The following is a 57,671-nucleotide window of genomic DNA, read 5'->3' on the forward strand; positions in this document are numbered from 1 at the left end:
GCTTTCTGTTTCAGTTAACAGGTCCCGATCCGGTTCGACAGAACTGAGTCTTGGGCGAGTGCAGGTGAGTTTAGTCAGATAGTTCATGCTGATCATAGTCGGCAGGATCTGTTTGAAGGTGAGGTTTGACCTGGCTCTCTATAGGCTAAAAGCCAGCAGGTTAAGGACATAGGGTTTTAGCCAAAGGAATGAAAGGGAATATTATAGATGCTTTTCAAGCAACAGCCGTTCAAGATTGGACTAGCAGCCTGTCGGACTTAAGACTGTCCTACGCGGCAACTGCTCCTGCGTTGCTCTAGCTCCTGCATCCATGCAGTCGTGCGGCGGCAGCAAATTGGTCTAAAAATCCCTGTTTCTTCGTCAAATAGCTCTCTATTCTCCTCAGAAACAGAGATTTTTATCCTCAATTTCTTGCAATCCTCGCTACGGACGCTTAAGTCCGACAGGCTGCTAGGAGCCTGACCGAGAATAGCGCAACCAGACCAACAGAAGTTTTCCCAAATCTTAAAATGAGCAAAAAATATCCAATTATTAGTGGGATTTTGCTCATTTTTGCATATTTATGCCTTCTCACAGCCTCTATGCTGCCTTTTTAGCCTCTTTCAAATCTTCAAGACGGATTGACCTCGTGGAAGCCGCTTTTACAAATTTTTTGATATTATGCGCAGTGCATACCAGTGAAAATTCCGCTGAAACTTTTTCTTTGCCGCGGAGACTGAACCCTCGGAAACCAGATTCTTTTATCTGTCCAAATGGTGGCTCCGCAATAACTTTACGACGCTCATATATGGCTTTCGCACCGGCTGTCTCCATTTTCTTATTCATAGCCTGACGTGCTTTTTCAAACTTATCGGTACGGATAACCCTGCCAGCCTCTTTCTTTGAATCACTGCAATTCCGACGATAAGGGCATTCCCTGCATACCGTCTTGTTTGCCCGGTAGCTTTTTCTTTTGCTTTTGCTGGCCGGGTTCGTTACCAGCTTTTCCCCTGCCGGACAGATAAATACATCAGCTTCGGAATCATACGCAAAATCCGCTTTGACAAACTTCCTGTCAGAGCTTTCAAGGTCGTCAGCGGCAGGCTTCTCCGCCTTGTCGGTTGCGATATAGGCATCAATCTCATGTCGCTCGACTGTATGTAAGTTTGACCCTGAGAAGTAACCATTATCCATACTCCACTTATCTACAGCCGCGCCATCAGTGGCTCCTGATAATGCCCTCAGCGCCGGCTCCACTTCCTGTACATCGTTGGCGTGTTGGCTGACATGCTGGCCAACAATGATCTGGTTATCGGAATCAACTGTAATTTGAGCATTGTAGCTGTACTCACAATACCCCTTCTTGCTCATCACGCGGGCATCGTGATCTGCAAAACTGATCTGCTTTTTGTCGTCTATTGGTTTGTCTGGATTTAAAGCTTTTTCACGTTCTTCAAGTGCTTTCTTGGCCTCTTTGATTTTTTTCAGGCGCTCTTCTTTAAACTGGAGGTCTTCAGGAATGCTGTAACCATTGGTTGCTTTGTAGGCGTCATCTTCTTCCTGATCACACTGACTGGCTTTTTTGATCAGCTCATCCACTTCGGCACTGAGTTCTGCCTCTTTCGCTTTGAGCCTCCCGTAGCTCATGGCCTTGTGTTTTGAGCTGTTGGCTTTGAACTTGGAGCCGTCCAGGCTGATATGACCCAGTGATGCCATTTTGAGTTCAATGGCCAGTTTGACTGACTGTTTGAAGCAGTCATGGAAAAACGACAGATTATCCTTACGAAAGTCACCAAGAACCCTGAAATTCGGGCAGTTCATTTGTGAGATATACATGAACGCCAAGTCTTGTCGACACCGTCGCTCAATCTCACGGGAACTGAAAACACCATGGCTGTATGCGTAGATCAGAATAGCGACAATGAGCTTTGGAGGGTATGCGTGCTGACCAAGGTGGTGATATTTTTTTTCGACTTCAGACGTATTAATGTTCTGAAAAATGCTTTCATAAATAAAACAATCATGATCTTTGGGAAGCAAATCGAAAACGTTGGTTGGGAACAGCAGATGCTGATCAAACTCAACAGGACTGTCCTTAAACTTTGGTGGTGGTGACATTTGGCATAATCAGAGTTGGTTTAAGGCTTATCATAACAGATAAGCCTATTCTCGGTCAGGCTCCTAGAATTCTGCCGGACATCGCCCTTCAAATATCAACTGAACATATTCCCGCTCCAGATAGCCTGGCTTGCCGGTAAAATAATGCAGCAGCAGATCGTCAGCAAGCCTGCGATCTATCTCCGGGCACTTCACTTCATAGTTGAGCATAGACAGCATTTTGCAGTTAAAGTTGAATATCCAGTTCTGTACCGTACTTGATGGATGAACGGAATCAACATAAAAATGATCACTGCGGTTTTTGCAGGGGCTCGCCTTGTGACTCTCGCAGATATCTACCTGGGCATTATCAGAACAGCCTCTGAAGGTGACATCGAGACAGGGGGTTTCAGTGTCAACATCTTGCTGGCGGGCATGTTCTAACAAAATGTCAAACATTCTGTTGTAATCGAAAAACAGGAGTAACAGGTCAGGATACTGTCTTTTCAGCCGAAAAAACGCTTTCGTAGCCAATCGGTTATGATTGACGATCACCTCACGTACTTCCTGACGATCTTCTGAATTGCGCAAACAGGGGGTTTTAGTGACATCGGGAACCGTTCCCCAGAAAATGGTTCTGGCTCCATGGGCATAGAGGTTTTCAATAGCCGCTGACAGCTTGGCAACCACCAGACGATAATTCCAGTAACGGTTGAGATAATCATTAGCGCCACCGGCTAACATAAAAATCTGATCCTCAGAAAAGGGTGCATGATGTTGCACAAGGTGATTTATCTGTTCCTCGACCGAACTCAGAATAGGCTTTCCACCTCTGATGCTATTGGTGAGAAAACTGATATTGGCCAATTGACTTTCACCAAACAGAAACGACCAGAAAAAATCCGTTAACACCTCTGAAAAACCGACCACCGTACTGCCACCATGTGACTGATCGACAAACTCGGTTTTATTGGAGGTATTCAGATAAAGGGCTCTGGCAATAAGCTCTGGTGCCATCAGATCATCACAAAAACGCCCTCCATGATAATTGGCACCCGGTATGGCACCACAGAAACTGCCAAAAATAAAGCCCGGTAACATACGACCGCTCCAGGGATAAAGTGACATTTGACGTTCATTCAGTGTACCGCTACCTGTAAGGAATCGACTGTAGTTATAGAAATTACCCGAATCAACGCTACTGTCACCCACCACAAAGACATTGCTGACAGGTTGTGCCTCCTGCGAGCAAAAACGTTCGGTGAATTTGGGATAAAAAAGTTTTTCATACGCCAAACCGGGTAACGACAACAGCAGTAATACCAGACCCAGCCAACTACGAATCATATTGAAACCCTAATAGAGCAGTTACTAAAAAGCTGAGGATTATAGTGGATTACTCTCCCCGTGCGGTTGTATTAATCTTTATTTTGGCCCTGTTGCCATGCAAAAGCCGATAAAGCTACTTTAAAATCCCGGTTACCAGCTTTTTGGTAAGTTTTTCGATACTCGCTGTAGGATGTAGGAGGTTGTTAACTTACTGAGTATTGGTGGGTGTGACTGAAGTGGTAGAGAATGCCCCTGTGATCCTTTGAATCATCAACGATAAGGGGTTGTAATCCTGTGAAGTCTTAGGGTCAGTCTCGTTGGTTGAAACAGAAGAAGCAGAATCAAACTTTATTCTTTTATCATTTCCATCGATAGAAATTTCTTCAAAAGTCTCATCGAGCTGAGCGATTTGTGGCGAATCAAGTTCTATATTCCGGTCGGGAGCAATCCTGACTGCCGCATCAAAGTGTTCCAGGAGAGCCTCTGAATTGGGGGTGTGGATAAGATAAGCTGAAGACTGATGGGAGTCTGTCAGAGTTTGGGAGACGAAGAGATTAGCTTGATCGAAATTTTGCTTTAACAACAAGTGTAAAAGCATTGCTCTTTGACTTTCAGAGAGATCGGGAAATGTGTAATTGCTGTTTTGCAAAAGCATAACCAAAAGGTTAGGAGCAAAAACTACCCAGCGATTCAGGTCATAAATCTCGTGATGAGACCCATGGTGACCTTGTGTAATCACCGGGAACCAGACGCCATGTGTCGGCACGAGCAGTGCAATAAGCTGTGAATCGCCAAATTGTTGCAATCTGGCTAAATCCGATTGAGCGAAAGAGGCCGAATCAGTAATGACATTGTTATCGAGAACGGCTGGAATAACGTCAGTATCAATCCCCAATAATAACTCAAGCTCTTGCATTAGTTTTTCCTTCTCAGGATGAGCCTGAATCGTGGAAAAAATCTGTCGAAGGTTATAATCGATAGTTTGCCTTATTATTTGCTGGTTCCAGTCGCCTGCTTGTCCTGATCGCCCACTCCGGTTGAATATTTCTGCAATGGACGAGTACATACAGTTACCATCGCCATTAATTTTTATCAGTTCAAAACTGGTTTGAATCATTAACAATAAAGGGTCGTTATTTTCTAAAGTCTCACTGTCAGTCTCATTGGCTGAAACCGAAGAGACAGAACCGGACCTCATTTGTCTATTATTTTCATCGTTGGAAAGAGCTTCAAAAGCCTCATCAATCTCCATATTCTGAGGCGTGACAATGTTTACTGCTGCATCAAAGTGTTCCATGGTAGTCACTGAACCGGGGTAGTGGATAAGATACGCTGAAGCCTGATGGGAGGCTGCCAGAGTTTGAGAGATGAAGCGCTTGGCTCGATCGAATTTTTGGTTTAACAATAACTGTAAAAGTGTTGTCCTTTGACTTTCAGAGAGATCTGGAAAGGTATAATTTTCGTTTTGTAACAGCATAGTCAAAAGGTTGGGAGCAGAATCAATCCAGTATGTCAGGTCATAAAACTCTTGATAAGGTCCATCGTGACCTTGTGTAATTATCGGGAACCAGACACCCTGTGTAGGTACTAGCAAGGCAATCAACTGGGCACTGGCAAATGGTTGCAATGTGCTTGACCCAGACTGTGCGAAAGAGGCTGATTCAGTAATGACATTATCATCGAGAACCGCTGGAATAATGTCGGCATCGATCCCCAATAACAGCTCAAGCTCCTCTATCAGTATATCCTTGTCGGGGTGATTTTGAATCATGGAAAAAATCTGATGAAGGTTAAAGTCTATAATCTGTCTTATTGTTTTCTGGTTCCATTGTCCTGACGGTTCATATTTGTTGAAAATCGCTGCAATTGACGAATACATACAGTTATCATCGCCATTAATTCTTATCAGTTCAAAGCCCTCGGGGACGGGGTTATGATGAGAATAGTAGGGTTCATAAACCTGTGTTTTGGGGTATCCCTTTTCCATCTTTCTATATAATTGCCCTGCTTGTTCTCTGATGCGTTTGTCTTCAATCATACAGACTTTATGAAAAGGCCTTATCAGCGGTTCTTTTGTTTTTTTAGTGCTTCGGTTTGTATGACGTCCTTTCCCTCGTATGGGATTTTCAGTTTCATAAACTTCACCGCAATGGCAGCAGGTTTGTCTGAAACCACCTTGTCCATTTGGAACATTAATCAGAATCCTGGGAGTATTTTTTCTGAATAAAGAGATTAATTCATTAGTTTTTTCTTTACTGAAAATATCCGATTTTTGTTCTGTTTTTTTTAGAAAAGCTTGCAATGAAGCTTTTATATCTTTATTTGTTGTTCGACTTACGGTTTTTTTCAAAACACTTAAGGTGAACTTATTTAAAAAAACGTTGTTTTCGAAATTAAAACTATCCGGGTAATGTCTTGCGGAAGGGAGCAAGTGACTGAAAAAAAGTGGGATAGGGTTTTTTTTACCATCAATAATTGTACGCATGCCCTTGATAATAATCTGAAGATTTTCTAACTCGTTCTGATGAAAAACGAAATCGAAAGCCTCTTTATAAAAAGGAGTAAAGAGGGTTTTTGTAAAAAGGAAATCAACAATTTGTAACACATTAAAAGCTAAAGCAATACCTTGTTTGTTGGAAGTGTAAATGTCCTCCAGGCCAAATTGCTCTGGTTTTTTTGTAATTTTTTTGACTATACCAGAACTTCTGTCAAATTCGTTACAGGTAATTGACCTTACACAGACTTCAATAAGATAGTTTATAACAATACGATACATAACCTCTACTTTATCTGGACCATTGATTTTTGAGACGTATCTCAGACTCGGAACCAGGTGCCCAACAAAAAATCCCAAATCTTTGATGACTTTCTCATCAATATTGCCACTGATAACACACTCAAAAAAAATGTAGTTTTCCTTGGCAATTGAATAATCTTCATGACTTATAAGGAGAGACATCTGAACTCTTTGCAGCAATAATTCCAAATGGGCCTGAGAGGGCAACCAATCATCGTTCTGTGGCGTTAATAATGCTTTGGTAATAATGTTATTACCCAGGTTTGAAACGGAGGCTTTTTTGAGATTGTTTGGTATTTTAAATTTATTTCTTGATAAGTCATACATTGACAACAAAACAAATTTTTTTTCAACGTCTGACATATCATCTTTAATAGTGGGTATCCAGATATTGGCAAAACTTCCATACTGAGTTCCTCCTCTATAACGTTCTGTTGTCTTTTGTGTTTCTAAAGGAAAAATAAGCTTGTATTGATAAAACATAGTATTAGCTTTTGCCAATTTCTTTTTTACAGCTAAGTGTATTTCCCATTTTATGGGTTTAACTACCTTGCTTTTTATGGGTTTACCTATATCGTTATTTATGTGTTTGCCTTTATTAGCTGTGGTTTTGAATTGGTAGCTTTGGTTATGTTTCTCATTATACGTCAGTTGACGAGGATTTTCCGGAACATAATAGGTAACAGAACTGGCTATGGCATTTTCAAATGCTGGCCTTTCATAACCAGGAACTCTAACAATTATCGTGATGATGTTATTTTTTATTTTTCCTTCCTTTTGTTCTTTTTTATTCTTTTTTATATTTCTCTTCCTTAAATTATGTAAAACCTTTGGAAAATTATACTCATCCAGTTTTTCATTCTTATAATAAACAATAGGTTTAACATTTTCTGGTATTTTAAATCCCGACTTCTTCCTGGCCTCATTTATTAGATTGTCAAAATTTCTTATCGAAGTATAAGTGGATTCTACAATCTCAGCCTCATTGTGCATTTCAACAGGAATAAAAATATCTGTCCCTAGTGATAATGGTTTCTCTGAGTTATCTAGCTCATCATCAATAACTAAATAATCAAAATCTGGGTCTTCTCCATCTTTTATTCTTTCATTCACACTTCTTTTTATCTTGTTGTAATCCGTTTCTACATAAACAGAATTGTTGTTTTTTTTTGCCAGAGTATTAACTTCGAATATTTCATATGTGATAAGAAATTGGGTGCTTGTTAGAGACCTGATCTCTGAAAGAATACCTTCAAATTGAGGAGGTGTTAGATACCTGGTCTTTGAAAGAATACCTTCTGATCGTATATCGAAATCGGCTGTCAGAAAATTGATGGTATTTAAAATCTGCTCCTCTACAGAAAAGTTTTCAGATCCATAGCGAACACGTCCGGAAGAATGAAACCACCACCATTGATCAAAGCCTTCATAGATTTTGGGAGGCCCTTCACTGACTCTTTGAGAATTTTTATAAGTCTGCATCAGGCAAAGATTATGGCTATAAAGATAGGATACCTTTGGTGCATATTTAACATAAATGACTGGTCCTTCGTTGCCAATATTGTCGAAATAATACTCTATCCTGAAAAATGCATCTTTCCACCAACCATAAGGTGCTACAAAATCCAGTGTTACCATAAACATATTTTCTTCATTGATACTGAATTTAAATTTCTTTGGGTACCTCTTATTAAGAAAATTTTGAAGTCTATCAATAGCGATATAAATCTCTCTGGCTCTGGATGCGGAATTTCTTTTGGGTGATATTGGGTTAGGTTTGAATTTTTTTAAGGGAACTGTGTGAATTATTTTATCTCCATTCTGTAAGTTTCCTTTCCGAATAATATTGACATGGGTCAAGATGAATTCTCCATTGCGTAGCAGATGCAATGACCGGCAGTTTGGACTGCGTTGCATGTCTATTTCATATTCAGGATGGTTGACTGAATATAGCGATTGAAGATTAAAGTCTTTATTTTTTTTGGCTTTGATAATGCGCGTTATTTTTTTTGCACAATTTCGGTCTTCAAAGAACAGAGTTATCAATTCCATGTCCGCTGTGGGCGTTTGCTCAGCTCTTTCTGATAATAATCTGTCTATATAGTCTTCAACAACACGGACTGCCCTATTAATTTTATCAAGTGTTAATCGGTCTGAATTTATTATTGTTGTTTGTTTGATAGATTCTACTTTACCATAATGGATCATTGCCTGAACAAGATTAAACGTCCTTAACAGGGTGTAAGGTATGCCAAACTTGGTCGTATTATGATTAGCCTTAACCCCCATTTTCTTAGCCAATTCTCTATTTTTGCTTTTAAAAAAATTATTTCTTTTTCTTCGATTAACGCCTGACATCACTTTATCAATGTAAAATTTAGCTTGCACATACAAATTTTTTTCTTTAAGTACTCGATCAATTTCTTCGTACTCGTGAAAAGTAAGTTGTTTTAGTATACTTTTTTGATCTTCGTTTATTGCAAGAGCACTCCCTGATATAAGGTTTATTGATAAAAAGATAAGATGAATACTCTTTTTACTCAATTTGGCTAACGCAGTAAAAACCATACCTGGCGATCCTTATAATTCTCTGAAATTTGGTCTATTGAGCGACACTGGCTGAGTACTCCTCATTAAAAACTGTATCGAGTGAATAGTAGCTTGTTTTAAAATCATCTGCTTTCCTATTAATGGAACTGATGTTTAGGTGAATAGGGCCAAATGGATTACAAGACGATAACCAGCCGCTTCAATGCGGTATCTTTGTCCATTCTCTGAAGCAAACAGTGGGATTTTTCGTTCAGGTCAGGCTCATATCATAAGTACCTAACCAGTTGGTTAGTGTGTCTGATACACCATGTAGCGAGACACTGGGAAGCCGGTAAAGTTACCTCATAGTCCCGATAACCAGCTTTTATTGACACACTGTTCAGTGTACGGGGAGGTTGATAACTTACATGAAATTGGCCGGTGTGCCTGGCAAGGTAAGAAGTGCTTCAGCTCTGGTTTGAATCATTAACGATAAAGGGCTGTGGTCTTGTAGTGTCTCACTGTCTGTTTCATTGGTTGAAACTGAAGAAGCGGGATCAGGTCTCATTCTTTTGTTAATTCCATCTTGGGAAAGATCTTCAAAAGACTCAGCATTCAGATTGTTTTTTGAAGAATTAACCTCCATGTTCAGAGGCGTTTCAATCCTTACTGCTGCATCAAAGTGTTCCTGAAGAGCTTCTGAACTGGGGGAGTGGATAAGATAAGCTGAAGACTGATGGGAGTCTGTCAGAATTTGGGAGACAAAGAGCTTGGCTTCATCAAAATTTTGGCTTAATAACAATTGTAAAAGCATTGCCCTTTGACTTTCAGAGAGATCAGGAAATTCATAATATTCGTCTTGTAACAGAATAGCCACAAGATTAGGGGCAAAACTTACCCAGCGCCTCAGGTCATAAATATCGTGATGAGACCCATGCTGACCTTGTGTAATCACCGGGAACCAGACACCCTGCGTAGGCACCAGCAATGCAATTAACTGGGTATCGCCAAATTGTTGCAATCTGGCTAAGGCCGATTGCGCGAAAGAGGCTGATTCAGTAATGACATTATTATCGAGAACGGCTGGAATAACGTCGGCGTCGATCCCCAATAGTAGCTCAAGCTCTTGCATCAGTTTTTCCTTGTCAGGATGGTCCTGAATCGTGGAAAAAATCTGACGCAGGCTGTAATCCATAATCTGCCTTATTGTTTGCTGGTCCCATGCACTTGCATACCCTGGCCGGTCATTCCGGTTGAATATCTCTGCAATGGACGAGTACATACAGTTACCATCACCATTAATTTTTATCAGCTCAAAACTGGTTTGAATCATTAATAATAGGGGGTCGTAATTTTCTAAAGTCTCACTGTCAGTCTCAGTGGATGATCCCGAAGAAACAGAATCTGACCTCATTCTTTTATTATTTTCATCGATGGAAAGAGCCGCAAAAGCCTCATCAACCTCTATATTCTGGAGAGTATCAATGCTTAATGCTGCATCAAAGTGTTCCATGAGACCCACTGAACCTGGGTAATGAATAAGATAAGCTGAAGCCTTATGGAAGGCTATCAGAATTTGGGAGACGAAGAACATGGCTTGATCGAAATTCTGCTTTAACAAGAACTGTAAAAGTGTTGCCCTTTGACTTTCAGAGAGATCAGGAAAGGTATAATTTTTGTTTTGTAACAGCATAGCCAAAAGGTTAGGAGCAAAATTGACCCAGCGCTTCAAATCATAAATCTCGTGATAAGGCCCATCGTGACCTTGTGTAATCACCGGAAACCAGATACTCTGTGTCGGCACTAGCAAGGGAATAAGCTGGACATTGTCAAATGGTTGCAATCTGCCTGAATCCGAATGAGCAAATGAAGCTGAATCAGTAATAACATTGTTATCGAGTAGCGTTAGAATAACATCTGCATCGATCCCCAATAGTAGCTCAAGCTCCTGCAGCAGTTTGTTTTTGTCGGGATGACCTTGAATAATTTCAAAAATCTGACGAAGGTTATAATCCATAATCTGCCTTACCCTATGCTGATTCCATTTGCCTGCTTGTTCTGACGGTCCATTCCTGTCGAATATCTCTGCAATGGACGAGTACATACAGTTACCATCATCATTAATCCTTATCAGCTTAAAACCTTCGGGGACGGGATTATGATGAGAATAGTAGGGTTCATAAATCTGTGTTTTGGGGTATCCTTTTTCCATCTTTTTATATAATTGCCCTGCTTGTTCCCTGATGCGTTTGTCTTCAATCATGCAGGCTTTATGAAAAGGTCTTACCAGCGTCTCTTTTGCTTTTTTGGCCTTTCGGTTTGTACTGTGACCTTTACCTCTAATGGCGTTTTCAGTTTCATAAACTTCACCGCAATGGTAACAGGTTTGCCTGAAACCGCCTTGTCCATTCGGAACATTAATCAGAAGCTCTGGAGTATTTCTCCTGAATAAAGAGATTAGTTCCTCGGTTTTTTCTTTACTGAAAATCTCTGGCTTTTGTTCTTTTTTGTTTAGAAAAGCTTGCAGTGAAGCTTTTATATCTTCATTTGTTGTTCGACTTAAGAACTTTTCCAAAATACTTAAGGTAAATTTATTTAAAAAATCATTGCTTTCAAAATCAAGATCACCGGAGGAATACTTTGCTGCTGGCAATATATGACTGAAAAATAGTTGAATGCGATTTTTCTCAGCATCAATAATTTTACGCATACCCCTGATACTAAACTGTAGGCTCTCTAATTCATTCTCATAAAAAGTAATGTCAGAAGCTTCTTTATAAAAAGGATCAAAGATAGTTTTTGCAAAAAGGAAATCAACGATTTGTAATGCATTAAAAGCTACAGAAAAACCTTTTTTGTTGGAAGCGTGGATGTCTTCGATGCTAAATTGATCCGGATTTTCTATAAGTTTTCTAACTATTTCAGAACTTGCGTCAAATTCGTTAGCGGTCAGAGTCCTGACACATAGTTCAATGAGATAGTTTAAAACAATACGATAAACGACTTCTCTCTTATCTGGATAATTGATTCTGGATAGGTATCTCAAGCTTGGCACCAGTTCTCCAATAAAAAAGTCTAAATCCTTGATAACCTTCTCATCAATATTTCCACTGATGAGACTTTCAAAAAAAATATTTTTTTCCTTAGTCATTGAATAATTTTCGTGACTTATAAGGAGAGCCATCTGAACTCTTTGCAGTAATAATTCTAGACGGGGCTGATTTGGCAACCACACATCGTTATGTGGTGTTAGTAGTGCTTTGGTAATAATGTTATTCCCTAGATTTGAAACGTAGTCTTTTTTAAGATTATTTGGAATTTTAAATTTATTTCTCGATAAGTCGTACATTGACATCAAAGCAAATTTTCTTTCAACATCTGACATGTCATCACTAATAGTAGGTATCCAGACATTGGCTAAACTTCCATACTGAGCTCCCCCCCTGTAGCGTTCTGTTGTCTTTTGCTTTTCTAAAGGTAAAATAAGTTTGTAGTGGTTAAGCATAGTATTAGCTTTTGCCAATTTCTTTTTTTCAGCTAAATGTATTTCCCATTTTATGGGTTTTCCTTTCTTGGCTATGTCTTCGACTTCCTCGCTTTCGTTATGTCTGTCGTTGTACGTCAGTCGACGAAGATTATCTGGAACATAATAGTTAACCGAACTGGCTATAGCATTTTCAAACGCTAGCCTTTCATAACCAGGGACTTTAACAATCAGTGTCAGGATATTATTTCTTATCTTTCCTTCTTTTTTCTTCTTTTTTGTATTCTTGCTCCTAATGTCATATAAAACGTTTTGAAAATTATGCTCGTTCAATTCTTTATTCTTATAATAAACAGTGGGTTCAACATTTTTTGGTATTTTAAATCCCGAACACTTTCTGGTCTTATATATCAGATCATTAAAATTTTTAATCGAGGTAGAGTGAAGTTCTACAAGCTGAGCTTCACCATGCATTTCGACAGGAATAAATATATCAGTCCTTATTGATTCTGTTTTCTCTGCATTATCGAACTCATCATCCATAATTAAATAATCAAAGCTTGGATCTTTGTCTGGCTTTATTCTTTTACGTACATTTTTTTTTATCTTATTACGATCTGTTTCAACATAAACAGAGGTTTCAATATCTTTTGCCCGAGTATTAACTTTGATTATTTCTTTTGTAATCACATCCTGAGTTTTCTCTCCATCAGTATTATGTGAAAGAATACCTTCTGATCTTATATCGAAGTCAGCTGTCAGAAAGTTGATAACATTTAAAATCTGCTCTTGTACAGAAAAATTTTCCGATCCATAGCGCACATGTCCGGAACAATGATGCCACCACCACTGGTCCATGCCACCATACATTTTGGGAGGGCCGTCACTGGTTCTTTGAGAATTTTTATAAGTTTGCATCAGACAGAGAACATGTCCATAAAGATTGGATACTCTTGGTGCATATTGAACATAAATGTCTGGTCCTTCGTTGCCAATATTGTCAAAATAAAACTCTATTCTAAAAAATGCATCTTTCCACCAACCATAGGGTGCTACAAAATCCAGAGATACCTTAAACATATTTTCTTCACTGATACTGAATCTAAACTTCTTTGGATACCTCTTTTCAAGAAAGTTTTGAAGCCTATCAATAGCGATATAAATTTCTCTGGCTCTGGATGCCGAATTTCTTTTGGGTGATATTGCGCTAGGTTTGAATCTTTTAAAGCGGTATGGGTAGATTATCTTATCTCCATCTTGTAAATTTCCCTGCCGAATTATATTGACATGGGTCAAAATAAATTCTCCTTTGCGAACTAGGTGTAGTCTCTTGTCTGTAAATTCGTCTCGCAAGTGTAGCAGGTGTTTTTTATAATCTGGATGGTCTTTTGGACATATTGAATCATAATCAAAGTCTTTGTTTTTTGACCCCTTAATATTACGCGTTATTTTATGATTAAGATTTCGGTCTTCAAAAAACAGATTTACTGAATTCATATCTGTTATGGGCGTTTGCTCAGTTCTTTTTGATATTAATCTGTCTACATATTTTTCAACAGCATTAACTGCCTTATTACTTTTATCAAGTTTTGCTTTATCTATATTTGTTATTGGTGTTTGGTTGATAGAGTCTACTTTACCATAATGAATCATTGCCTGAACAAGATTAAACGTTCTTAGCAGGGTGTAAGGTATACCAAACTTGGCGGTATTATCACTAGCCTTCACCCCCACTGCCTTAGCGATTTTCCTGTTTTTTCTTTTAAAAAAAAGATTTATTTTACTTCTGTCAATAGAAGTCATCACTTGATTTATGTAATATTCAGATTGCACATACAATTTTTTTTCTCTAAGTTCTCGATCAAGTTCTTCATACTCTTGAAGGGTAAGTTGTTTTAGTATGCTTTTTTGATCTTCGTTTATTGCAAGCGCACTCGCTGAAATCAGGTTTATCGATAAAACGATAAGAGGAACACTTTTTTTATTCAATTTGGTCAACACTGTAAAAACCATACTTAGTAAGCCTTACAATATCTTGAAATTTTATCTATTGAACGTCACAGGCTGAGTATTCTTTACTGAAACCTTTAGCGAGTAAATAGTAGCTTGTTTTAAAAACATCTGCTTTGCCATTACTGGAACTCATGTTTAAGTGAATAAGAGCCTATGGATTACACGACGCTTACCTGAACCTGCGTAAAGCATCGCCCAATCGGGCGGTGATATAAGCAACAAGCCCGTGTAGGCCTTGCAGAACCGGAAGCCTTAATTATTTACAGGCGCTTATCGTTTCTGTAATATTCCTGCCATGAAAACTAAACGTGCCTACAAAGAACGATTCTACCCAACGCCGGAACAGGAAATACTTCTTGCCCAGTCGTTTGGTTGCGCCCGTTTTGTCTATAACAACACCCTCCGTTTTCGCACTGATGCCTACTACAAAGACGGGCAATCTATCTCCCATTCCGAGGCAGAAAAGCGGCTTGTGTCGCTCAAGACAGAGTTCCCATTTCTGGCAGATGTATCCAGTGTCATCCTGCAACAAACACTCAGGGATCAGCAGGAAGCCTTCAAGAACTTTTGGGCTGGCAGGGCGAAATACCCTAAGTTCAAAAAAAGACATTCAAGACAAAGTATGCGGCTGACAAAGGCTGCTTTCAGCGTTAAAAACGGCCACCTGTTTATAGCGAAAAGCAAAGAGCCTCTGAATATCTGCTGGAGCAGAGAACTGTCTTCTGAGCCTTCCAGTGTAACTATCAGCAAAGATCGGGCAGGCCGGTACTTTGTTTCTATGTTGTGCGAATTTGAAGCTAAAGCAATGCCTATTAGAAATAAGACAGTGGGCATTGATTTAGGTTTGAATGATCTGTTCATCACTTCAGACGGCGAAAAATCCGGTAATCCAAGACACACCAAACGCTACGAGCGAAAGCTCGCCTACCTTCAGCGTCAGTTGTCGAAAAAGCAGAAAGGTAGCAGCAACAGAGCTAAAGCAAAGCTCAAGGTTGCTCGCATTCATGCAAAAATTGCCGATTGCCGGATGGATGCTACTCACAAGGCATCCCGCGAATTTATAGACGAGAACCAAGGGGGCGGCCATCCGCTTGTTTGCGTAGAGTCTCTGAACGTGAAGGGTATGATTCAAAATCCAAAGCTGGCCAAGCACATAGCCGATGCAAACTGGGGAGAATTTGTCCGACAGTTGCAATACAAGGCGGAGTGGGCAGGAAGAAAGGTTGTTCAGATTGACCGGTTCTTTCCAAGCTCCAAGCGTTGCTCCGGCTGCGGGTTTGTCCATGAAAGCTTGCCGTTGTCTATTCGTGAATGGGAGTGTCCAGAGTGCCGCACTCATCACGACCGGGACATTAACGCAGCAAAGAATATCAAAACCGCCGGGCTGGCGGGGTTAGCCTGTGGAGCGACTGGAACGGGGATGGCTGCGAAAGCAACCATCTAGGGAAGGCGTGACGAAGCAGGAAGGTTCTTGGAGCGATCTAAGAACCCTCGCCCGATAGGGCGGGGAGTGTCAGCAGCCGCCTCATTGCAGCTATCTTTGTCAATTCTATGAAAGAAACAGTCGAATTTGTCGTGTAGTTTAGGCTCGTCTGGAAGGGGTGCTGAAGCGGTATGCAGCCACATAGGAAAGCCGTTAAGTTATTCGTAATCCCGATTACCGGCTTTTGGTGACAACCTCTTGAGCGGGCAGGGAGGTTGTTAACCTATAGAGTATTGGTTGGTGTGGTGTGGACTGCAAGCCTGGCTTGAATCATTAACGATAGGAGGTTATGGTCCTCTACAGTTGGTGACGAATTAAACTCCACATTTGGGGGCGTTTCAATGCTTACTGCCGCATCAAAGTGTTCCAGGAGAGCTTCTGAACTGGGAGTGTGGATAAGATAAGCTGAAGACTGATGGGAGTCTGTGAGAATTTGGGAGACGAAGAGTATGGCTTGATCAAAATTTTGGCTTAACAACAACCGTAAAAGTATCGTCTTTTCACTGTCAGAGAGATCAGGAAAATCATAATTTTTGTCTTGTAACAGAATAGCCAAAAGATTAGGAGTAAAGCTTACCCAGCGCTTCAGGTCATAAATCTCGTGATGAGAGCTTTGGTGACCTAGTGTAATCACGGGGAACCAGACACCATGAGTTGGCACTAGCAATGCAATCAGCTGGGCATCGCCAAATTGTTGTAATCTGGCTAAGTCCGATTGAGCGTAAGAAGCTGATTCAGTAATGATCTTATTATCGAGAATGGCTGGAATAACATCAGCGTCGATCCCCAACAGAAGCTCAAGCTCTTGCATCAGTTTTTCCCTGTCAGGATGGTCCTGAATCGTGGAAAAAATCTGACGAAGGTTATAATCCACAATCTGCCTTATTGTTTGCTGGTCCCATATGCCTGCTTGTCCTGACCGCCCATTCCGGTTGAATATCTCTGCGATAGACGAGTACATACAGTTACCATCACCATTAACTCTTATCAGTTCAAAACTGGTTTGAATCATTAACAATAAGGGGTCGGGATTTTCTGATGTCTCACTGTCAGTCTTATTGGCTGAAACCGAAGAAACAGTATCAGACCTCATTCTTCTATTATTTTCATCGATGGAAAGAGCTTCAAAAGTCTCTCCAACCTCGATATTCCGGGAATTTTCAATGCTTACTGCTGCATCAAAGTGTTCTATGAGAGCTACTGAACCAGGGTAGTGGATAAGATAAGCTGAAGACTGATAGGAAGCTTTCAGAATGTGGGAGACGAAGAGCTTGGCTTGATCGAAATTCTGGTTTAACAACAACTGTAAAAGTGTTGCCCTTTGACTTTCAGAGAGATCAGGAAAGGTATAATTTTCGTTTTGTAATAGCATAGCCAAAAGGTCAGGAGCAAAATTGACCCAGCGCCTCAGGTCATAAATCTCATGATAAGGCCCAGCCTGACCTTGTGTAATCACCGGGAACCAGACACCCTGTGTCGGTACTAGCAGGGTAATCAGCCGGGCAGCGCCAAATTGTTGCAATCTGTCTGATTCGGGGTGGGCGAAAGAGGCTGAATCAGTAATAACATTGTTATCGAGGATCGCTGGAATAATGCCAGCATCGATCCCCAAGAGTAGCTCAAGCTCCTGCATCAGTTTGTGTTTGTCGGGATGAGCCTGTATCGTGAAAAAAATCTCACGAAGATTATAATCCATGATCTCTCTTACTGTTTGTTGGTTCCATTGGACCGCTTGTTCTGACCATGCATGCCTGTTGAATATCTCTGCAATGGACGAGTACATAGAGTTACCATCGCCATTGATTCTTATCAGCTCAAAACCGTCGGGAACAGGGTTATAGTGATAATCAGGACCATATAGCTGTTTTTTGGGATAGCTCTTTTCCATCTCTTTAAATAATTGCCCTGCTTGCTGCCTGATGCGTCTGTCTTCTTCCATGCAGGCTCTGTGAAAAGGTCTGACGAGAGTTTCTTTTGATTTACCCGTGTTTTTGTTTTTACGACTCCCTTTCCCTCTTATAGGTTCTTCAGTTTGATACAGTTCACCACAATGGTAACAGGTTTGTACGAAACTACCTTGTTCATTCTGTGCATTAATAAAAAAATTCGGAGAATTTTTCCTGAATAAAGTGATTAATTCCTCCGTTTTTTCTTTACTGAAAATATCCGACTTTTGTCCTGTTTTTTTCAGGAAAAGTTGCAGTGAAGCTTTTATATCGTTATTTGTTGTTCGACTTAAAAATTTTTCCAAAATACTTAAGGTGAACTTATTTAAAAAAACGTTGCTTTCGAAATCAAGACCACCCGAGCAATACCTAGCGGCTGGCAACAAGTGACTGAAAAATAGTGGAATAAGATTTTTCCCACCATCAATAATTTTATGCATACTCTTGATGTTAAGCTGAAGACTTTCTAGCTCATTCTCATAAAAATAAAAATCGGAAGCCTCTTTATAAAAAGGATTAAAGAGGTTCTTTCCGAAAAGGAAATCAGCTATTTGTAATACCTTAAAAGCTACAGAAATATCTTTTTTGCTGGAATTGTGGATGTCCTCCAGGCTAAATTGCTCCGGTTTTTCTATAAGTTTTTTGACTATTTCAGAGCTTGCGTCAAATTCGTTAGAGGTCAGAGTCCTGACACAAAATTCAATGAGATAGTTTAAAACAATACGATAAATAACTTCTACTTTATCAGGATTATTCATTCTTGATACATGTCTCAGGCTTGGAGCCAGGTACCCAATAAAAAAGCCCAAATCCTTGATAACATTCTCATCAATATTTCCACTGATGAGACTTTCAAAAAAAACATTGTTTTCCTCTGCAATTGAGTAGTCCTCATTACTGAGAAGGAGAGACATTTGAACTCTTTGCAACAAAAATTCCAAATTGGCCTGAGTTGGCAACCAGACATCGTTCTGTGGCGTCAATAATGATTTGGTAATAATATTGTTGCCAAAGTTTGAAACGGAGTTTTTTTTGAGATTATTTGGAATTTTAAATTTATTTCTTGATAAATCATACATTGACATCAAAGCGAATTTCTTTTCAACGTCTGACATATCATTTCTAATAGTGGGTATCCAGACATTGGCGAAACTTCCATACTGAGCTCCTCCTCTGTAGCGTTCTGTTGTCTTTTGTGTTTCTAAAGGTAAAATAAGTTTGTATTGATAAAGCATATTATTAGCTTTTGCCAATTTCTTATTTTCAACTAGGTGTATTTCCCATTTTATGGGTTTGCCTACCTCAAATATGTAAGCTGGCTTGTGACAATCGAGCGGCTGCTGACACGGGTTTTCTGGAATATAATGCGTCAGTGAACTAGCTTTAGCATTTTCAAAAGCTCGACTTTCATAATCAGGGACTTTAACAATCATCGTCAGGGCGTTATGCTTTTTTTTGTGTTTTTTTATCATTTTTTCTTTTTTTATATATTTTTTATTCTGATTCCTTATGCCATCCCAAACCCTTTTGTAATTATTCTCATCCAGCTTTTCATTGTTATAATAAATAACGGGTTTAATATTTTTTGGTATTTTAAATTCCGACTTCCTTCTGGCTTCATATATCAGATCATCAAAATCTCTAATTGAGGTGTAATCAAATTCTACAATTTCAGCTTCAGCATGCATTTCAACTGGAATAAAAATATCTGTCCTTATTGATTCTGTATTCTTTGTGTTATCGAATTCTGCATCAAACTCGTCATCAAAAAACAAGTGATAAAAAGCCGGGTCTTCTCCATCTTTTAATCTTGTATTTACACTTTCTTTTATCTTATTATGATCTGTTTCTACATAAACAGACTTGCTGGCCATTTTTGCCTGATTATTGACTTTGATTATTTCTTCTGTAATTAAATCCTTGGTGGGCTCTCTATAGTTATTGCTAGAAAGAATACCTTCTGATCTAATATTGAAGTCAGCGATCATATAATTTATAACGTTTAAAATAAGCTCTTCTACAGTAAAAATGTCCGATCCATAGCGCACACGTCTGAAACAATTTAACCACCACCATTTGCTATAGCCGGGATTGAATCTTTCAGAATTTTTATAAATCTGCATCAGGCAAAGACTTTCACCATAAAGATTGGCTACCCTTGGTGCATATTTAACATAAACTTCTGGTCCTTCGTTGCCAATATTGTCAAAATTAAACTCTATTCTAAAAAATGCATCTTTCCACCAACCATAGGGTGCTACAAAATCCAATAAAACCTGAAAAAAATTTTGTTCATTGATACTGAGTCTAAATTTGTTTGGATACCTCTTATCAAGGAAGGTTTGAAGTCTATCTACAGCAATATAAATCTCTCTGGCTCTGGATGCGGAGTTTCTCGTGGGTGATGTTGATTTAGGTTTAAATAATCTGGATTTATCCAGGTAGATTATTTTATCGCCATCTTCTAAATTTCCCTGCCGAATTATATTGACATGGGTCAAAACAAATTCACCATTACGTAGCAGGTGCAGTTGATGATCCGGATGGTAGTCTGGATTATCTGTTAAGCGAATTAGATGATATAGATTGTTGTTTGGGTATACTGATTGAAAATTAAAGTCTTTATTTTTTTCTGTCTTAATAATACTTGTTCCTTCTTTTTGATGACTTCGGTCCTCATAGAACAGATTTACCAATCCCATATCGGTTGTGGGCGTTTGCTCAGCTCTTTCCAATAATTTGTCTACATAGTCTTCAACGACACTGGCTGCTCTATTACTTTTATGAAGCATTACTTGATCTGTATCGGCTATTCGTATTTGCTTAATAGGTTCTACTTTACCATAGTGAATCATTGCCTGAACAAGATTAAACGTCCTTAGTAGGGTATAAGGCATACCAAACTTGGTAGTATTATAACTAGCCTTAACCCCCATTTTCTTAGCTATTTCCCTGTTTTTTCTTCTAAAAAAAACATTTCTTTTTCTTCTATTAACACCTGCCATCATTTTATTAATGTAAAATTTAGCCTGCACATACAATTTTTTTTCTTTAATTTCTCGATCAAGCTCTACATACTCTTGAAGGGTCAGTTGTTTTAGTATGCTTTTTTGATCTTCGGTTATTGCCAGAGCACTCCCTGTTATCAGGTTTATTGACAACAGGATAGTCTTAATACTTTTCTTATTAAATCTGGTAAATGCGGTAAAAACCATACTAAGTAATCCTTGTAATTTCTCGAAATTTTGTCTATTGAACGTCACTGGCTGGGTACTCTTCACTAAAATCTTTAGCGAGTGAAGGGTAGCTTGTTTTAAAAGTACCTGCCTTACTATGATTGGAACTAAAGTTTATTCTTATTTGATCCTCTTTTATATCGGAGGAAACTACTCCGTCCAGGCTGATTTTTTCGAATTGGGTTCTATGATGAATCATAATTTTTACGTATAACGTTGAGTGTTCTTCATTCAGTCCATACAGTTTCAGGGTTTTTTCGGGAAATATATGACATGGTTTCAGATCAGGCTATTGTTATTCAACAAAAACATGTCCTGTCATACTGATGTGTCTCAGTGAAAATGAACTACTATATCTGTTTTATTTCAAGCCAACAGTTATATCCCATTAAAAAATTGTTGATATGAGTTGCGCTTATCGCTTGTATCACAGGAGGTCTAATACATTATGAAGCTAAAAAGCTTCCACAAAAATTCTACAGCAACAATGTGTTTAATAGCAGTAATGCTTAGTTTTATGGCATCATTTATCTGCGCTACAGAAGTCGAAATGGGTGACAGGGAGATCAACCCCGGATCTTCTTTAATCAAATGGTTTCTTGCGTTGAACAAAAGGCCATACAGCTTTATTCCCTATGACCCAAGGTTGATTTTGGCAACAATAGCCGAAGAAGGTACAGATGACTTTGCCTATGTACTGGAAGTAACCAGAGAGCTTGGTAATGATAAAGCTTTTAGCAACATTCCTGTTGAACTGATAGTGCAAAGCACTGAATCTCAAAAAAAGGAGATCTATCGTGCTTTTTCTGAAGCTTCTGATTTGAAAATTAATTGGATTTATAAAGATGAACGGCAGGAATACTTGACTGGATTAATGCAGATGGAGTATGCAAGCTTTTCCCTGTTTCTGTCTACCTGGTCAGGAATGAGAGTCCCCAAAACATCCAATTGGTTGGGAATTGGTCACTTTTCTAATATTGAGGCTATGGATAAAGGCTTGGACATTAGTATTACTGACGATTTATTGTTAACAGAAAATTATTATCAGAGTTCTGGTGTTAATAATTTTGCTAATCTGACATTGAGTCGTCGAAATAGAAGGTTCCTCTCAGACCCAGAACATTATAATCATAATGTTAATCATCCCTACTTGAAATATTCCCTTGATTCAGCTCAGGATAAATCCTGTATTGCATCGCCAAAATTTGGCTTGGGTGAACTGCACCTTGGGTTGCCTTTTAACTCTGAGTTGATCGAAAAAATTGATGATTACGAAATGTCAGTCGACAAAGCATCAACTTCGCTGCATCAAGATTTAAAGCAATTACTGCAAGATAAGCCATGGCTGGGATATGCTCTTACGGGGCATCGTGATTTGAATACTCAGGCAGAAACTATCCAGAACGTGTCGTATTATACTGCTTATTATCAAGATGAAGCCTTCTTGAAAGAGTATCTGGACATTATCAGAAGAATAGAGCCGGGTGAAATAAAAATTGTTACCCCCACTAAATCGACAATATTAAGCACGCCAGCCTTTAGGGAAATGTTGTATGAAATGGGCTTTAGCACTATACATTACAAATCAAGAGGTGGGTCTGGCATCTATTTTCAACGCATTGGCTCTGAATATAGAAAAATAACTTTTATCAATCCTGGTTTTATCGATAACGAGCGTGCTTATAATGCTCTCGCCTACTTCTCTCAGCCACTCACTCTGGTTACAGGAGATATGAGCCTGATCAAGGCCATCACAATGAATAAGATTCCTTTTTACGAATGGCATTACTTTCAAACTGATGTAAATAAGCATCTCCAATCACTCTGGAAAGGCACAGGCCTTGAGTCATTTTTTGTGAATGATTATCAGCCGGAAATAAAAGCAGCAGCACTGAACGAATTTAACCTTGATTCACCGCTTCGTCGTGAGATAAACAGGCGAATTATTAGTGCGCACAACGCCATGCCCGGTCTACTTGATGTTATATGGTTGGTCCATCGTCCCAGTCATGCACTCTGGAATCTTGATACACAGGTCAGAGAGAGATTGGAGAATGGGCAGAACGATGAATTGTTCCATGAGATCAAACAGACGGAGAGTATGGATATACGGGATATTTTGGCTACCAAAGTGCTGATTCAGCACAGTCGTGATCAGAGTACGGGCTTTAATCAATACCAGCTTGACGAATTATTCATGTTAATTCAGGATCCAAGGCTCAGAGAATACCTGATACCATTGCTAAACAAACATTAGCACTAGCAGCCTGTCGGACTTAAGCGTCCGTAGCGAGGATTGCAAGAAATTGAGGATAAAAATCTCTGTTTCTGAGGAGAATAGCGAGCTATTTGACGAAGAAACAGAGATTTTTAGACCAATTTATTGCAACCGCAGTAGGACATTCTTAAGTCCGACAGGCTGCTAGGAGCCTGACCGAGAATAGCGCAACCAGACCAACAGAAGTTTTCCCAAATCTTAAAATGAGCAAAAAATATCCAATTATTAGTGGGATTTTGCTCATTTTTGCATATTTATGCCTTCTCACAGCCTCTATGCTGCCTTTTTAGCCTCTTTCAAATCTTCAAGACGGATTGACCTCGTGGAAGCCGCTTTTACAAATTTTTTGATATTATGCGCAGTGCATACCAGTGAAAATTCCGCTGAAACTTTTTCTTTGCCGCGGAGACTGAACCCTCGGAAACCAGATTCTTTTATCTGTCCAAATGGTGGCTCCGCAATAACTTTACGACGCTCATATATGGCTTTCGCACCGGCTGTCTCCATTTTCTTATTCATAGCCTGACGTGCTTTTTCAAACTTATCGGTACGGATAACCCTGCCAGCCTCTTTCTTTGAATCACTGCAATTCCGACGATAAGGGCATTCCCTGCATACCGTCTTGTTTGCCCGGTAGCTTTTTCTTTTGCTTTTGCTGGCCGGGTTCGTTACCAGCTTTTCCCCTGCCGGACAGATAAATACATCAGCTTCGGAATCATACGCAAAATCCGCTTTGACAAACTTCCTGTCAGAGCTTTCAAGGTCGTCAGCGGCAGGCTTCTCCGCCTTGTCGGTTGCGATATAGGCATCAATCTCATGTCGCTCGACTGTATGTAAGTTTGACCCTGAAAAGTAACCATTATCCATACTCCACTTATCTACAGCCGCGCCATCAGTGGCTCCTGATAATGCCCTCAGCGCCGGCTCCACTTCCTGTACATCGTTGGCGTGTTGGCTGACATGCTGGCCAACAATGATCTGGTTATCGGAATCAACTGTAATTTGAGCATTGTAGCTGTACTCACAATACCCCTTCTTGCTCATCATGCGGGCATCGTGATCTGCAAAACTGATCTGCTTTTTGTCGTCTATTGGTTTGTCTGGATTTAAAGCTTTTTCACGTTCTTCAAGTGCTTTCTTGGCCTCTTTGATTTTTTTCAGGCGCTCTTCTTTAAACTGGAGGTCTTCAGGAATGCTGTAACCATTGGTTGCTTTGTAGGCGTCATCTTCTTCCTGATCACACTGACTGGCTTTTTTGATCAGCTCATCCACTTCGGCACTGAGTTCTGCCTCTTTCGCTTTGAGCCTCCCGTAGCTCATGGCCTTGTGTTTTGAGCTGTTGGCTTTGAACTTGGAGCCGTCCAGGCTGATATGACCCAGTGATGCCATTTTGAGTTCAATGGCCAGTTTGACTGACTGTTTGAAGCAGTCATGGAAAAACGACAGATTATCCTTACGAAAGTCACCAAGAACCCTGAAATTCGGGCAGTTCATTTGTGAGATATACATGAACGCCAAGTCTTGTCGACACCGTCGCTCAATCTCACGGGAACTGAAAACACCATGGCTGTATGCGTAGATCAGAATAGCGACAATGAGCTTTGGAGGGTATGCGTGCTGACCAAGGTGGTGATATTTTTTTTCGACTTCAGACGTATTAATGTTCTGAAAAATGCTTTCATAAATAAAACAATCATGATCTTTGGGAAGCAAATCGAAAACGTTGGTTGGGAACAGCAGATGCTGATCAAACTCAACAGGACTGTCCTTAAACTTTGGTGGTGGTGACATTTGGCATAATCAGAGTTGGTTTAAGGCTTATCATAACAGATAAGCCTATTCTCGGTCAGGCTCCTAGGAGACTCTGCCTGTCTGGTTATTCGGGGCTAACACTGGACCAGAAAGAAACTTACCCAACTGGCCAGATACTTAGGAAAAGGTCAAAGCCTTGGCCTGTCTGGTTATTCAGGGCTATGACACGGCCAGAAAGAAACTTATTATAGGCAGCTGTACCATTGATCTGATGTAACTTTTGTTGACCTGATGCGTTTAATCATTGCTGAAAAACCCAGTCTGGGCAGAGCCATAGCCGATGTTTTGCCCCGCCCCCATAAACGACAGGATGGCTACATAGAGACCGCATCCGGTGATGTCGTCACCTGGTGTATAGGCCACCTGCTGGAGTAGGTCCCTCTGCAGAAAGGCTCTATGGTATCAATTTAACCCGTGCCTATACCGTTCTTGGCAAAAAGGCAGGTTATGGTGGTTTGCTTTCTGTCGGTCGGGTACAGACTCCGGTTTTGGGCCTGGTGGTTCGAAGAGACGAAGCTATTGCCGATTTCCAACCCAAACCTTATTTCGAAGTCTTTGCCCTGCTGGTGACTGATCAGGGTGAGTGTTTTTCCGCTCTTCAGATTGATGCTGCCAAACAGTTAAGGATGAGTGCCAAGGAAGTGTTGGATGTCTGTCAAAAGCTTTCTAAGTAATCCTTTAGTACTCAACCATACGAAATCATATCTTCTGACTCATTGTTCAGACACTCGCGGCAACTGCTCCTGCGTTGCTCTAGCTCCTGCATCCATGCAGTCGTGATGCGTTGCAACTCTGGTCACATAGCTTGCTATGTTCCCGTCGTTGCGCCTTGCAGAGCACCTGCCCAATAAGCCAGAAATATTCGATTCCGTATGGCTGAGTACTTTTAATTTCTTGAAATTTTGTCTATTGAACGTCACTGGCTGGGTACTCTTTACTAAAATCTTTAGCGAGTGAAGAGTAGCTTGTTTCAAAAACATTTGCTTACCTATGATTGGAACTAAAGTTTTTTGTCATTTGTTCATCTTTTATATCTGAGGAAATTCAGGAAATACATCACATGGCTTTCAATCGGATTGATGTCATTTAAAAAATCTTCCTGTGATATTGATGTACTTCATAAAAAATGAACTACTATTTCTATCCTGTTAACGGAACTATCATACACTCTGATTGTGATTGCTACATCGAATCGATCAGGAAAGATGTCAGGTTTTAGCTTTCAGCAGAGAGGTTCTATGGTTAGGTACTTATAACAGCCTGCCTCAATACAGGCGTTGATTTCTCAATTATCTGATGCAAATAATCGTAACCCGCAAAAATTGTCGGTATCAGGTACGCTTGTTTCATAGGAGGTCTGATACATTATGCAGCTAAAAAACGTCTACAAAACTTTTACATTAATGATGATTTTGTTACTGGCTCTTTTCCTTAATTTTTTGCCATCATCGGTCTGCGCTACACAAGTCGATATGGATGACAGGGAGATCAACCTCAAATCGTCCTTAGTCAAATGGTTGCTGGCACTGAATGCAAGGCCCTATGTTTATTATCCCAATGAGCCAAAACTGATTTTGGCAACAATAGCCGAAGATGGTCTGGATGACTTTGCCTGTTTACTGGAAGTCAACAAAGAGCTTCGTCGTGATAAAGCTTTTAACAATATTCCTGTTGAATTGACTGTACAGAGCACTCAATCTCAGAAAAAAAAGCTCTACCGTGCTTTTTCTGAAGCTTCTGATCTGAAAATTAATTGGATTTTTAAGGATGAAAGGCAGGAATACGACACCAGTTCGATGCAGATGGAGTTCGGAAGTTTTACCCTCTCCCTGTCAACCTGGGCAGGAATGAGAATCCCCAGTACATCCAACTGGTTGGGAATTGGTCAGTATTCTAATATTGGTGCCGGAGGCAAGAGTTTGGCTGAGAGCTTTATTGTCAGTTTATGGCTGGTAGAAAATTTTCACCAAAGATCTGGAGTCAGTAGCCTTGAATCTATGCCTTTGAATCGTCAAACCATGAACTACATCTCGGACTTTCGGTTTGAAGGTTATGATTTGTGTCAAAATCTTACAGAGTGCTCCATTAAAACAGAACAACATAAGTTCTCTATTGCTACGCCAAGGTTTGGTCTGGGTGAACTGCACCTTGGGTTACCCTTTAACTCAGAACTGATCGAGAAAGTTGATAATTACGAAATTTCAGACGACAAAACGTCAACTTCACTGTACAAAGATTTAAAGCAATTACTGCAAGATAGGCCATGGCTGGGACTTGCTCTTACGGGTCATAGTGATTTGGATACTCAGGCAGAAGCTATTCAGAACGTGTCGTATTATACCGCTTATTACGACGATGAAGCCTTCTTGAAAGAGTATTTGGAGATTATCAGAAGGATAGATCCGGGTGACATAAAAATTGTTACCGACCTTAAATGGTCAATGTTATCAACAGAGTCCTTTAAAGAAATGCTCAGTGAACTGGGTTTTGGCAATGTTCATTACAAATCAAACAGTGCATCAAATAGCTATTGTCAGCGCACAACCTCTGAATATAAAAAAATAACGTATAGCGATTGTGACCCTACTGTCTCTGAATATAGAAAAATAACGTTTATCGATTCTGGTTTTATTGATAACGACAATGCTTACAATGCTCTGGCTTACTTCTCTCAACCATTAACCCTGGTTACAGGAGATATCAACCTGGCCAAAGCCATCACAATGAATAAGATTCCTTTTTACCAATGGCGTCATTTTCAAACTCAGGTGAACGAACATCTTCAATCACTCTGGCAAGGCACAGGCCTTGAGTCATTTTTCGTGAATGACTATCAGCCAGAAATAAAGGCAGCAGCACTGAATCAATTTAACCAGGACTCACCGCTTCGTCGTCAGACAAACAAGCAAATCATTAAGGCAAAAAACGCCATGCCTGATCTGCTGGATGTTGTATGGCTGGTCCACTGCCCCAATGCTGAAGTTTGGCGTCTCGATACACAAGTTAAGAGAAAGTTGGTACAGGGTGAGAACAATGAATTATTTGATGAAATCAAAAACACAGAAAGCAAGGATATTCGTGATATTTTGGCAACCAAGGTACTGATTCAGCACATATTCGATCAGAATACCGGTTATGATAAAGAACAGCTTGACGAATTCTTCAAGTTAATTAATGACTCAAGGCTCAGGGAGTACCTGCTATCATTGCTGAACGTATATTGAACCAACTGGCCAGATACTTGAAAAAGGCTGAAGCCTTGGGCTGTCTGCTTATTCAGGGCTATGATACGGCCAGAAAGAAACTTATTATAGGCAGCTGTACCATTGATCTGATGTAACTTTTGTTGACCTGATGCGTTTAATCATTGCTGAAAAACCCAGTCTGGGCAGAGCCATAGCCGATGTTTTGCCCCGCCCCCATAAACGACAGGATGGCTACATAGAGACCGCATCCGGTGATGTCGTCACCTGGTGTATAGGCCACCTGCTGGAGCAGGTTGAGCCTGAACAGTATGACCCTGCCTTCAAGCAATGGCGTTTTGAACATTTGCCTATTGTTCCCCAGCAGTGGCAACTGCAACCACGAAAAAACACTCGCTCCCAGTTATCGGTGATTCGTAAGCTGTTGAAAACGGCTGATGTCATTGTTCATGCCGGAGACCCGGACAGGGAAGGGCAGTTGCTGGTCGATGAAGTGTTGGATTATCTCAAACTTTCACCAACCCGCAGAAAAAGTGTCCGTCGTCTTTTAGTGAATGACTTGAACGGTCCGGCAGTTAAGAAAGCCTTCGATCGAATGCAGAGCAATTCTGATTTTGTACCTCTTTCTGTTTCCGCTCTGACACGCTCCCGTGCCGACTGGCTCTATGGTATCAATTTAACCCGTGCCTATACCGTTCTTGGCAAAAAGGCAGGTTATGGCGGTTTGCTTTCTGTCGGTCGGGTACAGACTCCGGTTTTGGGTCTGGTGGTGCGAAGGGACGAAGACATTGCCGATTTCCAACCCAAACCTTATTTTGAAGTCTTTGCCCTGCTGGTGACTGACCAGGGCGAGTGTTTCAAGGCCAAATGGCAACCCAGTGAAGCCTGCCAGCCCTGGATGGATGACGAGGGCCGTGTACTTGATCGTCGACTGGCGGAAAATGTTGTCAGCAGGATTCAGGGCAAGGAGGGGACAGTCACTAAGCTGGAGAAGAAACCTGGGAAGGAATCGCCACCGTTACCCTATTCACTTTCCGCTCTTCAGATTGATGCTGCCAAACAGTTAAGGATGAGTGCCAAGGAAGTGCTGGATGTCTGTCAAAAGCTTTATGAGCAGAAACTGGTGACTTATCCCCGATCGGATTGTCGTTATCTGCCTGTGGAGCATTTCAGGGAAGCACCGGAAGTGCTGGGCGCGATACGAAGCAATGATGAAAAACTGGCCAGTGCTGTGGACGGTGCATTACCCGACCGCAAAAGCAAAGCCTGGAATGACAGCAAAGTAAGCGCACACCACGGTATTATCCCGACCACCCGAAGAACTGATCTCTACAAAATGGGTGACCGGGAGCGCAACTTATATGGCCTCATCGCCAGACAGTATGTGGCACAGTTTTATCCGGATCACCGGTTTTTAGCTCGTAAAGTCAGTGTCACCCTGGAAGGCGGGCAATTCACGGCCAGCAGCAGGGAGGTGCAGGAAGAAGGCTGGAAAGCCATTTTTCCCCGCAAGCCGTCCGTCTCTGAGGATAAAGAGGACGGTCAGAGGTTGCCGGAATTGCACAGGGGGCAGGCACTGCTCTGCAAGGATGCGGATTTGGCAGAAAAGCAAACTCAGCCACCCAGACCTTTCACCGACGCCACTCTGCTGTCGGCCATGACCGGTATTGCCCGCTATGTTAAAGATACCGGGATCAGGAAGGTGCTCAAGGAGACCGACGGTCTGGGTACCGAAGCCACCCGGGCAGGCATTATAGAATTATTGTTCAATAGGAAATATCTTACCCGTCAGGGTAAAAACATTCATGCTACAGAGACCGGGAAAGCATTGATAAAAGCTCTGCCCGAGCCTGTCAGTCGTCCTGACATGACCGCCCGCTGGGAAGCCTCACTGAATCAGATTGTAGAGAAAAAAGGCTCTTATCAGACTTTTATGAGTGAGCTGGAACAGCATCTGGTTCAGTTGTTGCGGGAGGCCGGGCACTCTGGAACCATTAATGTACAGGGGTTGCCTCCGGTATCGCCAAACCGCTTCAAGAAGAAAACCCGGCGTAGAAAAAACTCTCCTCGAGCCTCCTGACAAAGATCCCTGAGTGTGAACGAATTCAGCGTTCCGTTTCTGCCTGGTAAGATGTTTGTCCAAGAATTTTCAGTTTCTGGCAAAGGCTGTGTTAGAGTGCCCCAGTGGTTCTTTTGATCCTACACGGGCAGATTCGTTGGGCTGACTCAGCCAACGTTTCTGGGATGGTTGACTATGAATTCGAACAGGATGATCCCCCATGTACAGAGCTTTTCTGGCCATTCTGGTTGGGTTGGGTATGACCGGACTGGCATCCGCATCGGATAATTACTCATACACCTGTGACCGCAGCAATCAGGAACGAAAGATAAGCGTCATCTATCTTCAGCGTGAATCCAGCCTGCCCTGTGAGGTCCGCTACACCAAAGGCAGTGATGAAAAGACACTCTGGAACGCCACTTACACTGAAGGCTATTGCGAAGGTCAAGCCTCAGAATTTGTGAAAAAACAGGAAGGTTGGGGTTGGAATTGCACCCTCGACCAGCCAAAAACCGGTGGCAGTCTGCCAGAAGATGCCGAAACGAGAGCGCCAGAGTCCGGCTGAATACCTGCTGATCCGGCCTTAAAGCTAACCACATTCAGGCTGGCAGCATGAATCTGAATCATGTTCGATCGCGGTAGTTAAACTTTCTGGGGTAATCAGGGTCTAAGAATTACCAGTAACTGATTCAGGAACACCTCATGCTGCCAACCCGCTTTACCCATGGGCAGGTTCTTTCTGCTCTGCTAATCCTTCTTCTGTCTGTGCAGTCGTCTCTGTCGTTTTCTTCAGAAAGTTGTCAGACAAGCGAATGCAGTGGCTTTCGAGGCTATAGGTTTCCTTTAGCAGCCCTGTTTGTCTCTGCAGTGACCTATTATGCATGGTCTGAGACGCCGGACGTTCCTTTATCCGGTGAGCATGAATCCTGCAGTATTCACCCCTTCGAACTCTGGAAGCCCAGGCTGGACAGAGAATTCTGTCAGTCCCTGGTTTCCCTGAAAGACCGCACAGAAGCGTTGGAACTATTAAGGCAAACGGGAGCTATGCAGCCTGCGACAGTGGCTTGCCATAACTGGCAAGCTGAGCTGGCAGACTATTTCAACTGGCGTTGGCCAGGAAACAACGCCAGCCAATGGCAGCAAATACCTGTAGGGGCTTTTAAGCAAGTGCTTGACATCATCGAAGAAGCTGACTTTATAGGTATTCTGGCTCGCTCTGCCTCGATCTATTCGTTGAATACGATACAGATCAACAGTCAGCAGTTTATCCTGAAAGGCTATATCAACAGTGGCTTTATTATTGTCCCTATGTTGAAAGTGGCTGAATGTTATTTTGTTCCCGAAGAAGAGCCGGTGGCTTTTGGTTTCGATGAGTGGAGTGGGCTAATCGGGGGGCGTATTCATTCCCTGTTCAAAGCCGTGAAGGGGCGTTCTCTTGGGGTCTGGGTTGCTGAGTCTCGCAAACCCTCAAGCCAGGTTGATCTTGATGCCTTGTTCTCGGAGTTTGGGCAAGTTCTGGCGAAGTTTCACCTGCGTCACAGAACTTCAAATTTCAATGGGATTTATACTCTATCCAGAGCGGTTCACCATGACCTGGATTTCAAGAATGTTTTTTATGATGAAAAGACGGGTTTCTCGCTGATTGATACCATTGGGCTTTCTATTTCAGTGCTGGAACCCTCCGAAATGATCCATGATCTGAGTCAGCTCTTTGAAGATATGAACAGAAGCAGGATATCAAAGAGAGGCTTTATCAGGGCTTACGCAAGTCAGTGGCCAGAAGAGACTCAGGCAGTTATCAAGGAGGACTTGGCAGTACTTCAATTGGCGCTGAAGTTGAGATATAGCCCGTAACGTTGGCCCTGAGCTTGTTATCGAAGCCAAAGCGGCAGTCGGGGTCTTTTGAATACACGCTGAATTACTTGGTAGATCATGAAATCGACACTTCGATCTTTCACACTCTCAAAAGCTTTCAAAAGCTTTCAAAAGTAAAAATTACTAATTTGTATCTGAATTGGGTCGGTGATTTTTATATTTAGAGTATGCCACCATGCAACCAAGAGCTGTCCAGCACATGTTTGAATAAAGGTCAGTATAATCAGGTTTTATTTGTCCTTTGTTCATATATTGCATTAAATATGCGGGGGGCTTATGAAATAGGCAATCGGCTAAAAAAAATGTTGCGATTGTGGCAATCGGGCGTCCTACTCTTGAAGGCAAGCATTTATATACAGGTCTAATAATATATTTAAAATGAATCATATCTTTACATTCACTGAATGCCAGTTCAATAGACCCGCAGACTCTGGAAACGGATCTATCAAAAATAGATATGCAATTGCCAGCTATTTTTTTTACCAGCGAACATTTTCTTTTCAGAAGTGGTATTTTATTATTTCTGGCTAAAAGTTTTCCTTCTTCATTGAACTCTTTGCATAAATAAACAGTTTTTTTTGCACCAGTATTTTCTGACATGTGATCAGTAGAGTTAGAAAAGCTCAAAGTTTTTTCTTTGCAAGCACCTATCATTCGTATACCCCACATGATTTTTTATAAATAATTACTACTTTTGACGCGTATTAAAAAAAATAGTTCCTTAAGTACCTGGCCAGTTGGTTTCGCATATTCTGGCAAGTGGATTTTTTCATCCTTCAAGGCGCAACGACGGACGCGTAGCCATAGCTACGCAACCAGAGTTGGAACGCAGAAGGATGGAAAAAGCCGCCGTCCAGAATATGCGAAACCAACTGGTTAGGTACTTACTAGTTAGACCTGATAACAGCAGTGTTATTAAGAAACCAAAGCGTCAACGTGGATTAGTGAGCCTCTTCTTTGCCGATCAGGATTCACCAAATAATCTTACTCAGGCTGGCAGCATGAATCTGAATCGTTGAATGATGTTCGATGGCCGTTGAACTCTCTGGAGTTATCACGGTCATAGAATGATCAGGATCTGATTCAGGAGTACTTTATGCCGTCAAACCGCTTTGCCTGTGGGCAGTTACTTTCTATTCTGCTGACCTCACTGTTCTTAATGCAGACGGCACCTTCATTTTCTTCAGAAAGTTATCATACAGAGCCATGCCGTCGCTCTGGAGGGCATCGGTTCTCTTTGGCCGTCCTGTTTGCGTCTGCAGCTAACTATTTTGCATCGCCCGAGACACCACACTCGCCAGAATCCGGGGAAGATGAATCCTGTACTATCCAGCCCTTTGAACTCTGGAAGCCAAAACTGGACCGTGAATTTTGTCAGTCTCTGATTGCCAGTAAAAACTGCACAGAAGCTTTGAAACTATTAAGAAAAACGCAAGCCATGCAACCTGCAACAATGTCCTGCGATGATTGGCAAGCTGATCTGGAAGACTATTTCAACTGGCGCTGGCCGGGGAACAACGCCAGCCAATGGCAACAAAATCCTGTGCATCACAGAGGGTTACAGTGGGTGACTGACACCATGGATGAAGCTGAGTTCATAGCTCTTCTGGCTCGTTCTCCTTCGGTGTTTTCGTTGGACAGGATCGAGATCAACGGTCAGCCGTTTATTTTGAAGGGCTATGCGGACACTGGCTTTATGATTACCCCCATGTTGAAAGTGGCAGAATGCTACTTTGTGTCAGAAGAAGAGCCCGTGGCTTTTGGTTTTGATGAGTGGAGCGGATGGGTCGCGGGGCGTATGCACTCCCTGTTCAAAGCCGTGAAAGGGCGCTCACTCCATGATTGGCTGGATGAGTCCCGTAAACCTTCAAGTAAGGTTGACCTTGGTGCCTTGTTCTCGGAGTTTGGGCAAATTCTGGCGAAATTTCACCTGCGTCACAGAGATTCGGATTTGGATGGAATTTATACCCTTTCCAGAGCCGTTCATCATGACCTGAATTTCCAGAATGTTTTTTATGATGAAGAGTCGGGCTTCTCTCTGATTGATACCATCGGGCTTTCTGTTTCAGTTTTGGAACCGTCTAAAGTGCATAATGACCTTATTATGCTGTTCAAGAATATGGACAAACACAGAATATCAAAGGGTAGCTTTATCAGTGCCTATGTAGGTCAGTGGCCAGAAGAAGCTCAGGAGAATCTCAAGCAGGAAATAGAGTCACTTTAAATCTTGCAACGAGACGTTTGCCCTGAGCTTGCTACCCAGGCCAAAAAGTGGGTTAAAGGGCGTCTTTTTTACCGGTCTGGACTAAATATAGAACCGTAATCAGGCTGGCAGCATGAATCTGAATCATCGAACGATGTTCGATGGGCGTTGAACTCTCTGGAGTAATTACGGTCATAGAATAACCAATATCTGATTCAGGAACATGTTATGCCGCGAAACCGCTTAGCCTTTGGGCCGTTATTTTTTATTATGCTGACCCTCCTGCTGTTAATGCAGTCCACATATTCTTTTTCTTTGGAAAGTTGTCCGACAGAGCCATGGAGTCGTGGAGGTTATCGGTTCCCTTTGGCCGTGCTGTTTGCGTCTGCAGCTGCTTATTTTGCATGGCCCGAGACACCGCACTCGCCAGTAACCGGGGATGATGAATCCTGTAGTATCCAACCCTTTGAACTCTGGAAGCCGAAACTGGACAGTGAATTTTGTCAGTCTCTGACTGCCAGTAAAAACTGCGCAGAAGCTTTGAAACTATTAAGAAAAACCCAAGCCATTCATGCTGCAACAATGTCCTGCGATGATTGGCAAGCTGACCTGGAAGATTATTTCAACTGGCGTTGGCCGGGGAACAACGCCAGCCAGTGGCAACAAATTCCTGTGCGTTACAAGGGCTTACAGTGGGCGACTGACAACACGGATGAAGCTGAGTTCATAGCTTTTCTGGCTCGTTCTCCTTCGGTGTTTTCGTTGAACACGATACGGATCAACGGTCAGCAGTTTATTTTGAAAGGTTATGCTGAAACTGGCTTTATGATTACCCCTATGTTGAAAGTGGCTGAATGCTACTTTGTGCCTGAAGAAGAGCCGGTGGCTTTTGGTTTTGATGAGTGGAGTGGATTGATCGGGGGGAGGATGCACTCACTGTTCAAAGCCGTAAAAGGACGCTCTCTTCGGGATTGGGTTGCTGAGTCCCGCAGGCCCTCAAGCAGTTTTGATATTGAAGCATTGTTTTCCGAGCTTGGGCAAATTCTGGCGAAATTTCACCTGCGTCACAGGGTTTCGAAATTCGATGGGATTTATACCCTTTCCAGGGCGGTTCATCGAGACCCGAACTTCAATAATGTTTTTTATGATGAAAAGTCGGGTTTTTCGCTGATTGATACCATAGGGCTTTCTGTTTCTGTCCTGGAACCATCGGGAGTGTTTTACGATCTGAATCAACTGTTCCTAGAGATGAACGGAAGTCAGATATCAAAGGATGGCTTTACCAGGGCCTATATAAGTCAATGGCCGGAAGATGTTCAGGAGAGTCTTAAAAAGCAAATTGAGTCACTTCAGGTCGTGCAGATTAACTATACACCATCGTACCGTAAGCCTTGAATCAAGTAACAAGCCGCTGCACAAAGCAGGAGGCTTCAGTGTCTCCTGTTGCTGACTGGCCAATACTGATTTGTTTTTCAAATTGAATATGGCTGATTTTATGCCATTTTTAAGCAGCCTGTATGAGCGATGCAGGCGAATTTCTATGTTTTTTAAATTGGAGTAAAAAATAATCATGCTCAATCCCCTGAACAAAAACATTTTGCTACTTTTTGCGAGCCTTTCTTCTGCTTTGGTAGCAGCAAACCCTATTGTGGAAGGAAACAGTAATGGCATTATATTTGATGCTTCCTGCCCGAACGGAGAAAAGGTTTGTAAAAATCATCCGATTGACTGCCTGGGCGGCTGTGCGCTCAATGCATCAACAGGGGAAACTGTGTTTCAGTGGGAACGCACTATTTTTACAACCAAAGCCGACAAGGCTTCACGGCTTGATATTCAGGCAATGAAAAAGTGTCTTGGCCGCGAAGCCATCCGCACTGCTTTGCTCAAGGGGCAGGAAAACATGCAGGATACCGGTTCAGAGACATTACCCTGCACAGTCACTGGCTCGGAATGGCAATATATCTACCCCCAGTATCATATTTCGGCGCTTACACAGCCTGCTTGTGACAAAACCGAATCTTATCTTGATGAACTGACAGGCAGTTGCCAGAACTGGAAAAATACCGTCTCTGAAGCCGGACTGTGGGTCGGGGTCGGGGCGGCTGCTGTGGTTGCTTTGGTTACATCCTATTTTGTTATAGCACAGGTTGGCAGATGCACCGGATGGTTTCATTGGTTCACTCTTGGAGATGGTGTAGGTATGTGTATTAGAAAGTTCAAATGCTCCAGTTACGAGAGACCCGGCGGTTAATAAAAGGGAGAGGCTGGCATTCCTGCCATTAAGAAAAAACTGATAAATTTTATGTGGATCAGTGGCCCGAAGCCGTTCAGGAGAGTCTTCAGGAGCTAATAGAATCACTTTAATCATTGTTGCCAAGTGCTTGAGCTTGTCAAAGGCTTTGACAAGCTCAGAGCGAAGTATCAAAATTTTGGTTCTTTTGAATTTTCAGTGGGTAAGCAGGCTTCGTTCACCCTACTGAAGTCGAGCTTTCCTGTCAGTGTTTAATACAATCAAACCCTGACAGCCACTAAAAGGTAAATATTAATCGTTTATCAGAACAAACAAAAAGCGAATCACTCAAAAGGGAGAAAAGTCAGAAATAGCAAAGCTCCCCATATGACAGGGGAAACTAAATGTTTAAAGAATGTTTAAAGGACATCCATATAAAATACAATCAAAAAATGTTTAAAGGACATCCATATAAAATACAATCAAACCCTGACAGTCACTAAAAGGTAAATATTAATCGTTTATCAGAACAAACAAAAATGTTTAAAGGACATCCATATAAAATACAATATTGTTTAAAGGACATCCAAAAATGTTTAAAGGACATCCATATAAAATACAATCAAACCCTGACAGCCACTAAAAGGTAAATATTAATCGTTTATCAGAACAAACAAAAAGCGAATCACTCAAAAGGGAGAAAAGTCAGAAATAGCAAAGCTTCCCATATGACAGGGGAAACTAATAACTACGGAAAAGTTGGTCAATTAACTTACGCCATAAAATAAACGACTACAGGCGAACATCCCCTGTACCCAATGCTGCCCCATTTCCTGAGCAAAAGTTTTCATGGCTTCCAGCTTGCCCACTGCCCGATAGAAGCGGCTATTCCATCTCATGGTTTTGAGCCATTCATTTGAATCAATTTCCAGTCGGGTCAGAATGGGTGGAATATCTGAAGGGATTGAACCTTTCTTATCAGATCGAACTGCACGCCCACTCCAGTCAACCAGCTCAAGATAATCGTGAAGAATATAAGGCAATGCCTTAGCCGGGTTTTGCCCTTGTGATCGAAAAGGCAGAAGGGTGATTGGCTGCTTTCGGGTATCAGAGCCTGCCAACTTTTCAATTCGTTCCTGGATCGACGTGTAGTCTGATTCTTCTGGTGTTTCCGATATTTCGGCACGGATCGGATTCAAGTCAACATAGGCCATGCAGGTCAACAACGCTGCTTCATCCAACAACGCCTGACTTTTAAAACGCCCCTCCCAGAATCGACCTCTGCAGCCATCTTCCTGGTTAGCCTCACGGGCAAGATGTTCGTTCAGGCAACGCATGAACCAGCTGATGTTCGTTAATCGATTTCGATACTCTTCAACAAATTCGTCCACGCGAGCCAGTTCCGAATGACTCAGCTGGTCAGCAGCAAGATACCTCTGAACCAGATGCGGACCTGTGAAAAGCCTTGTCCATCGACTCAAAATTTCATCTCGTGTCCACTCTCCGGCAGGTATCTGATTAATATGCAAAACCACATGATAGTGATTCGACATGACAGCATAGGCGCAGACCTCTATAGAAAAGATTGAAACCAGTTCTCTGAGCTTGTCTACAACCCACTGCCGACGGTGCTCGTAATTTTTGCCCGTTAAATGATCTTCTCCACACAAATATGCTCTGCGTACGCACCGAGCTATACAGTGATAATAAGGTGTGGAACCTGGGTCGATCAGAGAACTTCGCGCACGGGTCATAATCTCTCCTGCCGGAACTAAAAATCAGCAACAAGAAAAAAGTAGACAAGCTGGTTTGTTTGTCAAATATAAGGGGGTCTTTTTATTCTTTTTTATGGGTGTCCTTTTATTTTTTTATGGGTGTCCTTTTATTTTTTTTATTCTTTTTTATGGGTGTCCTTTTATTTTTCTTATTTTTGGGTGTCCTTTTATTTTTTTTTTGGGTGTCCCTTTATTATTTTTTAAATGATCTTCTCCACACAAATATGCTCTGCGTACGCACCGAGCTATACAGTGATAATAAGGTGTGGAACCTGGGTCGATCAGAGAACTTCGCGCACGGGTCATAATCTCTCCTGCCGGAACTAAAAATCAGCAACAACAAAAAAGTAGACAAGCTGGTTTGTTTGTCAAATATAAGGGGGTCTTTTTATTCTTTTTTATGGGTGTCCTTTTATTTCTTTTTATTTTTCTTATTTTTGGGTGTCCTTTTATTATTTCCTTTTATTATTTCCTTTATTATTTTTCTTTGGGTGTCCCTTTATTATTCTTTATGGGTGTCTCTTTATTATTTTTATGGGTGTCCTTTTATTTTTTATTTTTCTTATTATGGGTGTCCTTTTATTTTCTTTTTTGGGTGTCCTTTTATTTTTTTTTATTTTTTATTATTATTTTATTTTCTTTATTATTTTTTTCTTTTATTTATTACGATCGCCCCGGGCTAGTCGCAGCTTTCGACATGCTCAGGGCAACCTCAGGTCAACAGAGTGTGAGTCTATCCGCACATAGCCGGATCAGATTTCTGCGGCAAGGCGAGCCCCCTGGTTAATGGCTCGCTTGGCATCCAGTTCGGCGGCAACGTCGGCACCACCGATAAGGTGAACAGGCTTGCTGATGATAGTATCAGCCAGCTCTCTGAGAGGTAATTGACCTGCACAGATGACTACGTTATCCACATCCAGAACCTTTGGCTCACCATCAATGGAGACATGAAGACCACTATCGTCTACCTTGTGGTATTCACAGGAAGGCACCATTTTCACGCCACGCTTGACCATTTCGGTTCGGTGAATCCATCCGGTGGTTTTACCCAGGGTGGCTCCCGGCTTCGTCTTTTTGCGCTGAAGCAGGTAAACCTCCCGTGAACTTTCTTCTTCCCGGGAGCCGGAAGCAGCCAGACCACCCCTGTTGCTGAGACTCATATCAACCCCCCAGTCTTTCATGAAGGCTTCGACATCCAGGCTGTGTGAAGGCCCTTTCTGGGTAATAAATTCACTCAAATCGAAACCAATTCCGCCAGCACCGATCACTGCTACGGTTTTACCGACTTTTGCACCCCTGAAGACATCCAGGTAGGTCAGAACTTTGGGGTGATCCAATCCTTCAATATCGGGTGTACGTGGTGTAACGCCAGTCGCTACGATGATTTCATCAAAATCGCTGTTTTCCAGTTCACTGGCAGAAACCCGGGTGTTCAGTTTCAGATTTACACCGGTGAGCTCTAACTGACGCTGGAAGTATCGAAGTGTTTCATGGAACTCTTCCTTGCCCGGTACCTGTTTGGCAATATTGAACTGGCCACCGATTTTGTCAGCAGCCTCAAACAGGGTGACATCATGGCCTCTGTATGCGGCAGTTGTCGCAAAAGAGAGGCCGGCGGGACCAGCACCCACCACCGCAAGCTTTTTCGGCTTGTCAGTAGGCAGATAGTTTAATTCGGTCTCATGACAGGCTCTGGGGTTAACAAGGCAGCTGACCAGTTTCAATTCAAAAGCATGGTCCAGACAGGCCTGATTGCAGGCGATACAGGTGTTGATTTCATCAGCACGGCCCTCTTCAGCTTTTTTAACCCACTCTGGGTCAGCCAGCAAAGGGCGAGCCATGGAAACCATGTCGGCATCGCCTCTGGCCAGAACCGTTTCAGCCACTTCTGGCATGTTAATACGGTTGGAGGTAATAACAGGAACGCTTAACTCTTTTCTGATTTTTGCAGTGACCCAAGTGAAAGCAGCACGGGGGACCATGGTTGCAATGGTGGGAATGCGAGCCTCGTGCCAGCCAATACCGGTGTTGATAATGGTCGCACCCGCTTTTTCGATCTCTTTGCCAAGCTCTACAATCTCATCCCAGCTGCTGCCGCCTTCAACCAGGTCGAGCATGGAGAGACGATAAATAATAATAAAGTCTTTGCCGGTCTTTTCTCTTACACGACGAATGACTTCAATGGGCAGTCGAATGCGGTTTTCGTAACGTCCACCCCAGTCATCATCACGGTGGTTGGTTTTAGCGACGATAAACTGGTTGATGAAATAACCTTCCGAACCCATGATTTCAACACCATCATAGCCCGCTTTCCGGGCATTCAGGCTACATTGCACAAAGTCTTCAATCTGGCTGTCAATCTCTTCGGGCGTCAGCTCTTTGGGAGGAAAAGGCGCAATCGGTGCTTGCAGGGCACTGGGAGCAATGGCTTTAGGGTGGTAGGCATAGCGACCGGTGTGCAAAATCTGCATACAGATCTTGCCGCCTTCGTTGTGTACGGCCCGGGTGACCAGGCTGTGACCGGCAATCTCTTCTTCTGTTGTAATCTGGGCTGCGTTGGGCAAGCCGCCGGATTCCCAGTTGGGCGCAATGCCGCCGGTCACCATCAGACCGACGCCACCTTTTGCGCGCTCACCAAAGTAAGCGGCCAGCCGCTCGTAGCCACCGGGATGCTCTTCCAGGTTAGTGTGCATGGAGCCCATCAGCACCCGGTTTTTCAACTGTGTGAAGCCCAGATCCAGTGGTTCCAGCAGGTGAGGGTAGAGCTTATGGGGCTCAGAGCTGTGTGGGGAGATGGTCATCGACAGATCCTCATCAGGTTTTTTAAGGGACATTTGTAATTATCTTATCTGGACAGCGTCAAGATAAGACTGTATGTTGACACTGTCAAGATTGAGTATTCATTTTCTGAAACAGAGCACTGTCTTTGAGTAAAAATATGTCAGCCAAGAAGAATTACCATCATGGAGACTTACGACAAAGCCTGATTAATGAGGCAACCCGGATGATCGCCGGGTCCGGCGTTGAGAAGCTCTCTATGCGTGGGTTGGCTGATGCTGTTGGTGTCTCGAGAACCGCAGCCTATCATCATTTCAAAGATAAGAATGAACTTTTATGTGCCATCGCAGAGCAAGGGTTCAATCACTGGTACCAGGAACTGGGAAGCAGGCTGACAGAAGCCCCCGACGATCTTGAAGCCTGGTTTCGTGAGTTTTCCCACGCTTACATCGATTTTGCCCAGAATCATGCCGAACAGTATGACCTGATGTTTGGCCGACCTATCTGGAAGAATGGGCAAGCCACTGATGAACTCAGTAAAATCTCATTTGAAGCTTTTCAGCGTTATGCTGACTTTGTCAAAAAATACTTACCGGGTGACAGCTTCAGTCAGGATCAGGATGCCCTGCGGGTAGCCCAGGTATCCTGGGGCAGTTTGCACGGTTTAAGTCGTTTATTAATTGATGGGGTTTATCTGGATAAGGCCTCCATCAATAGCATGTGCGATGTAGCGGCAAGGTTACTGGTACAGAATATGAAGTCAACATAGCTGCTTTTAGCTGCTCTGATTCATAAGGGCCGCTCGGACTCATCAAAGCTACGCCAGAAAAGGCGAGCCATTCTGATATCATTTTGAGCCATGGATCGACCTGTTTCGGTCATCAGTTTTTCTTCAAAAAGGTTCTGTACTCTTCGGGTTTGCATCAACGCCTGATCGCAGGGGAATTTTCTGACTTCAAGGTTACAGGCCAGTTCGCGGGCTATGCCCCGGGCTCCCATTAGGTCCATGGCATCGGCATCAAAGACAATTTTCGCCTCTAAGGGGGAACGCCCGGAAATCAGATGAGGACGGCACAGCCTGACAATCTCGTACAGCTGAGATTGAACGACGGGATTCAATCCGGTTTCTTTCAAAAGTTTATCGAGTTGCTCCAGATGGTCATGATATTGATGGAGCCAGGCACCCGCTTCAACAAGAAAGGAATTACCCGATTCATACTGATTGATCTTCAGGGCGTATTTTACCACTCGTTCTCCATGCCTCAGGTTGTGGTAAGGGTCCTGCTGCTGATAAAAAACGCTGGCTTTTGCTTTTATGTCGTTCAGGCAGTTCTGCATGGTTTTGCTCTGATCGCGTCCATATCCATTCAGGGAGAACTGTCGGCAGGGTTGGGCAGTACCTTCAGCCTGAATGCCTGAAAATAATAGTATTAATGACAGAGTGGCTGACAGGATTTTGGGAGGCCGGAGTAGACATTGCAATGTATATTCCTGATGAGGTTGTCTGCCGCCCCTGACAGGCGGCAAAACCTTTACGATTTAGCGGGAAAATGCCAGGGCCCTGCGCTCTATCCACCTTATTATCAGTGTCAGGATTCCAGTCAGAGTCAGGTAGATAAGACCCGCCAGTGAGAAAACTGTAAGGGTGTCGTATGTTTGGGCATTCAGGCGAGCGGCATAACCCATGAGGTCCATTAAGGTAATGGTACTGGCCAGTGAGGTTCCTTTCATAACCAGAATCATTTCATTGCCATAGGCTGGCAATGCCCTGCGAATCGCGTGGGGCAGAACGATCCGGGTCAAAGCCTGCTGGCGCGTCATACCCAGCGCCATAGCCGCTTCCCACTCACCGGCAGAGACCGCATCAATAGAACCCTTGAATAGTTGAGTGGAATAAGCCGCGCTATTCAGGGCCAGAGCCAGCATGGCACAGAACCAGGGTTCGCTGAGCAATGACCAGAATACTGTTTCCTGTAGGATCGGAAACTGAGCCGGACCATAATAAATCAGAAAAATCTGCACCAGCAGGGGGGTGCCTGTAAACATCAGGATTTGCAGGCGAACCAGCCAGACCAGAGGTTTAAAACGCAAGGAAAGGATCAGGGTAAAAAGCAAGGCCATGACCAGACCAGCCAGCAAGCTGACTAAGGTCAACTCCAGGGTGGTCTGAAGACCTCTTGATAGGAGGGGCAGGTATTCATACAAGGATTCCGGCATTATACGTTCACCGTCCTGATATGTTGACTGGTTTTCTGTTTCATCTTGTTCAGGCAATGTTGACTGATCAGGGTGATCAACAGATAGATGGCACCAGCTGTTGCGTACCAGGTAAAAGGTTCATAAGTCTGGGATGAAACCAGTTGTGCCTGACGTAGCAGGTCCGTCACGCCTATCAGGGCGACCAGTGCCGTATCTTTCAGAAGCACCAGCCACTGATTGCCCAGCCCGGGTAGTGCGTGGCGCCAGGCCTGGGGCAGTATCACTCGATAAAAACAGCGGACAGAGCTGATACCCAGAGCTTTGGCCGCTTCCGACTGCCCCCTGGGAACGGCCATGAAAGCACCCCGCAGAGTCTGGCTGGCATAGGCTGAAAAGATCAGCGACAGGGCAACGGTACCGGCTGTGAAAGGACTGATCTCGATAAATTCATCGGTAAGCAGAAAGAGCAGGTGAGTCGCACCGAAATAGATAAAGAAGACCACCAGAATCTCGGGCATTCCTCTGATAAGAGTGACCCATGAAACGGTCAGGTATCTAAGCAACCGGAAACGGCTCAGTTCACCCAAAGCCAGCAGGGCCGCGAGTATCAGGCCCAGAAGCAGGGAAGAAAGCGCCAGTCCCAGAGTCATCAGAGTTGCATTGAAGAAGAGATCAAGCATGGGTACATGGGTCTGTCAGTTAATAAAGAGACTGCAACTGGGCAGGATGCAGTTCAGGCTTTGTTAAAGTATTTGTCGTAGATTTTTTGGTAAGTGCCGTTTTCTTTAAGTTTTTTCAGGGCAGAATCAATTTCTTCCTTCAGTTTGTCCTGTTTTCTGACTGCAATCCCGTAGCCGATGCCAAAATAATCTGCATCTTTCACCTCCGGGCCTGCCTGGGCATAGAGACCTTCGCCTCTTTCTTTCATCCATTCTCTGGCAACCGCAGTATCGGCGAAGACCGCATCAACCCGGCCACTGGTCATATCCAGGAAAGCATTCTGGAATGTGTCATAAGGACGGACCTTAACACCCTGACTCTCCAGCTTTTCGATCAGATACTGTTGATGGGTTGAGCCGTTCTGAACACCCACAGAGTGACCCTTGAGTGCTTCAATAGACGTTAATCCCTTGTTTTTGTCGGTGACAAAGATGGCCGAGTTCTCATAATAAGGGCCACTGAAGTCGACTTGCTTGAGACGGTCTGGAGTAATGTCCATCCCTGAAATCACTGCGTCAAAACGGCGGAACTTCAGACTGGGAATAAGGCTGTCAAAGGACTGATTGCTGAACGTACACTCTGCTTTCAGTTCGTTACAGATGGCTTTGGCCAGATCAATATCAAACCCTTCCAGTTGATTGTCTTTACCCACAAACTCAAAAGGAGGATAAGTGGCTTCTGTGGCAAAGCGAATAGTCTCGACAGCCTGAGCCTGAGTGAATTGAGCGCCAATGAGTGTGGCAACAGTCAAAGCACTGGTCGCCAGCAGGGAAGCGAACATCTTTTTCATTTTTTGATACTCCAGAAATCATGAAAGTCTATAAACAAGCCAGTGCAGTCAGGCGTAAGGCTCCATTCCATAAACAGCAGACTTGTTGAAGTGCGGTGACACCATCCTTCAAAAAGCTCAGGAATAAAGGAGTGTTTATCTGCATCAGTACCTGGCTGCAATGGTCGGAGACACTGTCTCCGGTGGGTCAATGTTCCAGATAGCTGCGAAAAGCCTCTGTCCGGGGGTGAGCAAAGTGATCGGATGATCCATCTTCAACAATATGACCATCTTCAAGATAAATCACCTTGCTGGCAATTTTTCGCGCAAATTCGACTTCGTGAGTGACAACTACCTGGGTGATACCGGATTGGCTCAGCTCCCTGATCACTTCTACCACCTGATTGGTGATAGCCGGATCAAGAGCAGCAGTGGGCTCATCGAATAAAAGAACGTCTGGCGACAGCATCAGGGAGCGGGCAATAGCTACCCGTTGCTGCTGGCCACCCGACAGCGAAGAAGGCCAGGCGTGGGCTTTTTCAGACAGGCCAACACGTTCGAGCAGTTCTCTGGCTTTGGTGGTGGCTTGTTCTTTGGGCATACCCTGTACGACCGGAGCCTCAATCAGATTGCCAAGCACGGTCATATGTGGCCAGAGATTGTATTGTTGAAATACCATGCCTACCCTGCGTCTCAGGGCGCAAGCCTGTTTGTTCAGGTGCCTGCTGTTATGGCCATTGTTGAAATTAAACGCCATATCAGCGATTTTCATGGTGCCCTGGTCGGGTGTTTCCAGCAGGTTGAGCATGCGCAGCAGGGTGCTTTTACCTGCACCGCTGGCCCCCAGAAGAACGGTGGTTTCACCCCGGGGAATATTAAAACTGATATCTTTAAGAACCTGTGTGGAGCCAAATGCTTTGCTGAGGCCCTCAACGACTATGCCCATTGCCTTTCATCTGCCATTTTGTGAGAATTCCCGCTTTGCCGGGTATGAGATGCAGCGGGTTTTTTTGTGCTCATGACTGTGTGAGAGTACTGCCCATTGCAAGGTGTTTGTGGTGCTTGCACAAAAAAGCCTGTCCCGATTTTATCGTATGGGCAGGCTTCAGGGCTGACGGAGTCCGTTGAGCTTGACCCTTTCTTACCAGAAAAGCATAGGCCGAACAGACGACTGGTTCACACAAAAATAGATTCTCTTATATGAATATGGATAAAATCAAGTATTTTTAGAATACTTATTCATAATTGGTGCTTTTTTATCCAGAAGAGGCCAGGGATTCTGGTCACTACTGCCTGGGAATTCAGGAGCAATGAACAAAGGTTATGGCCAGTCAAAAACAGGAAGAACTCATTAAGGCTTTCAGACAGCTGCTTAAAGAAGAGCGCTGCGGGTCCCAAAGCCAGATCGTTGAGCAACTTCAGAGTCAGGGCTTTGATAATATCAGTCAGTCAAAAGTTTCCCGGTTACTTTGTCGCCACGGTGCTGTTCGTGTTCGCAATGCCCGCAATGAACAAGTGTATTGTCTGCCCCCGGAACTGGGGAAAATGGATTCCAATATTGCCGTCAGAGATCTGGTGGAAGACGTAGCTAACAACGGCATGTTGATCGTGATCAAAACCAGTCCGGGGGCTGCCCAGATGATCGCACGGCTGTTGGATTCCGTCGGCCGCTCCGATGGTATCCTGGGGTGTGTAGCGGGCGACGACACTATTTTTGTAGCTCCCGTTTCCTCTGCTGAAATTGACAGGCTTCAGGACGGTATCGTCAAGCTGTTTATGTAACACCCTGATTATCATTGGACTGATTGACATCCTCGCAGAACGTGAGTGCGAGATGCTGTTTTGTACGTCAATGAATTAATAATTTTGAGCGGACCCGAACTGTTGCTGAATGAGCTGATGGGCTGGGTAAAGCCTGCCACAGGCATATTTACCCGGTTCATTTTTGTCTATATGCTTGTGGCTCATTTTTTCAGTGCTTCCAGAGTCGATGGCATCACCCGGTTTCAAGATAGCGCATAACGTTAATCCAGAACACATGAGTGCGATCCTGTCCGGTAGTTGGGACCGGTATCAGGCGTTACCTGATGCTGTGCAGTTATTTTCTGAACTGATTTCAGGGGACCTCCAGACGCTTGATCTCCTGACCGACGCTTCCTTTCAATGGGATTCGCTGTTTTGTGCCTGGTTGCTCAAGCTTCAACGACACTGTGATAGTAATAATATAAAGTTGTTACTCTCCGGGTTGCCGGAAGATGTCCAGAACCTTCATCAGTTGGCCATCGCAGTTCCTGTGGAAAACGTTTCGACTAAAAAGACTTTTTTTTCACTGCAGTCACTGCAATTCCTGACGAAAGGAGTGTTTCAGTGGCTGGAAAATGTTGTTCTTTTTTTGGGCGATATCACGCTCGGAATAATCAGAATGTTCAGGTTGCGCAGCGATGTCAGACCTGGTGACTTTTTTCAGTTTTTGCATCAGACCGGGCCAGCGGCATTACCCATCGTGACCTTACTGAGCTTTCTGGTAGGCATGATTCTGGCCTACCTGGGGACAGTCCAGTTACGACAGTTTGGTGCTGAAGTTTACGTGGCTGATCTGGTGGGTATTGGTATGGTGCGGGAAATGGGGGCTTTGATGACCGCTATCATCATGGCCGGTAGAACAGGCGCTGCCTACGCCGCACAGCTGGGTACCATGCAGGTCAATGAAGAGGTTGATGCTCTTACCACGCTGGGCATCAAGACCGTTGATTATCTGGTGCTTCCGAGAATGCTGGCCCTTATTGTGGCCATGCCATTGTTGACGCTTTATAGCGATGTATTGGGAATGCTGGGAGGCTCGGCTGTGGCTCTCAGTATGGACATCACCTTCACCCAGTATTTTCATCAGCTTTCCGGTTCCTTCGCCATGGCCGATGTGATGACAGGCTTATTTAAAAGTCTGGTGTTCGCTATTTTGATCAGTTTTGCCGGGTGTCAGGCCGGACTGGCCTGTGGCCGCTCTTCTGCGGCAGTGGGTAAGGCAACCACTACGGCGGTGGTTACTGCTATTGTCTATCTGGTGGTCGCGGATGCAGGTCTGAATATTCTCTATTTCCAGATGGGTATTTGATAATGGAGCAGCCAGGTCCCCAAGCTACGGATAGAAAAAGCGCAGCAATAGAAGTCAGCCAGCTGACTATGAAATACGGCAGCAACCTTATACAGCAGGACCTGACCTTTAAGGTTCACAAAGGCGATGTGTTTGTGATCATGGGAGGTAGTGGTTGTGGTAAAAGCACTTTGCTCAAGCATATGATCGGACTCTATCAGCCAGCCGCCGGAACCATTGCCTATGAGGGGCGGGACTATTTTTCTGCCACAGACAACCAGCAGCTGGAAATGCGGAAGCGGTGGGGAGTCACTTATCAGAGTGGTGCCCTGTTCAGTGCCATGACTTTGGCAGAAAATGTCGGTTTTCCTCTCACCCAATATACCCGGATGAAACCGGCAGAGGTATTCGATCTGGTGCGTTACAAGCTGGCTCTGGTCGGGTTGGCAGGCTATGAAAACTATTATCCGTCACAAATCAGTGGTGGTATGGCCAAGCGTGCCGGTCTGGCCAGGGCTATGGCTCTGGACCCTGACGTGCTGTTTTTCGACGAGCCGTCAGCCGGTCTTGATCCTCTCAGTGCCAGGCGGCTGGACGATCTGATTCTTCAGCTCAGTCAGTCACTGGGAGTAACGATTGTGATCGTAACCCATGAACTGGAAAGTATTTTTGCCATAGGCTCCAATGGCGTATTTCTCGATGCGCAGACTAAAACACAGCTGGATACGGGGGCTCCGTCCTATATGCTGAATCACAGCTCTCAGCCCCTGGTCAGAGACTTTCTGTCCCGAGGGCAGAGCCATCAGCGGGCTTCTGAGAAGAGCTTTCAGCGGTCTTCCGGGGAAAGAGGACGATGAATAAAAAAAGGTACTCCATTTTTGCCGGTCTGTTCGTGATTACCATGATCGGACTGGCAGTGGGTCTTGCCATGTTTGTAGGCCAGGGCAGTTACTCCAGTCACAGCAAAGAGCGTTATGAGCTGATCTACGACAGTAGTGTTATGGGTCTGAATATTGGAGCTCCTGTTACGCTGCGAGGGGTCAAAATTGGTGAAGTCACGGATATCCGCACCCAGCTGTATGTGGACAAGGAAGAGTTATTAAATACGGTGATTATCGATATCTATCCGGACATGGTTATTGGTAAGGGAGGAAAAGTTCCTGAAGATATCATGAAGCAACTGGTGTTCCGGGGACTGGCAGCCAAGCTCAAAACCCAGAGTCTTCTCACAGGATTGTTGTACGTCGAAGTGGACTTCTACAAAACCAGTGCGCGAACGATTCCTGTCTCTACACAATACCCTCAGCTCCCGACGGTGCCCACTGATTTTGAAACCATTACTCAAGATCTGGACGAAATGAACCTGCCTGCGCTTATAGCAGACTTGAAAAGTATTGCCCACAACCTGAATACCATCAGTAGCAGTCAGGCATTTCAGCAGATGCCGACAAAACTCAATAAGGCTTTTTCACAGTTTGGGGCTATGTCAGAGGATATGGCTAAAAGCATGTCAGACATCAGGGATGAATTTGTCCCTATGGCTGATAGCATGAACCAGATGTCTCAGGCTATTGAGAGAGAACTGCCAAAAACGCTTGGTCGGGTAAGCGAGGTATTATCCTCTGTAGAAGCTGCCCTGAAAGCACTGGAGCAAACGACAATGGAACTGAGTGATACCCTGGCACCTGACTCGCCTCTGATGTATCAATTGGATCGCAGCAGTAAGGATATCAGTCGCTCGGCAGATGCTGTCAGGGAGCTGGCAGAGTTGTTGGAAGAACAGCCGGGTTCAGTGTTGTTGGGCAGAGATACAGGGGAGTAATGTCATGAAAAGTCATGTTAAATGGTTTCTGCCTCTGATTGCCGTGTTTCTTATGTCGGCCTGCGTGAGTCAAGTCAGACCTTTTCAGTACTACACTCTGAAGCCGGTAGTTGAGGGGGAGTCCGGTCAGACTAGAGTATCGTCAATCGGAGTGGCTCCGGCCAGAATCCCGGGCTGGATGGATCGATCTGGTCTGATTATAAACGACGGGGGGTACAAACTTATCCGCTTCGATAATCAGCGTTGGGGTGAACCACTACAGGATGCAATCACACGTACCCTGACTCAGAATCTGATGGCATTATTTCCTCACTCTGATATTCAGGCCGGACCCTGGTTGAGGAGTCAGGCACCTGATATTGCTGTGGCAGTTGACATTAATAATCTGGCCTGGTCTGGCAATAACATGGAGCTGGATGCCAGTTTTACCCTCCTTAAAAAACAGGCAAGCGTTGAATTTCGCACCGTCAGGTTAACCAGAAATCTCCCAAAAGGAAGCACTTCTGAGCAATGGGTTGAAAGCTTCAGTTATTTGCTGGCTGATCTGAGTCAGCGAATAGAGAAGGGCATTGTTGCTCAGCATTGAAGAGTTGTTGGGTCGCCTGGACGGGGTCGCCCAGACGGGGTCGCCCAGACGGGGTCGCCCAGACGGGGTCGCCCAGACGGGCGCTATTCTCGGTCAGCCTACTAGTGCGGCGGGTCCTTTGGAAGAAAGTCATCGTGCATGACTTCTTCATACGTCCACGGACATTCTGAAGGGAAGGTTTTAAGGAGTAACTCGGTTTGCTTGGCCGCAAGGACGACGGCTTTTTGGTAGGCTTTTTTATACAGTTCTGCCTTCCTGAGCTTCAGACCGGGGTTTTCATCAAGTAAATCTTTAGCCTTGGCTCTTTGTAAAATGATGGAGTCTCGCCAGCTTCTTGAACGTCGCTCTGGCTGGTATTGCCATTTTAATAAGTGCATGAGCAGTTGCATCAGGTGACTGGTTAATGAACGCGGCTCATACTTCCCCATATCTTCCACTTCTTCAGCAAGGTTATCGAGATCAAGTTCGTCGAACCGGCGTTCTTTAATGAGTTGAGCCTGCTGTTTAGTCCAGCTATAGAAGTCGGACTCGTAAAGTGTTTTCTGATCATTATCCATGATGTAATTCCCCCGTTAATTTCAGCAGAGTATAGGACAAGTATTGTAATGTCATTCCCATCAATACCAACCAGCGTAGATCGCTACTGAACCGGCTATTGGGTCGCACCGGGGCCGCAATTTTACTGGATCAGACACGTCAACACGGCAGGTCAGCATTCCGGTTTCAATCAGCTTGATAGCACAGAACGACTGTAATGCTTTCACAAGTCATCGTCATCGTCATCATCGTCAACAAGATGTAGATTAATGATCTTCAATCTTAAGCGTTCTATTTCTTCTTCCAATCTCATATCAATTTCTTTTTTTAAGATTACAGATAAAACCTCATCTACTCTTGATCTGACAGAGAAAAGTTCAGAAAAAGAGCAAAGGTGGGGTGTGATTTCAATTTTAATGTAAGGAACTTTTCCGCATAAGTCATGAGCTTTTAAAATATGCAAATCGTGATGGTAGATTAGTTCCTTTCTGCATATTGGGCATGTGTCTTTTTTTTCTCTTTTATTCCAGCGTGAAATACAACGCTCATGAAATGTATGCTGACAGCATAAAGAAATACCTTTATCCTCATAGTGCAATATTTCAAGACAAATAGGGCAGATTGATTGGGCAGATACCGCATTTGAAATAAAAAAAATAATTATAAAAATTAAAAAATGTCTGATTGTATTAATTTTCATATTATTAAGCCCGTGATAGATTTGCTTTCTGAAGTGTGGCCGATGCTTTAGTTATGAAGGATATTAAACGACCCGGAAAGATCCAGAAGGCCGACCAATTTGCTGCGCATGGATCCAGGAGCTAGAGCAACGCCAGCGCAGAGTTAAGATTATTATTGAATTTTAAACAGTCCGGATGACCCCGGTTCAGAACGATAACCGATATTCACTTCAAACTCTCTCAGGCGTTTAACAATGGATAACAACTCAGTGACGTTTGCCCAGTTTTCAGTAAAGTAGGAAAGACTGTCTGAAACACTGCTAAATGCATGGGACACTCTGTTTAAAGTCCCCATCAGGATGATGCCGTAAATAACGCCCGGACCAATGACCATCAGGTCGGCAATAGACACAAACTGGAAAAAGAAGTTCTGCCAGAGGGAAAAGTAGGAGTGGTTGAGAAATAGTCGAAAATAGTTTAAACGCAGTCCTGTAAACAGCTCCAGCAGCGTTGGAGTTTTGGCGTAGGTTTTATCGTCTTCAGCATAAACCAGCTGTTTTCTGAAGCGGGCTTCGACTTTCTGGTTGTTGTATTCAAGGCCAGGCAGGCGGATGCCCACAGCGTAGGAGATGATGACGGCGCTGAAAGACAACAGGCAGGAAAACCAGAGCAGGGAACCAGGTATCTGACCCATGATTTCCATGCCTCTCAGGGATAGCGGAATTTTATCATAGCTCTCCGTAAAAGCCGGGCTGTTGAGCCAGTCCGCCAGCTTGCCACAAATCTCCTCACTGAGCGTCCAGAGAATGGGGATAAAGGCGATCAATGTCAGAATGGAGCGAAACAGTCCCAGTGCCAGCAGTTCGGTGACTCTGGCAAAACGCTGGGGATCTTCCTGCAAGCGTTGGGAGGCGCCTTCAATATCGCTATCTACTTTTTGCCAGAAGGGCAGGTAAGCGAGGGTCATGGCTTGCCGCCAGCGGAAGCAAAAGTGCTGTGAAAGGAAGCTGGAAAGGGTTCTTAGTAAAATATAGGGAAAAACTATGGTGCAGAATACCAGCATCAGTTCCCAGAAACGGTCAATGGTTTCAGGTTTGGCCAGCTGCATCATATCCCACATCTCGCCATACCATTCATTCATTCTGACCATCATGCTGACTTCAATAAATATAGAAGCCAGCAGCCCGAGAAGCCCTCCCCAGGCCCATATAGCCCATTGTTTTGACAAGAAAAAGCACTTCAGCATCCCTGCACTCCTCTACTGCATTGTGTATATAACTTTTGACAGTTGAGGATTCGAATCGTTCATTTTTTGGTGCAGCAGCCGCTATCAGCCTGTTTACAATAGCTATAAATCTTTATGGGGCAGATGAGCATCAGGGGATGGTTTTTCATGGGGTTTAAAACCTTTCAAAAACGTATTGCTCTCCGCCTTTTTCATGAGTTCTTCAGCCATCTCCTGTTCAAGCAAACTGCCAATGGCAAGCAACAGATATTCGCTGTCAATTGCTCCCATTAACTGAAGGCCAAAAGGCAGGTTTTCATGATTAAAGCCGCAGGGAATGGTCACCCTGGGACCTCCTGTCAGGTTGGCCAGTGAAGTATTAAATGCCAGAAGGTAAGCTTTGGCTAAATTCAACTCGCCAGCGGTATTTGTTAGCCAGTGGTTCACTCTGGCCGGAGCAGGCGTTAACGTTGTTGGCATTGCAATAACATCAACCTTTGAGAAGATATTTTTTTCAAAGTGATCTGCCAGCACTTTCTGGTTCTGTCTGGCTCGTTCGGCCTGTTCATTAGACAGGGCTTTGCCCATTAACAGGGCCATTTCAGTTTCATAAGGTATACCTTTGCCCAAAAAATTGAGATTCCCTTTCGCTGCCCAGCTCCCAAACAGGGTTATATGGGTTGCCCAGAGCCGTTTTCTGAAATTCTCAGAGGTAAACTGCATTTTGACGAACAGGTTGTCTTTGCGATTTTGCAGTTTTTTAAGTCGGGTTCCTAATCGGTCGAGACATTCAAATGTTTTCTCTGAAACTTCTTTGTCTGCATGTTCAAGCCAGTCAGGATCAAGGCCTATTTTTAGAGTCTTCAAAGCTTCAGCTACTTGAAGGGTGGGATGACGTCCGCTTGCAACCTGATAGCCCAGAGCAATATCTTTAAAACGCTTACCGATGAGCCCAATAGCTACCATGTCTAACTCAGCGTTGATGTAATTTTTGGTGGACAACTTGTCAGATGTGGGCTTGAGACCGGGTAAACCATTTAATGAGGCAGGAATGGATACAGAGCCACCACCATCAGTCCCTACTGTTAATGGCGACAGGCCAAGGGCAACCATCAGGGCACTGCCACTGGATGATCCACCCGCGACATGGAAAGAACTGAATCGATTAGAGATCCCGGGAAAGTGGGGGTTTTCTCCCGTTGCCCCAAGCCCGAAAAGATGTTGATTGGTTAGGCCCAGGATAATAACACCCTCATGCTTTAACAATCGTACCACTTCAGATTCAGTCTCTTCAGTGACAATGGGAAAAAGCGATTGATCGGCTATTTTTTTTCGATTAACGCCAGCGGTCGCGTAATAGCCTGCAACATTGACTTCTGATTTTACAGCAATAGGAATACCTTCCAACTCGCTGATAATCCGTTGCTTTTTACACTCTTCAATAACTCCATTATACGCTGAAATACACTTTAGCCACCGCTGATCGGAGGCCCTGGCCATACGCATGGCGAGATCTTTGTTTTGCTCAATCAGTACATCCTTCATGCTTTCTGGCAGTTTTTTTTCGTACCAGTCATAAATATTTTCAACCAGCCTGGAAGGGGTTAGTTTTTGTTCTGCAAACAATTGCTGAATATCATCTATGCCACCGGCACGATCAAAAAGTTCGGATATCTTGCCAGTTGTGCTGCCACGAGAGCCTCTCTCTTCAGAAGGTGTCTCTTCAGAAGCTGTCTCTTCAAAAGGAGCCCGTTCTGGCTTGTCCGGAATACCTGGATTGAGAGCCGTCAATTCTGCCTCAGAGAAAAGCACAGGGTCTTCAGGGTTTATGCCACTCATGACCAACTGACTTTTGACGAACTCAATCTGTCGATCAACAGTCCCATGACCCACTACCCAACTTCGAACAAAGGACAGCCAGAATCCGGAAAGGTTTTGTGAAGAGCTTAGCCAGTCTGGGTAATAGTCCCAGGAAATATAAGGCTTTTGCCGGTAAGGGTTATAAATATCAACAAGAGTAGGGTCAGATAAGTCATAGCCATTACTGCCGGTTGCCATCACAAGAAGAGTGAATACAAGAGCTACACCTGAACGCCGCATTAGAGTTCCTCAATAGATTATCATTAACAATTTTTTCAACAGGAGCCCAGTATAGAACACTCGGAGTCTGAGCCATTTTAGCAAAAACGTTCAAACCCTCGCCCAAACGAGGGTGCCACTAAACTCCTAGGAGGCTGACCGAGAATAGCGCCCGTAGCGAGGACGGCAGAAAATTGACGAACAAAAGCGGATTTTCAGACCAATTTGCTGCCGCCACAGTAGGGCAGTCTATTCTCGGTCAGGCTCCTAGACGGCAGCGGAAGCAGCAGTGCTGCGAAAGGAATTTTGACCATCATGGTGCGCAATAGCTACAAATCTCCTTTCCTGACTTTATAAGGAACACTGCCACCATCATCAGGGGATGGTTTTTGATAGGGTTTAAAACGTTTCAAAAACGTGTTGCTATCCGCCTTTTTTCTGAGTTCTCCGTCCATTTCCTGCTCAAGCAAATTGCCAAGTGCAAGCAACAGGTATTCACTATGAAAAGCACCCATTAGCTGAAGACCAAAAGGCAGGTCTTCATGATTAAAGCCGCAGGGGATGGTTATCCTTGGGCTGCCTGTCAGGTTGGCCAGCGAAGTATTGAATGCCAGAAGATACGTGGTGGCAAAATTCAACTCGCCAGCTGTATTTGTTAGCCAGTGTTTCAATTTGGCTGTAGCAGGCGTTAAGGTCGTAGGCATGGCAATAACATCAACCTTTGAAAATATATTGTTTTCAAAATGACCGACCAGGTCTCTCTGGTTTTGTTTGGCTCGCTGGACTTGTTCATAAGACAGGGCCTTGCCCATCAACAGAGCCATTTCAGTTTCATGGGGTAAGTCCATACCATCAGTTTTGCCTACAAATTTGAATTTCCCCTCCGCTGCACCATGCCCAAACAGGATCATATGGGTCGCCCAGAGCCGTTTTCTGAAGTTCTCAGGCATAAATTGCATTCTGACAAAGAGGCTGTCTTTGTGACTTTGCAGTTTTTTAAGTTGGGTTCCCAATCGGTCAAGACATTCAAATGTTTTCTCTGAAACTTCTTTATCTGCATGTTCAAGCCAATCAGGATCAAGGCCTATTTTTAGAGTCTTCAAAGCCTCAGCTACTTGAGGGGTGGGATGAATTCCGCTTGAAACCTGATAACCGAGGGCAATATCTTTAAAACGGTTACCAATAAGTCCAATAGCCGTCAGAGCCGGCACTGCGTAGTCATAATTTTTGGTGGACAGTTTGTCTGTGGTGGGTTTAAGACCGGGTAAACCATTTAGTGAGGCAGAAATGGATACAGACCCTCCATTATCGGTACCTACTGTTAATGGCGACAAGCCAAGAGCAGCCATCAGGGCACTGCCACTGGATGATCCACCCGCGACATGGAAAGGACTGAATCGATTAGAGATCCTGGGAAATTGTGGATTTTCTCCCGTTGCTCCAAGCCCGAGAATATGTTGATGGGTTGACCCCAGAATAATAACTCCCTCACTCTTTAACCGTTGGACCACTTCAGATTCAGTATTTTCAAACGCCATGTAAAAGGTCGGATGATAGGCCATTTTGCGACGAAGGCCAGCGGTCGGGTAATACCCTGCAACATTGATTTCTGAGCTTACGGCAATAGGAATACCTTCCAGCTCTCTAATAATCCGTTTTTTTTTATACTCTTCAATAACACCCAGGTATGCTGAAGTACAATTCCGCCATCGCAGATCCGAAGCTTCAGCCATTTTCATTGCCAGATTTTTGTCTTGTTCAATCAGCACATCCTTCATACTTTCTGGCAGCTTCTTTTCGTACCAGAGATAAATATCTTCAACCAACCTGAGAGGGGTTAGTTTTTGTTCTGCAAACAATTGTTGAATGTCATCAATGCCACCGGCACGATCAAAAAGTTCGGATATCCTGGCAGTTGGACTGCCGCGAGAGACATTGTCTAAAGAAGGAGCCTCTTCAGAAGGAGCCTCTTCAGAAGGAGCCTCTTCAAAAGGACCTTCTTCAAAAGGTCGCCGTTCAGGCCTGCCCGGAATACCTGCGTTGAGTGCTGATAATTCTGCGTCGGAGAAAAGCACAGGATCTTCAGGGTTTATGCAGCTCATGACCAACTGCCTTTTGATGTACTCAATCTGTTCATTGATACTCCCAAGACCCACTACCCAATTTCGGGTATAGTACAGCGAAAATCCGGAAAGGCTTTCTGAAGAACTCAGCCAGTCAGGATAATAGTCCCTGGTGATATAAGGTTTTTGCCTGGTACGACGATCAATATCAACAAGAACAGGGTCGGATAAGACATAGCCATAACTAACGGCCGCCACTAGAAGAAGAGTGAATACAAGAGCCACACCTGAACGCTGCATTGTAGTTCCTCAATAGAGTCTCTTTGACAATTTTCTAAGCAGGAGTCCAGTATAGATTAATGGGAGCCGACAAGGTTTCAGATTCTCTTTGGTATCGACCTGTACTCATTTTTTAACATAAAAAAAGGCCGGAAGATCTCCGGCCTTTTTGACTGACTGAAAACGATAGTCAGGAATTACTTCTTGTCAGTGCTGTTTTTGTCATTTTTGGTTTTATCGCTGTCGTCAGCGATATCCAGCAGTTCAACTTCGAAGATCAGTGTAGAAGCTGGTGGGATGGACCCTGCAGCCTGATCACCGTACCCCAGTTCAGCTGGAATATACAGCTTGTACTTGGAGCCTTCCGGCATCAATTGCAGACCTTCCTGCCAGCCTTTGATCACGCCGTTAAGAGGGAAGGTAGCTGGCTGGCCGCGCTCAACACTGCTGTCGAAAACGGTGCCATCGATCAGGGTGCCCGTATAGTGAACGGTGACCTGGTCTTCAGGGCCCGG

The 57,671-nt window shown here is 43.6% G+C and carries 37 protein-coding genes and 1 pseudogene (2 of these 38 only partly in view); 17 read left to right on the forward strand and 21 right to left on the reverse strand.

Annotated elements, in window-relative coordinates; all coding sequences use genetic code 11:
- The 5 genes from dgt to ACO6V5_RS01210 all read right to left on the reverse strand — a co-directional run.
- Window positions 1–96 carry the start of a dGTPase gene (dgt, locus tag ACO6V5_RS01190; protein WP_422412110.1) on the reverse strand. 1,362 nt of this gene lie to the left of the window's left edge, so 96 of the gene's 1,458 nt are visible here — the first part of the coding sequence; the start codon lies at window positions 94–96; its stop codon lies beyond the left edge, outside the window.
- A gap of 483 nt (window positions 97–579) precedes the next feature.
- Window positions 580–2,097: an IS1182 family transposase gene (locus ACO6V5_RS01195; RefSeq protein ID WP_422132798.1), complete on the reverse strand. Its 1,518-nt coding sequence runs from the start codon at window positions 2,095–2,097 to the stop codon at window positions 580–582.
- Between the two features lie 63 nt (window positions 2,098–2,160).
- Window positions 2,161–3,423 carry an SGNH/GDSL hydrolase family protein gene (locus ACO6V5_RS01200; RefSeq protein WP_422134740.1) on the reverse strand — a complete coding sequence of 421 codons (1,263 nt, stop codon included), beginning with the start codon at window positions 3,421–3,423 and terminating at the stop codon, window positions 2,161–2,163.
- A 190-nt stretch (window positions 3,424–3,613) separates the two neighbouring features.
- A complete protein-coding gene (locus ACO6V5_RS01205) occupies window positions 3,614–8,770 on the reverse strand; it encodes a hypothetical protein (protein ID WP_422412375.1) in 5,157 nt (1,718 codons plus the stop codon).
- Between the two features lie 385 nt (window positions 8,771–9,155).
- A complete protein-coding gene (locus ACO6V5_RS01210) occupies window positions 9,156–14,204 on the reverse strand; it encodes a hypothetical protein (RefSeq protein ID WP_422441942.1) in 5,049 nt (1,682 codons plus the stop codon).
- A 319-nt stretch (window positions 14,205–14,523) separates the two neighbouring features.
- Between ACO6V5_RS01210 and ACO6V5_RS01215 the strand changes: the two genes are divergently transcribed.
- Window positions 14,524–15,672 carry an RNA-guided endonuclease InsQ/TnpB family protein gene (locus ACO6V5_RS01215; RefSeq protein ID WP_422138625.1) on the forward strand — a complete coding sequence of 383 codons (1,149 nt, stop codon included), beginning with the start codon at window positions 14,524–14,526 and terminating at the stop codon, window positions 15,670–15,672.
- Window positions 15,673–15,934: 262 nt separating this feature from the next.
- Here ACO6V5_RS01215 and ACO6V5_RS01220 read toward each other — a convergent pair whose 3' ends face one another.
- Entirely contained in the window at window positions 15,935–20,872 is a 4,938-nt protein-coding gene (locus tag ACO6V5_RS01220; protein WP_422412371.1) for a hypothetical protein, read from the reverse strand.
- A gap of 469 nt (window positions 20,873–21,341) precedes the next feature.
- On the opposite strand from ACO6V5_RS01220, the gene ACO6V5_RS01225 reads away from it, so the two are divergent.
- A complete protein-coding gene (locus ACO6V5_RS01225; RefSeq protein WP_422412369.1) occupies window positions 21,342–23,150 on the forward strand; it encodes a hypothetical protein in 1,809 nt (602 codons plus the stop codon).
- Between the two features lie 294 nt (window positions 23,151–23,444).
- Here ACO6V5_RS01225 and ACO6V5_RS01230 read toward each other — a convergent pair whose 3' ends face one another.
- Entirely contained in the window at window positions 23,445–24,962 is a 1,518-nt protein-coding gene (locus tag ACO6V5_RS01230; protein ID WP_422137198.1) for an IS1182 family transposase, read from the reverse strand.
- Window positions 24,963–25,214: 252 nt separating this feature from the next.
- Here ACO6V5_RS01230 and ACO6V5_RS01235 point away from each other — a divergent pair.
- From ACO6V5_RS01235 to ACO6V5_RS01255, 5 genes and pseudogenes are all read left to right on the forward strand, one after another.
- Window positions 25,215–25,648 (forward strand): annotated as a pseudogene (locus ACO6V5_RS01235) (DNA topoisomerase); the annotation flags it as partial.
- 702 nt (window positions 25,649–26,350) lie between these two features.
- Window positions 26,351–28,207, forward strand: a complete 1,857-nt coding sequence (locus ACO6V5_RS01240) for a hypothetical protein (protein WP_422410906.1) — start codon at window positions 26,351–26,353, stop codon at window positions 28,205–28,207.
- Window positions 28,208–28,337: 130 nt separating this feature from the next.
- Window positions 28,338–30,266, forward strand: coding sequence for a DNA topoisomerase III (locus ACO6V5_RS01245; protein ID WP_422410904.1), 1,929 nt, complete (start codon window positions 28,338–28,340; stop codon window positions 30,264–30,266).
- A 199-nt stretch (window positions 30,267–30,465) separates the two neighbouring features.
- Entirely contained in the window at window positions 30,466–30,810 is a 345-nt protein-coding gene (locus ACO6V5_RS01250; RefSeq protein WP_422134733.1) for a hypothetical protein, read from the forward strand.
- Window positions 30,811–30,947: 137 nt separating this feature from the next.
- Window positions 30,948–32,099, forward strand: a complete 1,152-nt coding sequence (locus ACO6V5_RS01255) for a hypothetical protein (protein ID WP_422134732.1) — start codon at window positions 30,948–30,950, stop codon at window positions 32,097–32,099.
- 144 nt (window positions 32,100–32,243) lie between these two features.
- On the opposite strand, the gene ACO6V5_RS01260 is transcribed toward ACO6V5_RS01255, so the two are convergent.
- Window positions 32,244–32,774, reverse strand: a complete 531-nt coding sequence (locus tag ACO6V5_RS01260) for a hypothetical protein (RefSeq protein ID WP_422134731.1) — start codon at window positions 32,772–32,774, stop codon at window positions 32,244–32,246.
- Between the two features lie 442 nt (window positions 32,775–33,216).
- On the opposite strand from ACO6V5_RS01260, the gene ACO6V5_RS01265 reads away from it, so the two are divergent.
- From ACO6V5_RS01265 to ACO6V5_RS01275, 3 genes are all read left to right on the forward strand, one after another.
- Window positions 33,217–34,344: a hypothetical protein gene (locus tag ACO6V5_RS01265; RefSeq protein WP_422410902.1), complete on the forward strand. Its 1,128-nt coding sequence runs from the start codon at window positions 33,217–33,219 to the stop codon at window positions 34,342–34,344.
- A gap of 345 nt (window positions 34,345–34,689) precedes the next feature.
- On the forward strand, window positions 34,690–35,718 hold the full coding sequence (locus ACO6V5_RS01270) for a hypothetical protein (RefSeq protein ID WP_422410900.1): 1,029 nt from the start codon (window positions 34,690–34,692) through the stop codon (window positions 35,716–35,718).
- 175 nt (window positions 35,719–35,893) lie between these two features.
- Window positions 35,894–36,574 carry a hypothetical protein gene (locus tag ACO6V5_RS01275; protein WP_422410898.1) on the forward strand — a complete coding sequence of 227 codons (681 nt, stop codon included), beginning with the start codon at window positions 35,894–35,896 and terminating at the stop codon, window positions 36,572–36,574.
- Window positions 36,575–37,320: 746 nt separating this feature from the next.
- Here the strand turns inward: ACO6V5_RS01275 and ACO6V5_RS01280 are convergent.
- Both ACO6V5_RS01280 and ACO6V5_RS01285 read right to left on the reverse strand, forming a co-directional pair.
- Complete coding sequence (locus ACO6V5_RS01280) at window positions 37,321–38,307, reverse strand: transposase (RefSeq protein ID WP_422138619.1); 987 nt, start codon at window positions 38,305–38,307, stop codon at window positions 37,321–37,323.
- A gap of 773 nt (window positions 38,308–39,080) precedes the next feature.
- The gene (locus tag ACO6V5_RS01285; protein ID WP_422137130.1) at window positions 39,081–41,129 is read right to left on the reverse strand and encodes an FAD-dependent oxidoreductase; all 2,049 of its coding nucleotides are present in this window, start codon (window positions 41,127–41,129) and stop codon (window positions 39,081–39,083) included.
- Between the two features lie 137 nt (window positions 41,130–41,266).
- Between ACO6V5_RS01285 and ACO6V5_RS01290 the strand changes: the two genes are divergently transcribed.
- A complete protein-coding gene (locus ACO6V5_RS01290) occupies window positions 41,267–41,875 on the forward strand; it encodes a TetR/AcrR family transcriptional regulator (RefSeq protein ID WP_422138618.1) in 609 nt (202 codons plus the stop codon).
- A 20-nt stretch (window positions 41,876–41,895) separates the two neighbouring features.
- Here the strand turns inward: ACO6V5_RS01290 and ACO6V5_RS01295 are convergent, their stop codons facing one another.
- From ACO6V5_RS01295 to ACO6V5_RS01315, 5 genes are all read right to left on the reverse strand, one after another.
- Window positions 41,896–42,588, reverse strand: a complete 693-nt coding sequence (locus ACO6V5_RS01295) for an HD domain-containing protein (RefSeq protein WP_422138617.1) — start codon at window positions 42,586–42,588, stop codon at window positions 41,896–41,898.
- A gap of 57 nt (window positions 42,589–42,645) precedes the next feature.
- Window positions 42,646–43,323 carry an arginine ABC transporter permease ArtM gene (artM, locus tag ACO6V5_RS01300; protein WP_422134724.1) on the reverse strand — a complete coding sequence of 226 codons (678 nt, stop codon included), beginning with the start codon at window positions 43,321–43,323 and terminating at the stop codon, window positions 42,646–42,648.
- On the reverse strand, window positions 43,323–43,985 hold the full coding sequence (gene artQ / locus ACO6V5_RS01305) for an arginine ABC transporter permease ArtQ (protein ID WP_422138616.1): 663 nt from the start codon (window positions 43,983–43,985) through the stop codon (window positions 43,323–43,325). Before artQ ends, artM begins: the two co-directional genes overlap by 1 nt.
- Window positions 43,986–44,038: 53 nt before the next feature.
- The gene (locus tag ACO6V5_RS01310; protein ID WP_422134722.1) at window positions 44,039–44,815 is read right to left on the reverse strand and encodes a lysine/arginine/ornithine ABC transporter substrate-binding protein; all 777 of its coding nucleotides are present in this window, start codon (window positions 44,813–44,815) and stop codon (window positions 44,039–44,041) included.
- A 187-nt stretch (window positions 44,816–45,002) separates the two neighbouring features.
- Window positions 45,003–45,740, reverse strand: coding sequence for an ATP-binding cassette domain-containing protein (locus tag ACO6V5_RS01315; RefSeq protein WP_422134721.1), 738 nt, complete (start codon window positions 45,738–45,740; stop codon window positions 45,003–45,005).
- A 377-nt stretch (window positions 45,741–46,117) separates the two neighbouring features.
- Between ACO6V5_RS01315 and argR the strand changes: the two genes are divergently transcribed.
- The 6 genes from argR (at window position 46,118) to ACO6V5_RS01345 (ending at window position 50,293) form a co-directional block, all read left to right on the forward strand.
- On the forward strand, window positions 46,118–46,576 hold the full coding sequence (argR, locus tag ACO6V5_RS01320) for a transcriptional regulator ArgR (RefSeq protein WP_422134720.1): 459 nt from the start codon (window positions 46,118–46,120) through the stop codon (window positions 46,574–46,576).
- Window positions 46,577–46,660: 84 nt separating this feature from the next.
- The gene (locus ACO6V5_RS01325) at window positions 46,661–46,816 is read left to right on the forward strand and encodes a hypothetical protein (RefSeq protein WP_422138615.1); all 156 of its coding nucleotides are present in this window, start codon (window positions 46,661–46,663) and stop codon (window positions 46,814–46,816) included.
- Window positions 46,785–47,906, forward strand: a complete 1,122-nt coding sequence (locus ACO6V5_RS01330) for an ABC transporter permease (protein ID WP_422134718.1) — start codon at window positions 46,785–46,787, stop codon at window positions 47,904–47,906. Before ACO6V5_RS01325 ends, ACO6V5_RS01330 begins: the two co-directional genes overlap by 32 nt.
- Before the next feature lie 2 nt (window positions 47,907–47,908).
- The gene (locus tag ACO6V5_RS01335) at window positions 47,909–48,742 is read left to right on the forward strand and encodes an ABC transporter ATP-binding protein (RefSeq protein ID WP_422134717.1); all 834 of its coding nucleotides are present in this window, start codon (window positions 47,909–47,911) and stop codon (window positions 48,740–48,742) included.
- Window positions 48,739–49,707: an MlaD family protein gene (locus tag ACO6V5_RS01340; protein ID WP_422134716.1), complete on the forward strand. Its 969-nt coding sequence runs from the start codon at window positions 48,739–48,741 to the stop codon at window positions 49,705–49,707. The genes ACO6V5_RS01335 and ACO6V5_RS01340 overlap by 4 nt, the downstream gene beginning before the upstream one ends.
- 4 nt (window positions 49,708–49,711) lie before the next feature.
- Window positions 49,712–50,293, forward strand: a complete 582-nt coding sequence (locus ACO6V5_RS01345) for a PqiC family protein (protein WP_422134715.1) — start codon at window positions 49,712–49,714, stop codon at window positions 50,291–50,293.
- Between the two features lie 101 nt (window positions 50,294–50,394).
- Here ACO6V5_RS01345 and ACO6V5_RS01350 read toward each other — a convergent pair whose 3' ends face one another.
- From ACO6V5_RS01350 to fkpA, 6 genes are all read right to left on the reverse strand, one after another.
- The gene (locus ACO6V5_RS01350) at window positions 50,395–50,850 is read right to left on the reverse strand and encodes a DUF29 domain-containing protein (protein ID WP_422134714.1); all 456 of its coding nucleotides are present in this window, start codon (window positions 50,848–50,850) and stop codon (window positions 50,395–50,397) included.
- Window positions 50,851–51,053: 203 nt separating this feature from the next.
- On the reverse strand, window positions 51,054–51,530 hold the full coding sequence (locus ACO6V5_RS01355; RefSeq protein ID WP_422134713.1) for an RING finger domain-containing protein: 477 nt from the start codon (window positions 51,528–51,530) through the stop codon (window positions 51,054–51,056).
- Between the two features lie 152 nt (window positions 51,531–51,682).
- A complete protein-coding gene (locus ACO6V5_RS01360; RefSeq protein ID WP_422410892.1) occupies window positions 51,683–52,756 on the reverse strand; it encodes a putative transporter in 1,074 nt (357 codons plus the stop codon).
- 102 nt (window positions 52,757–52,858) lie between these two features.
- A complete protein-coding gene (locus tag ACO6V5_RS01365; protein ID WP_422138611.1) occupies window positions 52,859–54,835 on the reverse strand; it encodes an amidase in 1,977 nt (658 codons plus the stop codon).
- A gap of 308 nt (window positions 54,836–55,143) precedes the next feature.
- Window positions 55,144–57,177, reverse strand: coding sequence for an amidase (locus ACO6V5_RS01370; protein WP_422410890.1), 2,034 nt, complete (start codon window positions 57,175–57,177; stop codon window positions 55,144–55,146).
- Window positions 57,178–57,353: 176 nt separating this feature from the next.
- Window positions 57,354–57,671 carry the final stretch of an FKBP-type peptidyl-prolyl cis-trans isomerase gene (fkpA, locus tag ACO6V5_RS01375; RefSeq protein WP_422134709.1) on the reverse strand. The gene runs 462 nt beyond the window's last position, so the window shows 318 of its 780 coding nt (coding positions 463–780); its start codon lies beyond the right edge, outside the window; the stop codon is at window positions 57,354–57,356.

Source organism: Endozoicomonas sp. ALD068 (genome assembly GCF_049310145.1).
In the GTDB taxonomy this organism is placed as follows: domain Bacteria; phylum Pseudomonadota; class Gammaproteobacteria; order Pseudomonadales; family Endozoicomonadaceae; genus Endozoicomonas_A.

Coding starts and splice junctions, on each gene's coding strand:
- ACO6V5_RS01195 (WP_422132798.1), bottom strand. CDS start 2,097: ATGTCACCACCACCAAAGTTTAAGGACAGTCCTGTTGAGTTTGATCAG.
- ACO6V5_RS01200 (WP_422134740.1), bottom strand. CDS start 3,423: ATGATTCGTAGTTGGCTGGGTCTGGTATTACTGCTGTTGTCGTTACCC.
- ACO6V5_RS01205 (WP_422412375.1), bottom strand. CDS start 8,770: ATGGTTTTTACTGCGTTAGCCAAATTGAGTAAAAAGAGTATTCATCTT.
- ACO6V5_RS01215 (WP_422138625.1), top strand. CDS start 14,524: ATGAAAACTAAACGTGCCTACAAAGAACGATTCTACCCAACGCCGGAA.
- ACO6V5_RS01220 (WP_422412371.1), bottom strand. CDS start 20,872: ATGGTTTTTACCGCATTTACCAGATTTAATAAGAAAAGTATTAAGACT.
- ACO6V5_RS01225 (WP_422412369.1), top strand. CDS start 21,342: ATGAAGCTAAAAAGCTTCCACAAAAATTCTACAGCAACAATGTGTTTA.
- ACO6V5_RS01230 (WP_422137198.1), bottom strand. CDS start 24,962: ATGTCACCACCACCAAAGTTTAAGGACAGTCCTGTTGAGTTTGATCAG.
- ACO6V5_RS01240 (WP_422410906.1), top strand. CDS start 26,351: ATGCAGCTAAAAAACGTCTACAAAACTTTTACATTAATGATGATTTTG.
- ACO6V5_RS01245 (WP_422410904.1), top strand. CDS start 28,338: ATGCGTTTAATCATTGCTGAAAAACCCAGTCTGGGCAGAGCCATAGCC.
- ACO6V5_RS01250 (WP_422134733.1), top strand. CDS start 30,466: ATGTACAGAGCTTTTCTGGCCATTCTGGTTGGGTTGGGTATGACCGGA.
- ACO6V5_RS01255 (WP_422134732.1), top strand. CDS start 30,948: ATGCTGCCAACCCGCTTTACCCATGGGCAGGTTCTTTCTGCTCTGCTA.
- ACO6V5_RS01260 (WP_422134731.1), bottom strand. CDS start 32,774: ATGATAGGTGCTTGCAAAGAAAAAACTTTGAGCTTTTCTAACTCTACT.
- ACO6V5_RS01265 (WP_422410902.1), top strand. CDS start 33,217: ATGCCGTCAAACCGCTTTGCCTGTGGGCAGTTACTTTCTATTCTGCTG.
- ACO6V5_RS01275 (WP_422410898.1), top strand. CDS start 35,894: ATGCTCAATCCCCTGAACAAAAACATTTTGCTACTTTTTGCGAGCCTT.
- ACO6V5_RS01280 (WP_422138619.1), bottom strand. CDS start 38,307: ATGACCCGTGCGCGAAGTTCTCTGATCGACCCAGGTTCCACACCTTAT.
- ACO6V5_RS01285 (WP_422137130.1), bottom strand. CDS start 41,129: ATGACCATCTCCCCACACAGCTCTGAGCCCCATAAGCTCTACCCTCAC.
- ACO6V5_RS01290 (WP_422138618.1), top strand. CDS start 41,267: ATGTCAGCCAAGAAGAATTACCATCATGGAGACTTACGACAAAGCCTG.
- artM (WP_422134724.1), bottom strand. CDS start 43,323: ATGCCGGAATCCTTGTATGAATACCTGCCCCTCCTATCAAGAGGTCTT.
- artQ (WP_422138616.1), bottom strand. CDS start 43,985: ATGCTTGATCTCTTCTTCAATGCAACTCTGATGACTCTGGGACTGGCG.
- ACO6V5_RS01310 (WP_422134722.1), bottom strand. CDS start 44,815: ATGAAAAAGATGTTCGCTTCCCTGCTGGCGACCAGTGCTTTGACTGTT.
- ACO6V5_RS01315 (WP_422134721.1), bottom strand. CDS start 45,740: ATGGGCATAGTCGTTGAGGGCCTCAGCAAAGCATTTGGCTCCACACAG.
- argR (WP_422134720.1), top strand. CDS start 46,118: ATGGCCAGTCAAAAACAGGAAGAACTCATTAAGGCTTTCAGACAGCTG.
- ACO6V5_RS01330 (WP_422134718.1), top strand. CDS start 46,785: ATGGCATCACCCGGTTTCAAGATAGCGCATAACGTTAATCCAGAACAC.
- ACO6V5_RS01335 (WP_422134717.1), top strand. CDS start 47,909: ATGGAGCAGCCAGGTCCCCAAGCTACGGATAGAAAAAGCGCAGCAATA.
- ACO6V5_RS01340 (WP_422134716.1), top strand. CDS start 48,739: ATGAATAAAAAAAGGTACTCCATTTTTGCCGGTCTGTTCGTGATTACC.
- ACO6V5_RS01345 (WP_422134715.1), top strand. CDS start 49,712: ATGAAAAGTCATGTTAAATGGTTTCTGCCTCTGATTGCCGTGTTTCTT.
- ACO6V5_RS01350 (WP_422134714.1), bottom strand. CDS start 50,850: ATGGATAATGATCAGAAAACACTTTACGAGTCCGACTTCTATAGCTGG.
- ACO6V5_RS01355 (WP_422134713.1), bottom strand. CDS start 51,530: ATGAAAATTAATACAATCAGACATTTTTTAATTTTTATAATTATTTTT.
- ACO6V5_RS01360 (WP_422410892.1), bottom strand. CDS start 52,756: ATGCTGAAGTGCTTTTTCTTGTCAAAACAATGGGCTATATGGGCCTGG.
- ACO6V5_RS01365 (WP_422138611.1), bottom strand. CDS start 54,835: ATGCGGCGTTCAGGTGTAGCTCTTGTATTCACTCTTCTTGTGATGGCA.
- ACO6V5_RS01370 (WP_422410890.1), bottom strand. CDS start 57,177: ATGCAGCGTTCAGGTGTGGCTCTTGTATTCACTCTTCTTCTAGTGGCG.